Source organism: Natrinema sp. CRL1 (genome assembly GCF_059162405.1).
Genome location: NZ_JBLVOY010000006.1, coordinates 1 through 55670, shown reverse-complemented (window position 1 = coordinate 55670; position 55670 = coordinate 1). Strand labels below are relative to the sequence as shown.

At 54.7% G+C, this 55670-nt stretch carries 68 protein-coding genes and 2 pseudogenes (1 of these 70 running past the window's edge); 48 read left to right on the top strand and 22 right to left on the bottom strand.

Going from position 1 to position 55670, the window contains the following annotated elements; translation table 11 throughout:
• Positions 1-27, bottom strand: partial view of a response regulator gene (locus tag ACJYUO_RS18530; protein ID WP_494346816.1) — the start only. It extends 1371 nt beyond the left edge of the window; 27 of the gene's 1398 nt are visible here — the first part of the coding sequence; its start codon is at positions 25-27; the stop codon falls past the left edge of the window.
• Between the two features lie 97 nt (positions 28-124).
• Between ACJYUO_RS18530 and ACJYUO_RS18525 the strand changes: the two genes are divergently transcribed.
• Positions 125-814, top strand: a complete 690-nt coding sequence (locus ACJYUO_RS18525) for a winged helix-turn-helix domain-containing protein (RefSeq protein ID WP_494346815.1) — start codon at positions 125-127, stop codon at positions 812-814.
• 304 nt (positions 815-1118) lie between these two features.
• Here the strand turns inward: ACJYUO_RS18525 and ACJYUO_RS18520 are convergent, their stop codons facing one another.
• Positions 1119-1904, bottom strand: a complete 786-nt coding sequence (locus tag ACJYUO_RS18520) for a hypothetical protein (RefSeq protein WP_494346935.1) — start codon at positions 1902-1904, stop codon at positions 1119-1121.
• A 1141-nt stretch (positions 1905-3045) separates the two neighbouring features.
• On the opposite strand from ACJYUO_RS18520, the gene ACJYUO_RS18515 reads away from it, so the two are divergent.
• Positions 3046-3462 carry a type IV pilin domain-containing protein gene (locus ACJYUO_RS18515; protein WP_494346814.1) on the top strand — a complete coding sequence of 139 codons (417 nt, stop codon included), beginning with the start codon at positions 3046-3048 and terminating at the stop codon, positions 3460-3462.
• Positions 3463-4641: 1179 nt separating this feature from the next.
• On the opposite strand, the gene ACJYUO_RS18510 is transcribed toward ACJYUO_RS18515, so the two are convergent.
• Entirely contained in the window at positions 4642-4932 is a 291-nt protein-coding gene (locus tag ACJYUO_RS18510) for a PadR family transcriptional regulator (protein WP_494346934.1), read from the bottom strand.
• A gap of 250 nt (positions 4933-5182) precedes the next feature.
• On the opposite strand from ACJYUO_RS18510, the gene ACJYUO_RS18505 reads away from it, so the two are divergent.
• A complete protein-coding gene (locus tag ACJYUO_RS18505; protein ID WP_494346813.1) occupies positions 5183-7378 on the top strand; it encodes a hypothetical protein in 2196 nt (731 codons plus the stop codon).
• Positions 7379-7929: 551 nt separating this feature from the next.
• Here ACJYUO_RS18505 and ACJYUO_RS18500 read toward each other — a convergent pair.
• On the bottom strand, positions 7930-8217 hold the full coding sequence (locus ACJYUO_RS18500) for a helix-turn-helix transcriptional regulator (RefSeq protein ID WP_494346933.1): 288 nt from the start codon (positions 8215-8217) through the stop codon (positions 7930-7932).
• Between the two features lie 156 nt (positions 8218-8373).
• On the opposite strand from ACJYUO_RS18500, the gene ACJYUO_RS18495 reads away from it, so the two are divergent.
• A complete protein-coding gene (locus ACJYUO_RS18495; protein ID WP_494346812.1) occupies positions 8374-9387 on the top strand; it encodes a Cdc6/Cdc18 family protein in 1014 nt (337 codons plus the stop codon).
• A 720-nt stretch (positions 9388-10107) separates the two neighbouring features.
• On the opposite strand, the gene ACJYUO_RS18490 is transcribed toward ACJYUO_RS18495, so the two are convergent.
• Positions 10108-10470: a DUF7344 domain-containing protein gene (locus ACJYUO_RS18490; protein ID WP_494346811.1), complete on the bottom strand. Its 363-nt coding sequence runs from the start codon at positions 10468-10470 to the stop codon at positions 10108-10110.
• Between the two features lie 1309 nt (positions 10471-11779).
• Positions 11780-13057, bottom strand: a complete 1278-nt coding sequence (locus tag ACJYUO_RS18485) for a hypothetical protein (RefSeq protein WP_494346810.1) — start codon at positions 13055-13057, stop codon at positions 11780-11782.
• A gap of 988 nt (positions 13058-14045) precedes the next feature.
• Between ACJYUO_RS18485 and ACJYUO_RS18480 the strand changes: the two genes are divergently transcribed.
• The 4 genes and pseudogenes from ACJYUO_RS18480 to ACJYUO_RS18465 all read left to right on the top strand — a co-directional run bounded on the left by ACJYUO_RS18480 (position 14046) and on the right by ACJYUO_RS18465 (position 18078).
• Positions 14046-14348 (top strand): winged helix-turn-helix domain-containing protein, encoded by a 303-nt coding sequence (locus ACJYUO_RS18480; RefSeq protein ID WP_494346809.1) that lies wholly within the window; start codon positions 14046-14048, stop codon positions 14346-14348.
• A 205-nt stretch (positions 14349-14553) separates the two neighbouring features.
• Positions 14554-14778: pseudogene (locus ACJYUO_RS18475) on the top strand (integrase core domain-containing protein); the annotation flags it as partial.
• Positions 14779-14895: 117 nt separating this feature from the next.
• Positions 14896-17121: a copper-translocating P-type ATPase gene (locus ACJYUO_RS18470; protein ID WP_494346808.1), complete on the top strand. Its 2226-nt coding sequence runs from the start codon at positions 14896-14898 to the stop codon at positions 17119-17121.
• Positions 17122-17457: 336 nt separating this feature from the next.
• Complete coding sequence (locus tag ACJYUO_RS18465; protein WP_494346807.1) at positions 17458-18078, top strand: OsmC family protein; 621 nt, start codon at positions 17458-17460, stop codon at positions 18076-18078.
• A gap of 101 nt (positions 18079-18179) precedes the next feature.
• Here the strand turns inward: ACJYUO_RS18465 and ACJYUO_RS18460 are convergent, their stop codons facing one another.
• Complete coding sequence (locus ACJYUO_RS18460) at positions 18180-19040, bottom strand: IS5 family transposase (protein WP_494346932.1); 861 nt, start codon at positions 19038-19040, stop codon at positions 18180-18182.
• A gap of 164 nt (positions 19041-19204) precedes the next feature.
• On the bottom strand, positions 19205-19492 hold the full coding sequence (locus ACJYUO_RS18455) for a MarR family transcriptional regulator (RefSeq protein WP_494346806.1): 288 nt from the start codon (positions 19490-19492) through the stop codon (positions 19205-19207).
• A 152-nt stretch (positions 19493-19644) separates the two neighbouring features.
• Here ACJYUO_RS18455 and ACJYUO_RS18450 point away from each other — a divergent pair, with 152 nt between their 5' ends.
• The 15 genes from ACJYUO_RS18450 (at position 19645) to ACJYUO_RS18380 (ending at position 26838) form a co-directional block, all read left to right on the top strand.
• Positions 19645-19869 carry a hypothetical protein gene (locus ACJYUO_RS18450; RefSeq protein ID WP_494346805.1) on the top strand — a complete coding sequence of 75 codons (225 nt, stop codon included), beginning with the start codon at positions 19645-19647 and terminating at the stop codon, positions 19867-19869.
• Position 19870: 1 nt separating this feature from the next.
• Positions 19871-20317, top strand: coding sequence for a hypothetical protein (locus ACJYUO_RS18445; RefSeq protein WP_494346804.1), 447 nt, complete (start codon positions 19871-19873; stop codon positions 20315-20317).
• Positions 20318-20456: 139 nt separating this feature from the next.
• The gene (locus tag ACJYUO_RS18440; protein ID WP_494346803.1) at positions 20457-20672 is read left to right on the top strand and encodes a hypothetical protein; all 216 of its coding nucleotides are present in this window, start codon (positions 20457-20459) and stop codon (positions 20670-20672) included.
• Positions 20669-21595 carry a DNA polymerase sliding clamp gene (locus ACJYUO_RS18435; protein WP_494346802.1) on the top strand — a complete coding sequence of 309 codons (927 nt, stop codon included), beginning with the start codon at positions 20669-20671 and terminating at the stop codon, positions 21593-21595. Before ACJYUO_RS18440 ends, ACJYUO_RS18435 begins: the two co-directional genes overlap by 4 nt.
• A 2-nt stretch (positions 21596-21597) precedes the next feature.
• Positions 21598-21975, top strand: a complete 378-nt coding sequence (locus tag ACJYUO_RS18430) for a hypothetical protein (protein ID WP_494346801.1) — start codon at positions 21598-21600, stop codon at positions 21973-21975.
• The gene (locus tag ACJYUO_RS18425; RefSeq protein ID WP_494346800.1) at positions 21965-22249 is read left to right on the top strand and encodes a hypothetical protein; all 285 of its coding nucleotides are present in this window, start codon (positions 21965-21967) and stop codon (positions 22247-22249) included. Before ACJYUO_RS18430 ends, ACJYUO_RS18425 begins: the two co-directional genes overlap by 11 nt.
• Positions 22242-22790 carry a hypothetical protein gene (locus tag ACJYUO_RS18420; protein ID WP_494346799.1) on the top strand — a complete coding sequence of 183 codons (549 nt, stop codon included), beginning with the start codon at positions 22242-22244 and terminating at the stop codon, positions 22788-22790. The genes ACJYUO_RS18425 and ACJYUO_RS18420 overlap by 8 nt, the downstream gene beginning before the upstream one ends.
• On the top strand, positions 22777-23028 hold the full coding sequence (locus ACJYUO_RS18415) for a hypothetical protein (protein WP_494346798.1): 252 nt from the start codon (positions 22777-22779) through the stop codon (positions 23026-23028). Before ACJYUO_RS18420 ends, ACJYUO_RS18415 begins: the two co-directional genes overlap by 14 nt.
• Entirely contained in the window at positions 23018-23551 is a 534-nt protein-coding gene (locus tag ACJYUO_RS18410) for a hypothetical protein (RefSeq protein ID WP_494346797.1), read from the top strand. Before ACJYUO_RS18415 ends, ACJYUO_RS18410 begins: the two co-directional genes overlap by 11 nt.
• Positions 23548-23931, top strand: a complete 384-nt coding sequence (locus tag ACJYUO_RS18405; RefSeq protein WP_494346796.1) for a hypothetical protein — start codon at positions 23548-23550, stop codon at positions 23929-23931. The genes ACJYUO_RS18410 and ACJYUO_RS18405 overlap by 4 nt, the downstream gene beginning before the upstream one ends.
• A complete protein-coding gene (locus ACJYUO_RS18400) occupies positions 23924-24241 on the top strand; it encodes a hypothetical protein (protein ID WP_494346795.1) in 318 nt (105 codons plus the stop codon). The genes ACJYUO_RS18405 and ACJYUO_RS18400 overlap by 8 nt, the downstream gene beginning before the upstream one ends.
• 693 nt (positions 24242-24934) lie before the next feature.
• Positions 24935-25381, top strand: a complete 447-nt coding sequence (locus ACJYUO_RS18395; protein ID WP_494346794.1) for a hypothetical protein — start codon at positions 24935-24937, stop codon at positions 25379-25381.
• Complete coding sequence (locus tag ACJYUO_RS18390; RefSeq protein WP_494346793.1) at positions 25378-25941, top strand: hypothetical protein; 564 nt, start codon at positions 25378-25380, stop codon at positions 25939-25941. The genes ACJYUO_RS18395 and ACJYUO_RS18390 overlap by 4 nt, the downstream gene beginning before the upstream one ends.
• The gene (locus tag ACJYUO_RS18385) at positions 25938-26510 is read left to right on the top strand and encodes a hypothetical protein (RefSeq protein ID WP_494346792.1); all 573 of its coding nucleotides are present in this window, start codon (positions 25938-25940) and stop codon (positions 26508-26510) included. The genes ACJYUO_RS18390 and ACJYUO_RS18385 overlap by 4 nt, the downstream gene beginning before the upstream one ends.
• Positions 26500-26838: a hypothetical protein gene (locus ACJYUO_RS18380; RefSeq protein ID WP_494346791.1), complete on the top strand. Its 339-nt coding sequence runs from the start codon at positions 26500-26502 to the stop codon at positions 26836-26838. The genes ACJYUO_RS18385 and ACJYUO_RS18380 overlap by 11 nt, the downstream gene beginning before the upstream one ends.
• Before the next feature lie 179 nt (positions 26839-27017).
• Here the strand turns inward: ACJYUO_RS18380 and ACJYUO_RS18375 are convergent, their stop codons facing one another.
• Entirely contained in the window at positions 27018-27473 is a 456-nt protein-coding gene (locus tag ACJYUO_RS18375) for an SPW repeat protein (RefSeq protein ID WP_494346790.1), read from the bottom strand.
• Positions 27474-28234: 761 nt separating this feature from the next.
• Between ACJYUO_RS18375 and ACJYUO_RS18370 the strand changes: the two genes are divergently transcribed.
• Positions 28235-28540, top strand: coding sequence for a hypothetical protein (locus ACJYUO_RS18370; RefSeq protein ID WP_494346938.1), 306 nt, complete (start codon positions 28235-28237; stop codon positions 28538-28540).
• A gap of 510 nt (positions 28541-29050) precedes the next feature.
• Here ACJYUO_RS18370 and ACJYUO_RS18365 read toward each other — a convergent pair.
• Positions 29051-29398, bottom strand: coding sequence for a GNAT family N-acetyltransferase (locus ACJYUO_RS18365; protein WP_494346931.1), 348 nt, complete (start codon positions 29396-29398; stop codon positions 29051-29053).
• An 800-nt stretch (positions 29399-30198) separates the two neighbouring features.
• Positions 30199-30534 (bottom strand): DUF7344 domain-containing protein, encoded by a 336-nt coding sequence (locus ACJYUO_RS18360; protein WP_494346789.1) that lies wholly within the window; start codon positions 30532-30534, stop codon positions 30199-30201.
• A 124-nt stretch (positions 30535-30658) separates the two neighbouring features.
• Between ACJYUO_RS18360 and ACJYUO_RS18355 the strand changes: the two genes are divergently transcribed.
• The gene (locus ACJYUO_RS18355) at positions 30659-30904 is read left to right on the top strand and encodes a HalOD1 output domain-containing protein (protein WP_494346788.1); all 246 of its coding nucleotides are present in this window, start codon (positions 30659-30661) and stop codon (positions 30902-30904) included.
• Between the two features lie 471 nt (positions 30905-31375).
• On the opposite strand, the gene ACJYUO_RS18350 is transcribed toward ACJYUO_RS18355, so the two are convergent.
• Entirely contained in the window at positions 31376-31819 is a 444-nt protein-coding gene (locus tag ACJYUO_RS18350; RefSeq protein ID WP_494346787.1) for a hypothetical protein, read from the bottom strand.
• A gap of 124 nt (positions 31820-31943) precedes the next feature.
• Between ACJYUO_RS18350 and ACJYUO_RS18345 the strand changes: the two genes are divergently transcribed.
• A complete protein-coding gene (locus ACJYUO_RS18345) occupies positions 31944-33722 on the top strand; it encodes an ATP-binding protein (RefSeq protein ID WP_494346786.1) in 1779 nt (592 codons plus the stop codon).
• Between the two features lie 171 nt (positions 33723-33893).
• Here ACJYUO_RS18345 and ACJYUO_RS18340 read toward each other — a convergent pair whose 3' ends face one another.
• Entirely contained in the window at positions 33894-34169 is a 276-nt protein-coding gene (locus ACJYUO_RS18340) for a PadR family transcriptional regulator (protein WP_494346785.1), read from the bottom strand.
• Positions 34170-35472: 1303 nt separating this feature from the next.
• On the opposite strand from ACJYUO_RS18340, the gene ACJYUO_RS18335 reads away from it, so the two are divergent.
• On the top strand, positions 35473-36648 hold the full coding sequence (locus ACJYUO_RS18335; RefSeq protein ID WP_494346784.1) for a sensor histidine kinase: 1176 nt from the start codon (positions 35473-35475) through the stop codon (positions 36646-36648).
• A gap of 64 nt (positions 36649-36712) precedes the next feature.
• Here ACJYUO_RS18335 and ACJYUO_RS18330 read toward each other — a convergent pair whose 3' ends face one another.
• Positions 36713-37438 carry a hypothetical protein gene (locus tag ACJYUO_RS18330; protein WP_494346783.1) on the bottom strand — a complete coding sequence of 242 codons (726 nt, stop codon included), beginning with the start codon at positions 37436-37438 and terminating at the stop codon, positions 36713-36715.
• Positions 37439-37681: 243 nt separating this feature from the next.
• On the opposite strand from ACJYUO_RS18330, the gene ACJYUO_RS18325 reads away from it, so the two are divergent.
• The 21 genes from ACJYUO_RS18325 (at position 37682) to ACJYUO_RS18225 (ending at position 49087) form a co-directional block, all read left to right on the top strand.
• A complete protein-coding gene (locus tag ACJYUO_RS18325) occupies positions 37682-38119 on the top strand; it encodes a hypothetical protein (protein ID WP_494346782.1) in 438 nt (145 codons plus the stop codon).
• Positions 38120-38141: 22 nt separating this feature from the next.
• Positions 38142-38375: a hypothetical protein gene (locus ACJYUO_RS18320; RefSeq protein ID WP_494346781.1), complete on the top strand. Its 234-nt coding sequence runs from the start codon at positions 38142-38144 to the stop codon at positions 38373-38375.
• A 244-nt stretch (positions 38376-38619) separates the two neighbouring features.
• Positions 38620-38970: a hypothetical protein gene (locus ACJYUO_RS18315; protein ID WP_494346780.1), complete on the top strand. Its 351-nt coding sequence runs from the start codon at positions 38620-38622 to the stop codon at positions 38968-38970.
• A complete protein-coding gene (locus ACJYUO_RS18310) occupies positions 38970-39746 on the top strand; it encodes a hypothetical protein (RefSeq protein ID WP_494346779.1) in 777 nt (258 codons plus the stop codon). The genes ACJYUO_RS18315 and ACJYUO_RS18310 overlap by 1 nt, the downstream gene beginning before the upstream one ends.
• Positions 39743-39982 carry a hypothetical protein gene (locus ACJYUO_RS18305; protein WP_494346778.1) on the top strand — a complete coding sequence of 80 codons (240 nt, stop codon included), beginning with the start codon at positions 39743-39745 and terminating at the stop codon, positions 39980-39982. Before ACJYUO_RS18310 ends, ACJYUO_RS18305 begins: the two co-directional genes overlap by 4 nt.
• Before the next feature lie 215 nt (positions 39983-40197).
• Positions 40198-40428 carry a hypothetical protein gene (locus ACJYUO_RS18300; RefSeq protein ID WP_494346777.1) on the top strand — a complete coding sequence of 77 codons (231 nt, stop codon included), beginning with the start codon at positions 40198-40200 and terminating at the stop codon, positions 40426-40428.
• On the top strand, positions 40418-40789 hold the full coding sequence (locus ACJYUO_RS18295; RefSeq protein ID WP_494346776.1) for a hypothetical protein: 372 nt from the start codon (positions 40418-40420) through the stop codon (positions 40787-40789). Before ACJYUO_RS18300 ends, ACJYUO_RS18295 begins: the two co-directional genes overlap by 11 nt.
• Complete coding sequence (locus ACJYUO_RS18290) at positions 40779-41147, top strand: hypothetical protein (protein WP_494346775.1); 369 nt, start codon at positions 40779-40781, stop codon at positions 41145-41147. The genes ACJYUO_RS18295 and ACJYUO_RS18290 overlap by 11 nt, the downstream gene beginning before the upstream one ends.
• Positions 41134-41973, top strand: coding sequence for a DUF5131 family protein (locus tag ACJYUO_RS18285; RefSeq protein WP_494346774.1), 840 nt, complete (start codon positions 41134-41136; stop codon positions 41971-41973). The genes ACJYUO_RS18290 and ACJYUO_RS18285 overlap by 14 nt, the downstream gene beginning before the upstream one ends.
• On the top strand, positions 41970-42782 hold the full coding sequence (locus tag ACJYUO_RS18280; RefSeq protein ID WP_494346773.1) for a hypothetical protein: 813 nt from the start codon (positions 41970-41972) through the stop codon (positions 42780-42782). The genes ACJYUO_RS18285 and ACJYUO_RS18280 overlap by 4 nt, the downstream gene beginning before the upstream one ends.
• Positions 42782-43312 (top strand): HNH endonuclease, encoded by a 531-nt coding sequence (locus ACJYUO_RS18275; RefSeq protein WP_494346772.1) that lies wholly within the window; start codon positions 42782-42784, stop codon positions 43310-43312. The genes ACJYUO_RS18280 and ACJYUO_RS18275 overlap by 1 nt, the downstream gene beginning before the upstream one ends.
• Before the next feature lie 392 nt (positions 43313-43704).
• Entirely contained in the window at positions 43705-44988 is a 1284-nt protein-coding gene (locus ACJYUO_RS18270; protein WP_494346771.1) for a Cdc6/Cdc18 family protein, read from the top strand.
• A 324-nt stretch (positions 44989-45312) separates the two neighbouring features.
• The gene (locus ACJYUO_RS18265) at positions 45313-45543 is read left to right on the top strand and encodes a hypothetical protein (RefSeq protein ID WP_494346770.1); all 231 of its coding nucleotides are present in this window, start codon (positions 45313-45315) and stop codon (positions 45541-45543) included.
• Entirely contained in the window at positions 45536-46126 is a 591-nt protein-coding gene (locus ACJYUO_RS18260) for a hypothetical protein (protein ID WP_494346769.1), read from the top strand. Before ACJYUO_RS18265 ends, ACJYUO_RS18260 begins: the two co-directional genes overlap by 8 nt.
• On the top strand, positions 46123-46524 hold the full coding sequence (locus ACJYUO_RS18255) for a hypothetical protein (protein ID WP_494346768.1): 402 nt from the start codon (positions 46123-46125) through the stop codon (positions 46522-46524). Before ACJYUO_RS18260 ends, ACJYUO_RS18255 begins: the two co-directional genes overlap by 4 nt.
• The gene (locus tag ACJYUO_RS18250; RefSeq protein ID WP_494346767.1) at positions 46517-46912 is read left to right on the top strand and encodes a hypothetical protein; all 396 of its coding nucleotides are present in this window, start codon (positions 46517-46519) and stop codon (positions 46910-46912) included. Before ACJYUO_RS18255 ends, ACJYUO_RS18250 begins: the two co-directional genes overlap by 8 nt.
• The gene (locus ACJYUO_RS18245) at positions 46909-47307 is read left to right on the top strand and encodes a hypothetical protein (protein ID WP_494346766.1); all 399 of its coding nucleotides are present in this window, start codon (positions 46909-46911) and stop codon (positions 47305-47307) included. The genes ACJYUO_RS18250 and ACJYUO_RS18245 overlap by 4 nt, the downstream gene beginning before the upstream one ends.
• Entirely contained in the window at positions 47304-47702 is a 399-nt protein-coding gene (locus ACJYUO_RS18240) for a DUF8159 domain-containing protein (RefSeq protein ID WP_494346765.1), read from the top strand. The genes ACJYUO_RS18245 and ACJYUO_RS18240 overlap by 4 nt, the downstream gene beginning before the upstream one ends.
• Positions 47695-47958, top strand: a complete 264-nt coding sequence (locus tag ACJYUO_RS18235; RefSeq protein ID WP_494346764.1) for a hypothetical protein — start codon at positions 47695-47697, stop codon at positions 47956-47958. Before ACJYUO_RS18240 ends, ACJYUO_RS18235 begins: the two co-directional genes overlap by 8 nt.
• Positions 47958-48473, top strand: coding sequence for a hypothetical protein (locus tag ACJYUO_RS18230; protein WP_494346763.1), 516 nt, complete (start codon positions 47958-47960; stop codon positions 48471-48473). The genes ACJYUO_RS18235 and ACJYUO_RS18230 overlap by 1 nt, the downstream gene beginning before the upstream one ends.
• Positions 48474-48478: 5 nt before the next feature.
• Positions 48479-49087 carry a hypothetical protein gene (locus tag ACJYUO_RS18225; protein WP_494346762.1) on the top strand — a complete coding sequence of 203 codons (609 nt, stop codon included), beginning with the start codon at positions 48479-48481 and terminating at the stop codon, positions 49085-49087.
• Between the two features lie 129 nt (positions 49088-49216).
• Here the strand turns inward: ACJYUO_RS18225 and ACJYUO_RS18220 are convergent.
• From ACJYUO_RS18220 to ACJYUO_RS18185, 8 genes and pseudogenes are all read right to left on the bottom strand, one after another.
• A pseudogene (locus ACJYUO_RS18220) lies at positions 49217-49264 on the bottom strand (hypothetical protein); the annotation flags it as partial.
• Between the two features lie 269 nt (positions 49265-49533).
• Complete coding sequence (locus ACJYUO_RS18215; RefSeq protein WP_494346761.1) at positions 49534-50535, bottom strand: Kiwa anti-phage protein KwaB-like domain-containing protein; 1002 nt, start codon at positions 50533-50535, stop codon at positions 49534-49536.
• Positions 50536-50540: 5 nt separating this feature from the next.
• Positions 50541-51113, bottom strand: a complete 573-nt coding sequence (locus tag ACJYUO_RS18210) for a KwaA family protein (RefSeq protein ID WP_494346760.1) — start codon at positions 51111-51113, stop codon at positions 50541-50543.
• Positions 51114-51273: 160 nt separating this feature from the next.
• Entirely contained in the window at positions 51274-51495 is a 222-nt protein-coding gene (locus tag ACJYUO_RS18205; protein WP_494346759.1) for a hypothetical protein, read from the bottom strand.
• Between the two features lie 213 nt (positions 51496-51708).
• The gene (locus ACJYUO_RS18200) at positions 51709-51939 is read right to left on the bottom strand and encodes a hypothetical protein (RefSeq protein WP_494346758.1); all 231 of its coding nucleotides are present in this window, start codon (positions 51937-51939) and stop codon (positions 51709-51711) included.
• Positions 51940-52263: 324 nt separating this feature from the next.
• Positions 52264-53031 (bottom strand): DUF6884 domain-containing protein, encoded by a 768-nt coding sequence (locus tag ACJYUO_RS18195; protein ID WP_494346757.1) that lies wholly within the window; start codon positions 53029-53031, stop codon positions 52264-52266.
• Positions 53032-53033: 2 nt separating this feature from the next.
• On the bottom strand, positions 53034-53831 hold the full coding sequence (locus ACJYUO_RS18190) for a hypothetical protein (RefSeq protein ID WP_494346756.1): 798 nt from the start codon (positions 53829-53831) through the stop codon (positions 53034-53036).
• Positions 53832-54114: 283 nt separating this feature from the next.
• A complete protein-coding gene (locus ACJYUO_RS18185) occupies positions 54115-54714 on the bottom strand; it encodes a hypothetical protein (protein WP_494346755.1) in 600 nt (199 codons plus the stop codon).
• Positions 54715-55670 lie beyond the last annotated feature (956 nt).

The following is a 55670-nucleotide window of genomic DNA, read 5'->3' as shown; positions in this document are numbered from 1 at the left end:
TGGATTCTCATTGGACGTGCCAGCCATACCTATTCGAGTGGTAGACACACCTAGGAAAAATAAGTTTGGTACGAGGTTGGTACGGCCCGCCACTTACAATTCCGTACTACTCGTAGAGGGAGAAGTGACAGATACAGGTCCCTTAGAGGGCGTGGAGGCGTTCATCCTGAGGTCGAAGTATAGGTCTCACATTCTCGAATATCTCGCCGAAGTTGGGGAAGCAACGCCGAAAGAAATCGCCGAAGAGGCCGACGAACCCCGTCCACACATTTCACGAGCACTGACAGAACTTCAAGAAAAAGATGTTGTAGAACTCCGAGTCCCTGAAGCACAAAGTATTGGACGGTATTACGGGCTGACAGAGAAGGGGAAAAAGTCATGGCCGGAAATAAAGGAGCAAGTTCAAAGTGTTGAATGGTCCATCGAGGAACCCTCAACTGAGATCACACGGGAAGCTGTTAAGTTAGCGAAAGACGAGCTCGCCAAATGGTTACGAGGAGTTGTGTTATTCCAAGAGGGAAAGGCCACGATTTTGTACTGCGATACAGATGTTCTGGCGAGTTACTCTGATGATGAGATCGAACAAGCGTTTCGCACACTTATTTTTGACCACACAATAGACGAATTGGATATGCCCGGTGAGAGATGCTGGTCAGAAACAATTCACTTTTCCGACTTCTCACTACTCAGAGTCCGTGCTAACAAAGAATCTCAGATTGCAGTTACATTCGAGAGAACGGGCAGTGTTACAGTCTCGAATTTAGCGGAGTCTCTTGCGGCGATTTTCGACACAGATATTCAAATAAATAGGTAGGCGTGACCTCGTCGTTTTATACGAGGAATTAGATTGGCTATAGACCAGTAGCACACTGATCGGAACATCGTGAATGCCGTCAAATCATTCCGCAACTTCGACCGCTTCTCGAGGGGTTCGCTGGCGATCGTCACAACGTTCTCGAAGCTACTCAGCTTCAATAGAGAGACAATCGTGTCAATCCGCATCTATTAGGGACTTCCGTTCTCGTTGAACTCGAGGTCAGCTCCATTCTTTGCGAACCATTCCCAAAATGGAAAAAGCTCGGCTGTATGATCGGCCAGTCTGCTCAAAGACGATTCTACTACCGAATCGTTCCTAACGTCCGTGCTGCGTCAGCCGACACCACGATATCCCGTTCCGAGAATCGAACCCCACCACCGGCCACGTCATCGATCAACGCAGCCAGCGCCTCGAGATAGTCCCGGTTTCGATCTTCGCGCACGGTGAGCGTTGCTTTCCCTTCATGTTCGGTCGCCCGATTCTCGAGATACGCGTAGACAAACTGTTCGCGGACGCCCGGGGGCGCGTCCTTGAGATACGCCGGCAAGGACAGGTCTTGGTCAGCTTTCGGGCCGATCGGCGCACCGAACACCGAGAGCACGCGGCCGAGTACCGAGGCGTCGTCGGTCGGGCGGGCTTCGTTGGCCCGCCCGTCGCGATCGTCGACGATAGTATATTCGACGTCGGCCAGTTCGAGCGCGTCAAGTACGTGGCTGTTCTCGCCATGATGGTTGAGTGTGAACGACGGGGCGTAGGTCTCAGCGGCGATCGAGCCGCCCGAAAAGATATTTGCGACAAGCGTATTGAGCGCCGTAAACTCTGGGTCGTCGTAGGTCGCCTCGAGCCAGCCATGCTCGCGGGCTGTCTTGAGGCCGCGGACCACATCGGGTGCGCCGTCGCCGTCGATCCACGTGCGAATTCGCGAGCGTGGCGTGTCGGTCACCGTTGCGACAGCTTGGGACCCTTTGTTCGGGTGCTTTGAGGCGTACTCCATGACCTCCCGGTACTCTTTGACGGTGTCCCACGGGTCGGCGTAGGCTCCACCGTCATACGTGCGCGCGAACGCAGTCTCATCAAGGATCGGCAGGTCGTCGGTCGGTTCCGCGTCACGGTCGGTGGGGTCAAATCCAAGCGCCTGTGCCGCGGCGGGCGAGATCGTCACGCCCTTGGTAGTTGTCGTAACCGACTGGCCGGCCACCGATTCGATTAGTGCGGCGAGCTCGTCGTGATAGGATTGTGGGCGGTCTTCTGTGATCCGGAGGCCGCCACCCTGTGTCGGTTGCGCTCGGTTCTCGAGATAGATATCGACGAAGCGCTTACGGACCGATTCGGGTGCGTTCTCGAGATAGTTCGGCAGTCGGAGATCGTCAGCGTCGGTTTTACTGCCGACCGGAACGCCGAGGGTTGCGAGTACGCGACCAAGGATCGCCGCGTCGGTCTTTGGGACGATCGTAGGGCTACTGTCTGGCGATCCAGTCTCGGAGACCTGAGAGCCAAATCCCAGTAGCTCGAGAGCATTCGCAACTGTCGACTGGTCGGGTGACTCGACAGTAAACGTCGGCCGGTAAGTTCGGGCGGCGATCGTCCCCGACGTAAGCGCGTGGGCTGCCAGTATATTCAGCGGCGTGACATCTGCATACGTGAGTCCGAGTAGCTGGTGCTCATGGGCCGAGTACAATCCCTTGACGACTGGCGGCGTGGCTCCCTCGTTGATCCACGAGACAACATGATTTCGAGTCGCGCCGGAGACTCGCACGAAGTCACCGATCGACGCCTCGGGGTTGTCGGCGTGGTAAGTTCGCGCGCGCCGGTACTGGGTGACGATCGCCCACGCATCCGCGTGGTCGCCGCCATCGTAGGTGCGCGCGAGTTGTTTTTCGTTCGTGATCGGTTCGCCGCTTGGCATATAGAGTGAGTTGACTCGAGCCGTCAAATTCCTACTGTTTTGCGGTGTTGATGACTAATCGCCGGACGGCGTCGTTTCAAGGCCCCGCTGTACGGTGGATAGGGGTCGCTGATTATCATAACTGAAACCGTTTGATCGATTGGATTACTTGACTATCAGGAAGCTATATATGGTCCCGGTAACCTCGGTGCTATTAGCATCGGTGACGACGGTGATCGCGAGAAAGCGGGGACATGAGGTTGGCTCCTTTCCCCTGCATGTCTCGGTCCCACGCGGGGCCGCATAAGCGTTCTCACCGTTCACAGTTCGGTGCGTGGTAAACATGGATTTGAAACAATACAGATCGAAGCTGGTTGGAAGCGAAGACGAACGCGCAGTGTCACCTGTCATTGGAGTTATACTGATGGTGGCAATAACTGTGATCCTCGCGGCCGTGATCGCGGCGTTCGTGCTCGATATGGGTAGCGGACAGAGCCAGAGTGCGCAGGCAGGGGTTGACTTTAGTGAAACTGACACTGATGGGGACGTTCAAGTGACCGTAAACTCACTGGATCGAGCCGATAATGTCCGTATTTCCCCCGACGGAGGTTGCAGTATCAGTAGTGGTAGTGACACTACCCTTGATACTGTCGGAGCTACCTCAACAGTAGAGGGCTGTAATGACGGTGACACTGTTCAAGTGATTGGTACCTACGACGGTAGCGAGAACGTTATTAACTCCTACGAATACGGCGGATAAGCGTCGCTGACGTTCTATTTTTTGAGTTGGAGCCGAGTCGTTGGACTCTCCAAAACAGCCGAGGAAACCAATGTATGAACTCTGAAAGTGACGACGACAGAAAGTTGGTGTCCGGTACAGAAGATGACGTGGATTGCAGTCCGGTTGTGTGGTCGTATTACCGCACGTGACCGGTTCGGTGTTGGAAAGATAAATCTAGTCCCCCAAGCCTATCACTGAGTCACATCACCCACATCGGACACTCGCTCAGAGTCTCTATTATACTGGAACATCACAGGCCACACAATGGAGTACACCACCAGCTATGAGGCCCTGCAAACGACGAGCCTGCCCGCAGAGATGAACGTGCGGAAAAACGATTGACCGAACTCCGGCAGAGCCTCGAGCCGATCACGACCGGTTACCACACCACCGTGCGGTTCTCTACGACCCATCGGGCACGGGCAAGACCCACGCCACGGAACACATTATCTCGCAGCTGATCACAAACGGCGCGGGACCGGCCGGGATCGCGACGACGCATATCGACCGCTGGGATTATAGCTCCGAGACGAATGTAATCCGCGACAAGAGTCGTCTTATTATGGTCCCGTTCGCTCGCTCAGTGTGAAATACGGCCGTTCGACCTCTACTGCTTGTTGGCTATTGCCTCGTGGATTCGCGTTGGCGGCTCTAGCGGAGACAATATAATTCCCCGGAGAAAGATCATGTTCAATCATACCTCTAAATCCGGGATCTAACCTTATCTCCATTGAGTCCGGGCTGTCAAGGCGGTCAATACTGACTATGATTGGCGGGCCCCAAGGGTAGGACCCCACTAATGTCATCCATTTCGCGTGGCCTATACTCACCGTAGGCTTGTTATGTGCTGCTGCACTGGTTGTCAAGCCAGTGATCGCACTCAGTGCAATTCCTGCTCGTTTGAGTACATCACGATGATCATTACCCATGTCTTGTGTTAGCACCACTAGTATTATATAGCTAATATAATAGCAGGAGCATTGAAGACGAAAACTCGAAAGAATACGAACTGACCAACGCAGTACGGGCAGTTTTGGAGTAGTTAGTCTTCGTCATCTGAATCGTCTTCTGACTCGTCCGGGCCGGAGTCATCGTTCTCGCGAGCACGACTGCGCTGGGCCAACGCTTCAAACGGGCCTGAAACTTTGTCCATATTGCTTATGACTCCGACAGCAACTTGTCGACGTACTGGTCTTCCCACTCTCGACGTGCTTCGATTTCCCGGCGGCCCCGTGCTGTGAGTGTATAGAAGTTTGTCCGCTGGTCGACTTCTCCTTTCTCGACAAGACCCTTGTCGACGACCGTATCGAGATTTGGATACAGTCGCCCGTGGTGGATCTCTTTTTCATAATACTTCTCGAGTTCCTTCTTAATCTCCAGTCCGTGAGGCTCGTCCTGATCGGCAATCGTGTACAACAGATCGAGCTGGAATTCAGTTAAATCATATATGTTTCTTTTATAATTTATTAAAATCTAATGATGTTTGAGACAGTCTTTTCGTGTGGTTTCGGGGGCGAGTCTTCGCCCTCGAGCGAAATCCGAACATCGGCAGTCTCGCCGAAGTGGGCGTCAGAACAGATCGATAATCGTACGTGTCCCAGCGGGCGTACCCAAGAAGTGTCGTGCCTCTACCCTTCAGCCAAATATCCACAAAATCCTAGGTGTTTATCCGATACCGCTGATACGTTACGTTCAATCAATGCGACGTGTCACCGCGATTGGACTCGTAGCGGTCGTTCTTGTTTCAGTTCTGACCGTTGGGGCTGGGGGAGCAACCAGTACAGCGACACAGTATCGAGACACGACAACCGGTATTTCGACTGGCCCCGCCACAGAGAACAATATCGACAATCTCGAGTCAATCACATCGACACTTGAGAGAGTGGGTATTTCGCCGCCAAGTGAAACCACTCTACTCACCGACTCGGACGGGGCACAACATATCATATTCAGTTCCGAGCCGATCCCTGCAGGAAAAGCAACCGTTGAAGGGCGTACGTTTTCGACCGGCGATATCTCCGGTACTATCATTGTCGCAGATGATTTTGAAGTCAAAACTACCGGTGATCAGATCACCTTCGATGAGCTACAGAACAATCCACAGCAGTTCGATCATGAGCTCGTCCGGTTCGATGCTGCAACAGCAGTCGCATCGACCGCCTTCAAACCGACATCGGGCGTTGCGAGTCAGCAAACGGCCGCGTATTTCACCGAAGCCGGAACACTCTCAAGCGATCTGTTTCAGGGACAGCCGGGAGAGGTCGCCAGTTCGACCGCATTAATAGATTCTAATAGTTCCGTTGAACGGAGTGGTGAGATACGGCCAGAGTTCCCCGACTCGAGTATTCAGGGCGTTTCGTTCAGTCAGCAGTTCTGGGGCGAGGGCGATGCAACAGTCGATGCAGCGGTCGTCCCGATCTATCGCGACGGAGGAGGTGACGGAACTGTGACCGGCCGCCAGCTAGTGATTGTCGATGTCAACTACGAGGGACAGGTCCTCGATTCACCGGCCGAGATTCGGAGCGGTGAGCACGAGGGAGATGTGGTCACGGTCGAATCCAATATCATTGGTACTACAACATCGACACAGGAATACCTTACATCGGTCGCGCCATGTGGCGACAAATCCGTTTCTGTCCCGATGTCGCCACCGATCTGTGTTCCAGTTACGAACGACATTGTGACTCACTCCGGCGTCTTGGTCGATGGCACAAGTCCAGGTGAGACACCGATCCCCTACGCCGGGATCTCGAATACAGTCCAGAGTTCCCCGACGGAACGTGAAAGCGGCCGGTACCAGATCACCGGAGAGGTTGTGAGTACGAGCGAAATTGATAGTTCGCTCGAGGGAGGGTATGCCCTTCGGGTGTACGATATGGATCGCGTCGGAGATGCAAGTATCACGAGTAGTTTTGAGGCAGACGCCAATCAGGTTGAACAACGAATCAAGTCTCAACTCGAGTTGGACGATTCCGAATGGGGACAAGAAGACGATAATAGTAAGAGTACGGGCGGCACCGATGAGTCCGTCGAAGAACAAACCAGCGACGGTGATGGTAATGCAACGAATCCAAGTAGCGGCACTGACGGATCGGGCGGCAGCGGTGACAGCGTAAGCGATGATGGCAATCAAGGACAGACGAATGACGGGCAGGCAGCCGATAGTAGCGCGAAGAGTTTCGTTGACTCATGGACAGCATCCGATATTGGGGCTCTCCTTGGTATTGTATCTGTGACACTATTCTTGCTCGGGATCGTGTTAGAGGGTGCAAGACTGTTTAAGAGTCGATACGGAGACGAGGAGCCGAACCTGAGTGAGCAAGTAACAACCGCAGTCATTTCCAGTGCGTCAGTCGGGTTGCTACTGAGTGGTGTTCTTCTTGACACAGAGTGGGCGTTCTTACTGATTGTCTTCGGCGGGACCGGCATTCTAGCGTTCGTCGGTGAATATCTTGGTCGGACAGTCCTGCTTCCAGGCCTGAAACGAAGTTTGGACTTAGGAAGTGAACAGAGAAAGTCCGCGAAGATAATCGGAACAATCGGGCTATTTCTCGTCGGGGTCGCGCTTATGGCAATTATCGGGACTGCACTGCTTTCCGGCCCTGCCTTGCCATTTGTGCTGCAAGGTACATTCGCAATCGTGGCTACGCTCGTGGTTCTTTTCGGTTCGGTCATTGGTACAATCCGGTTCTGGAAGAAACACCTGACAGATGATGAGTTGAATACGACCGGGAATATGGGGCTTGCAATTGCATTTATCGGTGCAATCGGAATGGCGACAGCAGGGATGCTCGGCGGGAGTACGTTTGGAGAGCTATTCCTTCTCGGTGGTTGGAGTGCATTCTTTGCGTGTTTCTTCGTCGCGATCGGCAAAACGATCTACCAAGTCGTGTAGACGGCAAACCGGGTACTGTGGAATACCCGGGACATGTAAACCCTTCAGAAAGGTTTATGTATACAGGCATCCACCAATCTAGTAGTTCCCGACGGAGGGAACCGGTAGAGGAAGCCTCTGATCGTCACGCCAATCTGCCGGTCCTTTTCATCGGCTTTCGACTCCATAGCTGCTGCTCAGTATTTGCTCGAGATTTTCGGCCAGGACAGCGCTCGTTAACCCCCAATGCGGGGGACCCCTCGCGGGGTACTTGTGTGTGGCGCTCTCCGAGACTACAGCGCTGTTAACGCTGCGATTGTCGCAAGAGAGGCGAGTTCTTTCGTCAGCCGTACCAGTTGCGTTGCAACCCGGAGTCGCTTCTCAGCGAGTTCCAGACGCTCGGCTTCCGGCGTGGCCGGTTTGTCCTGTGTTGACATCGGCTATCCACTGGGGAAATCGCCACACCGTAGTTCCCGACGGAGGGTTATTCCCCAGTGCTTGCCAGTAGACACTGGCCGGTTATAAATGATCGGAGGGGTGACAGTCCCAGGTGGTCAGACTGTCTGTGCGGATTACCCTGAGAACAGTTCCCCGACGTACTGATCTTCCCACTCTCGACGTGCTTCGATCTCCCGGCGACCACGCCGCGTCAGCGTGTAGAAGTTCGTCCGCCGATTGGCGCTGCCTTTCTCGACAAGTCCCTTGTCGACGATCGTGTCGAGGTTCGGGTACAGACGCCCATAGTGGATCTCTTTCTCGTAGTACTCCTCGAGTTCGTCTTTGATCGCGAGCCCGTGCGGGTCGTCTTGCCCGGTAATCGCGGACAGTAGGTCGCGCTGGAAGCCTGTTAAATCATACAGATCTGTGCCGTATTATATCAAGACATAAGCATATAAAGGTCCAAATCAAGAGCTGGATCTCTGATTAAATCGGGTCGTTCGGCCTCAATTGGAAGTATCGGAACTATCGGAATCAGCCCCGTAGAATCTATATTGAGACAGACCAACAGGTCAGACATGCTGATCGACGAACGGGTGCTTACCGCAGATTTTCTCCCCTCAGAGATCCTCCACCGGCATGATGAGATCAATACGCTCTCACGGACGTTGCAGCCGATTTCAGAGGGTGAGATCGATAGTGGGTCTGGTGCCTTTCTCTGGGGGCCAACCGGAACTGGGAAGACCTGTACAACCCAGCACCTCCTCGAGAAATTATCGGAAACAGCCGATATCGGAAGTACAGCTATCGATTGCTGGCAGCAGAACACGAGTTCGGCGATCTATCATACGCTCCTCCACGCAATCGATCCGGGGCATACGCTCAAACATGGGACGACGGCACGAACGGTTCTTTGGCAGCGAGTGTGTGACCATCTCGATCGACAGTTTGTCGTCGTCCTCGACGAGGTCGATCAACTACAGGACGAACAGGCGCTCTACCAGTTCTACGAACACGAGTTGATCACACCGATTCTAATCGCGAATCGGAAACTCGATTTCTTCGCTGGGCTCGACGATCGGGTCAACTCGCGCCTGCGCGGGTACAGTTCCATCCACTTCCAGACGTACAGCGATGCTGAACTCGTCGCGATTCTCGAGAACCGCGTTCAAGCAGCGCTGCGACCAGGTGCAGTTTCGAGTTCGGATCTCGAGACGATTGCGGCCGCGTCGGAGGGCGACGCGCGCCTCGCGATCGGAATTTTACGGAACGCAGTGCGACAGGCTGGCGACGAACTCCGAAACGAAGATATCAATACGGCTGTGAGAGATGCACAGACCGAACTGCGACAGAACACGCTCGAGAAACTTTCTGACGTCCAGCAGATTCTCTTTCACGAGCTCACCACGCACGGCGAGCAGTCACTATCGGAACTCTACGAGCGATACGCTGAGCGCGTCGACGAACCGATGGTCAAGCGGACGATCCGAAAACACCTCGGGAAGATGGCCGACTACGACCTGATAGACCGGCATGGAAAGAAACGCGGGCGCACGTACGGGTCGGCGCTCGAGGACGAGATCATCGAGTAACGGAACGCTGGATTCGGATGGGGTTGCTGTCTCTGAGACGCTGTGTATCGGGTGTCTGGAAACAGTGTACGGGATATCTGCAAACACTGTATCGCTGATCTGCAAACAGTGATCGTCGCTTTTGGAACGGCTGTGAATACGCACAGCAGACATGAAAATCGGCTCAGTGACTGCTATGACGCCGGTCTCGGCTTCGATAGGAATCGGTAAGCGTGGACAGCTATCGGATTACGGAATCCGCTATCCATCCTTTATGGTATCGACAGCAGTTGATGAAGATGGGGTCGGTCGGCATCGGAAACGGTGTGAGAGACGCCCCAAGCCCACTGACACACCAGACCACGGCGGGCGACCTTTCGAGGCCCCCAGCAGAACTGCACAACACCCCTTAAGTGTGTACGTCGCTCGATACTGGGGGCTGACTCGGGTCGAGGCGCACCTGTACGAATGAGACGGACTGTGTTAAGTGTGTCTGATTTTGGTGAGATAATCTAAGTAAACGGTTAGAATATCGTCTCTAGATCGATATTTTCCTAAGTTCTATAGTCGAAGATCCGTCGCACCGTCTAGTTCTGAACCGCTTCGACTGATACATTTCGATCGAGAGTCTGATGCTATCTCTATTGACTATAGTAATATGCAGACCGAAGAGAGCGATATCGGACCTCATGCCGATTTCCGATACTGACGCCTACTTAATTTTTGAGAGATAATAGCCGTCTATTCTATGATCTGCAAGTATGGCGCAATCACGTCCGTATTAACCGCTAACGTCAACAGTTCGCTTTCCGTTTCATAGTGAACGAGTCCGATATCCTGAAGGTGTGGCAGGTGGGTATGGTGGAGGTCGACTAAAATGCGCTGATACCAGTCGTATGACGGGTTCTCTTCCTTGATTGCGATGTATTCGGCAAGGTCGCTGAGATGGATTGCTGCTGGCCGCTGGGCAAGATATGTAAGCGTATGTTGTCGCCGGACCGCTGCAAAGGCGTTGAACAGTTCGGTTGGGGAAATTTCCGTGCTAGCTATCTCTGTGTCTTGAGGGGTTTGCGTGTGCGGCTTCATGATGTCTGCGTACTTCACCTACAGGCGGTCTACCAGCCAGTCTCACGTTGCGACTTCAGCAGAGTACATCTGTCTATCTACTGCGTATCCACATAACCTTTGTTGTACAGGAATATAGCTAGAAAACAAATAGTGCAGGACATCTACTGATCAATCGTCGAGGAACGTCGGTTCATAGGAAGACACCTCATCCGTTTCGTGTCGCTCGATCGTAACCGACCACTGGGGAGCGTCAGCAACGGGGAGTGAGATATCCCACACACCTTCGACGACCGTACCTTGCCCAAAAGCCGTCGCAATGAGGTCCGTAAGATCACTTTCGAATGTGTCTGTTGTATCGGGGGAGGGAGGGGGGTTCATCATTGAGTACGGAATTGCTGCCCCAATTCCTATTCAGTTCAAGTGCGGAGAAGAGATAACCCTGTCTCTGCTGAAATCCTTGGGCGGTTACAAACGGGATCAAGAGCGGAAGTGGATGCAGGTCATTCCAAAGTCGAAATTCATCCGATTTCTATGAAGTTGTCTGATTCTCGATATTGGTCATTGAGAATCCGGTATACTCTTTTTCTTGAGGAATGCCGCCTCGAGCCTGCAAGCAGGTATCGTGAGGAGTCAATCGTTTAGAGAGATTAGAGATTGGCGAAAGCAGCCGGTATAGGACGTAAGAAAACGATTCCGCGTGGATAGAGAAGAGCGTTTCCAGTGAGAAGATGCCAGCCTCTCCACGATATGTCAGACAGAGATTGGTTGAGTTTCTGCCGAAACTCTTAAATACTGTTCTATTCTACTAGACCGTAGTAGGCCTTTTGAGGCAAGGAGAAGAGGAACGTAGCCGTAGCCGGGGGTTTCAGACGGCTTCTTGCTTGATTCTGCCGACCACTCTATTCGCGTCCTCTGAACACTGTCCCGTCGATCTACTCGCTTTCGGTACCGTTCTAGTCCTTCGGAAGCCATCGGTCGCAAAAGAAAAGATTCGGCCTTTGTTGAGTGCCTCCATTTCTTGAGTCTACATAATCGCAAGACTGCATCGGGGTATCCGCACTATCACTACCGTTAATCCCGGCAAGTATTGCACTTCTCGAATAGGAACTTCTCAGGCGGAAGCTAATATCTCACAAATCAGAGAGGGATAGAGAGGATTTCGGCCGCACTCCGTGACAATCGTGAGCTCGAGAGGCCGGTCACCGACGATCGACCCGGTGATCACATGCTCGAGTCGCTACGAACATGTCAATACCACTCGGTCAGCGTGAAAACAGGAGTCAAAACGACGCGAAACACAGAGCTATCGCTATCCGCCGAGGCGTACACACGGGCCGGTTACCGGCTACAGTTTGTCGCTGACGGCGTCGATCTGAGCCTGCGGACTGAGTGGGTCATCACGATGGACGATCCACTCGGTCACGGGTTGGGCTGGCCGATCGGCGTTGACCTCTTTCCAGTCATCGCCGGTCGAGACTTCGTCGGTAAGCACGTCCTCGTCGTCGACATCGAGGATCGCGTAACCGACGGCAAAGCGCGCCCACTGATTGACACGGACGTACTGTTGCAACAGTTTGTTGTACGTCTTCCCGGCGGCGATCTTGGCGTTCGGGAGTTCACCAGTCGGGTCGTCGATCTCCTCGAGCCGGTCACTCCAGGTATCGTCGCTGGTCACAGCCGCAAGGAATCCAAGCCCCTGTCGGAACTCAGCGAGGTCTTCGAGCCACTGCGTTGCGTCCTCTTTCACGGCGATCCCGCTTTGCTGGACGTGTTCTTTCGGATCGAGTGCCCACGTCGTATCGACAAGTTCCGTAATCGTCTCTTCGACTTCCGTCGCGAACAGTTCCGTTGCAGCTTTCTCCGAGGTGTAGTAGCTATCCTCGAGCGGATCGGGGTGGGGAATCAGGTATCCGAGCTCGTCGACGAGGAGTTCTTTGTACGTCTCTTTCTTGTATCGCTTGCCGGCGTCGGTGTTCGCTCGCGAAATCTGGTGGTCGGTGTATTGGAGGATCGTGGCTTCGACTTGCGTCTCCGTAACCACATCACCCTTCGATCGGAGGATTCCGGTGAGAATCTTCGCGACCGGCATTTGCTTCGCGCGCAGCGCGTACTCGTCATGATCGTATGAACCGTCCTCGGCAACGTCGACATCGCCGCCTGTACGGACACGGTCTTCATGAATCTCGAGTGGCTCACTCTCTGGGCCATCCTCCCAGTGGCGCTTGACTGCCGCTTTCAAGTCGTCGTAGGGGAGTTCAGGACCACTTTGGGCGAGATCCTGTGGCGTGTAGGTCGGCGAGTAACTCGAGGGAGTCGGCCGGGCAGCAACACCGCCGTCAGAGATGGGGATTTGGGCCGGTCCGTCACCGTCCATCTTGTATTTGTCGTCGACCTCCTCGGGATCGAGATCACCGCGGACCAAGGCGTCTATATCGATCTCTGGGTTCTCAAGCGCATCCGGGTGGATATCCCCGAATAGGTCTCGGTATTGGCGCTCCATAGTCATCCGGCTGACCGAGGCCTGTGAGGTATCATACGCTTCCGCGACTTGTTTGAAAAACCCCTTCTCGAGGCTATTGACGGCAGTTGTGACGTTCGTATCTCGCGTCTCTCCGTCAGTCATGCGCGATCACCTCCAGTGATCGCACTAAAAGCGGCTCTCAGATCGAGGGCGGCTGTTTCTGCGGGGTGGTTGGGTGAGCTATCCGTCGGGGCTGCGGTCGTGGGCTGCGTGTTCGTTGGGTGCGACATCGGAAGGGGTGTGTGCAGTTCGTTTTGCGATCGAGCAACGCGATCCGGTCAATTCAATCGAGAATCAGGTGGCGGTGGCGGGCTCGCGCGACCGACAACTGGTGACGTGTCTCCGAACCCGTCAACTCCACGTCGGAATCCAGTCCGAATCGCAGGATTGCTCGCTTCTTGGAACCTGTCTAGAGGGGAAAACTTATGTTGGCCGAGGACGTAACTGTAATCGTCGTCGCAAGGCACACTTGGTGTCGGGCCATCGAGGTCTGTCATCGGTAAGGGGTGTTGTCTTGCAACCGATCGACCGCACACGGGATCGGCCCCGCCGCGTGGTCGGCCTTTCACTTCCCCTCTCGGAAGACCACGCAGCGACGCCCATCTCGAGTCCGGAGTCAATCGATCGCGCGACGTACGTTCGTGGACTAGGCAAGTGGGCCACTGGTATTTAATTCTGTCGTCGCACTGAATAGTACTGTGTAGACGAATATTTCGAAAGGTAATCAGTCCGAAACCGGCGTCTCGGTTGGTCAGCACAACGTTTTTGGGCATCAAACCACTAGAATGAACCGAGCACGCGACACTCTCGATGGGCATTCCGTCCGTCGGATTCAGGGTGTGGCGTGCGTGCATCTTCAGTCAACGCGGTCTCGGACTGGGCCTAAGCAGTCCGAGTTTTTGGAGGGGAACTCGTTGATCAGTCGTTAGGGTAGCCATACAATCATGGTTACTTATATCTTTCTCAGTAGACGCTTAGATAATATTCAGATAAATAATATATGGGCTACATCCAAACACCCTTTCTTTAGGTCGGTTCTGGATAGGATGCAAAAACGACTATAAGCATTCAGTGAGAGAGTCGAGTTGAAATGGATCCTGCGGATATCGAGCGTGCCGATTGGATGTCGGCTGTCGATTTGAAAATTCTCGCGTATCTCTATTCCCATGCAGGCGAGGTGTACGGACCAGCGACGATCGCGAAGAATATCCGTCGGACAGACGGCGAACGGTACAACTCAGATTATATCAACGGGCGTCTCGCAACGCTCGTCGACGCAGGTCTACTTGAGAAGCCGATCCGTGGCGAGTATCGGATCAGCGAGAACGGACGCATGTACGCCGACGGCACGATCGAGCCAGACGAGCTCGAGTTTGGGAATCCGGATGACTAACTGGACACTGTCTAGTGTTGCTTCCAGATTCAATCGATAAGTACAGGACTGCTCTCGTCTGCTGGTTTTGATGCATCTATTCACGGCTGAAGCAACACTAGTTGAGCCAGTTTGAGAAGTGAGCAGGTCGTACTATTGAGTTGGTTGATGCTCGCAGACCTGCTCAGCGAGAGCTATGAGGCGGAATTCGATTATCGGACTTCCCCTCTCTCGATTAGGATTAAGCGGTCGGGTCAACTATACCGAGCGAAACCTGATCGAAAAGTGGTTTCACACCCTCAAAATGCAGATCGACCGCTTCCATAATTTATGGGTGGGCAATCGATCGAGAGTCCGAGAGTGTCTTGAATAATTCGTGCATTACTACAACCGCCAGAGACCACATCAATCTCTCGGTGGAAAAACGTCGGTTAAGAAGGTGCAGAACTAGACAGTGACTACCTACGCCGCACCTCGTATTTACAGGGCGAAAGCGCATATGTTCCCTGAGGAGATGTAGAACTAGCTCACCAGTAATTGGAGCAGCTATAGCGTCAATGGAGATACAATGGATGACCATACACAGGACTCGGACGACAAGCAAACCGAGCACACGAGTGATAGACATACCGACCACGTCGAGAGGCAGGAAGAACCGCAGATGGAGCAGTCGGTACTTGAAGACGAAGTTGAACCACACCATGCCCGACAAGAAGTAGAGGATAAACATGACCAGCACGGCGATCATTCCCACGGAGACGGCCACGGTGACCATGGGGGGATGCACGCCGGCCATGAGGAGATGTTCCGGCGACGATTCTTCATCTCACTCATACTCTCGATTCCCGTCCTCCTGTACAGCGAGACACTTCAGGAGTGGCTCGGATTCTCAGTACCGACGTTCACGGGTAGTGAGTGGATCGGCCCGGTCTTTGCGGTGATCGTCTTCGCCTACGGTGGTGTGCCCTTCTTGCGGATGGCCGTCCCCGAGGTACGCGCACGCGAACCTGGGATGATGACGCTGATTTCGATGGCGATCACCGTCGCATTCGTCTACAGCTTGGCGACCATCCTCTTCCCCGGAAGAATGGCGTTCTTCTGGGAGTTGGTCACGCTGATCGACATCATGCTTCTCGGTCACTGGATCGAGATGCGCAGCGTCCGCCGGGCCTCAAGTGCACTCGACGAACTGGCTAAGCTCATGCCCGATACAGCCGAACGGATCACCAATGGGGAGACTGAGGAGGTACCCGTATCCGACCTAGCCAGCGGGGATCTCGTCCTTGTCCGTCCCGGTGCGAGTGTGCCCGCAGACGGTGTCGTCGAGGACGGCGAGTCCGACGTCAACGAGTCGATGATCACTGGAGAGTCGCGCCCAGTTTCTAAAGAGCCCGGGGACGATGTCATCGGAGGCACAATCAACGGTGACGGCAGTCTCCGAATCCGTATTACTGCCACAGGCGATGAAACAGCTCTCGCTGGTATAATGCGCCTTGTTGAAGAAGCCCAGCAGAGCAAGTCTCAGACCCAGATGCTTGCAGACCGTGCAGCAGGCTGGTTGTTCTACGTTGCAGTGGGGTCTGCCATTGTCACTGCCATTGTGTGGACGATTGCCGCCTCGTCCGGTGCAACTGTCGTCGAACGAGCCGTCACTGTGTTGGTGATTTCCTGCCCGCATGCACTCGGACTCGCGATTCCACTGGTCGTGGCCATTAACACCTCTCTGGCGGCTAGGAACGGGATGCTCGTCCGTGACCGCATTGCGATGGAGCAGGCCCGGCAACTCGATACGATAATTTTTGACAAAACTGGAACTCTTACTAAGGGTGAACAGGGCGTCGTCGATGTCGCGACCGTGAATGATCTCACGGAAGAGGAAGCGTTCTCCCTCGCCGCCGCCGTCGAGGGCGACTCAGAGCATATGATCGCGAACGCCATCCGCGACGCGGCAACCGAGCGCGATGTCGAAGCACGGAACGTGACGGACTTTGAGGCACTAAAGGGTCGCGGCGTTCGTGCGACGCTTGACGGAGAGACAGTTTACGTTGGCGGCCCTAACCTCCTCTCTCAGCTCGACAGCGATGTTCCACCGACTCTCGCCGACTTTTCTGAACAAGCAGGTGAAAACGCACAATCAGTTATCTACCTCGTTCGCGACAACGAACCCGTCGCCGCGTTTGCGCTCGCGGACGTCATTCGTGAAGAGAGCTACCAGGTTGTGGATGCACTCCACGAACTGAATATCGAGGTGGCGATGTTGACCGGTGACTCCGAAGACGTCGCGCATGCTGTCGCCGCTGAACTTGGCATTGATACTGTCTTCGCGGAGGTGCTTCCCGAGGACAAGGACAAGAAGGTCAGCGAACTTCAGGAGCAGGGCAAGCGCGTTGCAATGGTTGGCGACGGAGTCAACGATGCCCCTGCGCTCAGCCGGTCAGACATTGGAATCGCTATCGGGAGTGGGACTGACGTCGCAGTCCAATCAGCAGATATTATCCTCGTGCAGAACAACCCACTTGACGTCGTCCGCCTTGTGAAACTTAGTAAGGCGAGCTATCGCAAGATGCAAGAGAACCTCGTCTGGGCTGCGGGATACAATGTTTTTGCTATTCCGCTTGCGGCAGGCGTGCTTGCGCCAATTGGAATCCTCCTGTCTCCTGCCGTCGGTGCGCTCTTGATGTCGCTAAGTACAGTCATCGTCGCCATTAACGCCCAGTTCCTCCGCCGGGTTGACCTCAATGTCCCCTCGCTCCCGGGTGTTTCCCTCCCTGAAACATCGGCTCCAACAAAATGACGGCTAGTGATCACTCTACCCTGGGTATAACCCGCCAGAATGTATGGGTAGAAGAAGCCCGGTTATGTCCTCTCTCATCGGGGGCAGTGACGAGATGAATCTTGCCTATTTTACCTTAACACTATCTCCTCAGTTCAGGCGGTTTACGGACCGACTAGTCTTTTTCGCGTGAAGTATCGAACACGAGGCAATCAGCACCACTTACACTCCGTATATTTATAACGAACGTTTATTATATTTCTCGTCGTAGGCGAAGCCAATCCACAGCCGAATGTCTTCCGGGAGTCAGCTAGTCAAAAATGGAGGTATTTTGCCGTGGATTGGAGAGGAGGACCAATGGCAACGACAGAACCGACAGAAACAGTAACACAAGGAGTCGACCTCGAGAAGTTCCACGAATTCCTCGAGCACGCGACGGCGAACCCCGAGGATGTCCAAATGGAACTCGGTGCCCGTGCACCCTACGAAGGGCGGCTCTTTCACAGCCTCGCAAAGGTCGATAAATACACGCTTGGTGGAGAATCGATCCAGCGAGAGACACGAGAGTACACCCTGCCGTTAGGGGCATGGAGAGAGGTCGAGGAAGCCGGTGGCTTCATTGATCCCACCGATCGTATGGAGCCGATCGAAGTGGCACTCGCCGCACTCACCGGCTGCCTGAACGTCGCCGTCGGCATCACCGCAGTGGCCAATGGCATCGACATAGACGATCTCGAAACGACCGTTCGGCTAGACTTCGATCCGCGCGTGGTACTCATGATCCACGACATCGACCATTCCGAGGAGACCTTCGACAACATCCGCGTCGAAATCGAGGTAAGCGGCGACCTCTCGGAAGAGGAGGCCGACATTCTGGCCGCCGGCGCAAAGCGCTCCCCCGTTTGGAGTCTGATGCACTTCGCCCACGAAATGGAGCCGGTCGTCAACATTGGCCGAACGCCCCAGCCTGCTGACTGATCGTATAGTCGGGGCGAGCGGTCAGAATTTATTTTTGGCCGGCTCTGGCGTGAACCCCAATGACCGAAAGCACTAGATGGGCGTTGTTTAGACGCCATTGTTCAGCGGTCTATCCCCTCGATTACGCGTTCGATGTTTCGCACCGCTGATTTCATGACAAGTTCGCGGAATTGACCGAACCACGTTCTCGCCCACAGCGTCTCACCGTATCGCTGTCGTAAGCCGAAGAACACGGACTCAGCATTCGAACGCTGGTTATACGCTCGATCGTGGATGAGCAAGTTTCTCGCCCATCCTCGGAAACCCGGGCCACGTTGCGGAATCAGCGGTGTGATACTTTCAGCGCGTAACCTCGTTCGAAGTGCTTCCCAGTCGTATCCTTTATCGGCCGCTACAGCCGTCAAATTCTCAAGATTCCGCACCAGCACCTTCCAGCCGACCTGTGTATCGTGCGGTTGTTTCATCGAACAGTGTATATCTAGAATCGCACTCGTTTCGCAATCGACGAGCAGCGTGGTCTTCACCGCCTCGAACGTGTAATCTGTCCGTTTCGCGTAGTGCTGGCTCGCTTGGACACGATCCACGCCGGTTGCATCGATCGCTTGAATATCACCAAGATCGTACATTTCAACCGACGCATCGAGCATCGCTCGCCACCGCTTCATCGGAATCTCTTGCTTGCGCGCACAGATCGTAGAGAAGTGAGGAAGCGTCTCAACCGTTAAATCGAGTGATTCTGCAACTCTCGGCATTTCTCGCAGAACATCCATCAGCTTCCTGTAGTTGTGACTGAGGTACTCTTTGAATCCCTGAACGGCGAGAATTACCCAGTCGGCATACCCGTCTTTTCCGGGTCGGTATGCCGGAGCTGGCTCGCCAGCGACGGCTTTTTTGGCGAGCGATACAATTGTCTCTGCGAAGCGGGAGGTCTTGGTTTGCACACCCAACCCGTCCCGATTCAGTTCCTAGTAAATTTGGTACTTCTCTGGAGCTACTAGTATTACGATGCTAGTGGAACACTCCTCAGACTAACCGAGTCTAACCGTCTAAACAAGGCCCACTAGATGTGTGAGCAGAGTAGGATCTGTCGGTAAATTCTAATATTGCATCTGAATTTGCAATGATATCATCTTCTGTGATCTTCGCTATTGTCGTCCTGGTCGCGCGGATCCGAAACGAATTCGTACAGTCCTTTTCCGCCGATATTCCGGACGTGATCAGCGTGCTCGAGGTCCTTGAGACGACTGTTCACTGTTTGCCGAACCGGTAGGGGCTCGAAGCCAATCTCCTCGAGATGCCACAAGATCACGGCCGGCGTCGCACGTCCCCATGGCTCTCCGTTTTCCTGTCCCGCCTGCAGATAATCGAGAATTGCCGCATAGAGATCATCAATAGCGTCTGGATCGAGACTCACGGGTAGGAGATCGTCACCACGTTACTGGTTTCTACCGCCACCAATTGTAAATAGATTTTGATAGCAACGCTATCAGCATGGACAATAGCAAGCATTAAAGATGCTGGAGATATAAGGTGTGGATAACTCGCGGCCGAGCCGCGATGGTGACCATGACCGAGTCTAACCCACTACCGGAAACGGTGCAACGGGCGAATCGGGCCGACAATCAACACACGGGATCGAACGACGCCTTCCCAGAGCGGCCGACACTCACGGCGATCCAAATTGACGACCCCAACGCGAACGCCCTCTGTATCGCAGAGGACAGCAACGATGGGGACGCGTGGATCGAGGCCGACGCGAACGCAGTCGTCAATCTGGACGAGGAGGCCTGAGATGTCGTCCGTGCAAGCGGAGATCGGGGCCTTTCAGTCAGAGCCCGAGACTGACGACGACACTCCCGATCTTCCCGAGACTGACACCGACACCGATCCTGATCTCGAGTTCGATCCCGAGTCGCTGTCGGCTGCCGATGGGGACTACCAGCGAGCGGCCGTCCTCAATCACTACCACAACGAGCGTGGGTACGCGGCCACAACGATCGCCCGCGAAGTCTTTGACGACGAAATTTCGGATGAGACGATTCGGAATTGGCTCGAGAAACATGGTCTGAAAGCCGCCGCTGGATCCCTCATGAGCCGCTCCGAGAACACTGATGTCGAACCGCTGGTGAAACTCGGAGTGCTCGCTCGCAAAAATGGGGACTCGATGATCGAGACCAGCCTCGACGAACTCCTCGAGAAATACGGCGATCAAGTCCGGAAAGAGACAACACTCGAGTAGCAGGAAACTTGATAGGATCGGAGTCGCAATATCGAACAACATGCGCGACGGCCTCACGTACCACGATGCGTTCGTGGGCGCGTGACCGCGGTTCGACTCCGCGGGCGTACGTGTGCTTTAGAACGGCACAACACCCCTGATGAACGCAACGCAGGATACAGTCGACCGAGCGATCGGCGACTGCACGACACAGCGAGACGAATCGCAGTCTGACCAGCACATCGTCCACGAGGGCAACCGGCTCACCGTCGACGACGACCACGACGAAATTGAAGTGCTCGAGCTCCCCGACGACTGGAAAGAAACCGATCTCAACGCAGCTGAAATCGAAATCGAGGGGGCCGATTTCGAATGAGCGCCGAGAGTGACGCCGACAATAGCTCGGAGACCGACGTGCCCGTCGACGCGGAGACTGAAACGGAATCCGAGCCCGAACCCGAGTCCGAACCCGAAGACGAAGCCACAGCAGAGGACGAACAGATCCCGGATCTGACCACCGAGGCTGGCGGGTTCGCGTGCCGGGCCGATGTTGACACGGTCCTCAACTTTTTCGAGCAGTTCACGCCGATCCTCGACGAGATGACGGTTCATCTCAACCCGGACGGGCTCGAGGGCTGTGGTGTGGACCCGGCGAACGTTGGGATGGTCAACGAGGAACTCCCCGAAGCAGCGTTCGACCACTACTCGAGCACCGGCGGCGTGATCGGCCTCGATCTCGGCCGGATCACCGACATTCTGGGCCTCGGCGATTCGGGCGACCTCGTCTCGATGGAACTCGACCAGGAGACGCGCAAACTCGAAATCATCATTGATGGTCTCGAGTACACCTTGACATTAATTGACCCCGACTCGATCCGACAGGAGCCGGACATTCCGGATCTCGATCTCCCTGCAGCGGTCACGCTCGAGGGCCGGGATATCACGCGAGCGGTCACGGCCGCCGATATGGTCTCGGATCACATCCGATTCGAGGTTGGCCAAACTGACGACGGTGAGGACGCGTTCATCGTCAGCGCCGAGGGCGACACCGACGATGTCGATCTCGAGCTCACCCGAGAGAAGCTTATCGATCTCGAGATGGGGCCAGCCGACTCGCTGTTCTCACTGGATTATCTCAAGGACTTCGCGAAGGTGATCCCGGACGATGCCGAGGTGCGTCTCGAAATCGGAGAGGAATTCCCGGTATTCATCCAGTTCGAGCATATCGAAGCCGAGGACGACGAGTACCACGGCGAGGTCACGCAGATGCTCGCGCCGCGTATTAGCTCGGAGGACTGATCATGGCTGAAAATAGTTCAGCCGAAACTATCGACGAGATCCAGTCCGAAACGTGGATTGCAGACCTCTTTCTCTCGCTCCGTGAGGGCGACGAGGTGTACCTCAACGGCCGAGACAAGCCGTTCACCGTCGAATCACGAGAGTGGGACGACCGGGAGAGTGGGTACTGGCGATACACGCTGTCGGGATACGGAACCGAGTACAGCGGTGTCGTCTCGCCGAAGAAGAAACACAGCGATCAGTCGGTGTCGTCGTTCAAAACGGAGGCCGGAACGGAACTCTACCCAACACGGGCTGAACGTGACCCAGAGGGCGACCACATCGTCTCGGATACACGCGCAGGCGAGTGGCTCGAGGAGGCTGGTATCGATGTCCGATGAGGAGAGCCTCGTCGACCGCTGGTTCGTCAAGGAGCACGCCTATAGCACAGATGTCGTTGCAGTCCGCGGCGAGATGGCGATCAAGGCGGCGAACAAACTCGAGGACTCGGATCTCGAGGTGCCGATCGGCGTCAACCGTAGCGAGTTAGACGAGTACGAAGAGGTCGATCGCGACGAGGTTCCGGAGTGGGGTCTCGAGTTCCTCGAAGAGCAGCACGAAATCCGATCACAGAACATCCGAATGGCTTCGAAGGCCGGTGGTTCCAGTGAGTAAGTCCACTGCAGACGCCGAACAGCGGGTCGACGGCCCGGGATGGGCACAGATCGTACAGGCCCTCGAAGCCGGCGACCGCGTCCACGTCCAGTTCCCCTCTCTCGAAGGCGATGTCCAGTGGGCGAGTTTCTGGGTTGACGACGCCGGCGATGACTACGCCGAGTTCAATCGCTACCGTGTTGAGCTCACGGACGACGAAGAGCACCAGCGACGCACGTTCGGTGACGGCGGCGTGCGCCTTCTCGAGAAAATCGGCGACGAGTGGGTCGACGAGGACTGGACGAAATCGCTGAATTCGATCGAGCGTGTCCCTGCGGCGGAATTCGAGGACAACTGGTATCAGTGGGAAATCTCGGTCACGGAAACACCGATGGGCGGTGTTTCGACGGATCAGACGGTATTCCCCGAAGCGCCGTCGCGAGCGATTGCGGAAGCCAAGGCCAAACGCTGGGCCGAACAGTCCAACGGCTACACGCCGGTCGTTTATCGCGAGGATCCTGTCCCCGACTACGATGGAGGTGATGGCAGTGTCGATCACTGAGGACATCGACGATGATCAAGTCGAATTCTACGCAGACGGGCACCCAGAAGAAGTCCAAGCGCGTGCAGAGGAGTGCGCCCACCGAGTCTTCAACTGGTGGCTTAATCAAGAGGAGGACGAGTGGCGGAAGGAGTGTATCTTCTGTCCGGCCGTCCTCGAGACCAAGCCGGCCAAAGAAGCGCGGGAAGAGAGCGACGACGAACACAACCACGGAGACGGTGAAAACCATGCAGAGTGACCACGACGAGCCAGAACGAGACATCGACGCCGACGGGATCGTATTCGCCGCACAGATCGACGACGGTTCGATAACGTCGTTCGCCTACGGCGAGGAAACGACACGAACCCTTCGACGATCACTGCAACTGGGGCTTGCGGCCGACGAGATACTCGAACACTCAACCAGTGACCGACGGGACAAGGTGCGGGCGATCGCGAACGCGCTCGGATTTAGCCTCGGTGAGATCGAACTCGAGGCCGCGACCGGGACCGGAAACGGGATCGAGACGACCGCCGGGTTAGAAACAAGCCCGCTTGACGAAGAGTGGCCCTACGAGCACGTCGAACGGGGCGAGGTCACGCGGGACCTCTCCGCTCACGAAGCCAAACTGATCCGGCAAGAACTCGAGGACCTCCGCTCGAAAGTCGATGAGTGGGGGTGTGACAACTGCGGCGAGCGAAAAGCCGTCAGTTACAATCCTGCAAGCGACCAGCATCGCTGCCGTGTCTGTGCCGGCTTCGAAGATGGAGACGGACAATGAGTTCGGAATCAGTCGATCAGCGACTCTCGAAGGGCGTCGGGATCGAGTACTACTCGATGGCGACGGAGTCTCACGAACACGGCCGAATCATCGCTGTTGGAGACTCACAGGTGACCGTCCTCGCGAACAGCGCCGACTCGCCCGAAGAGATCGACCAGGAACAGATCACGTCGATCACCGACCCCTCGAGCGACCGGCTGTCCAGAGAGGAGGTGCCCGAAAAGCCGGGCTACGAACGCGAGATTGACGAGAACGTCGACGCCTCACTCGCAGACGCGCTCAAGACAGTCTCGGTCGCCGACGAAGACTATCTCGAGTCGCTGCTGGCCGCCGAGTTAGGATCGTTCCGACTCGAACGAGGTGTCTACGGCGATGAGTGACGAGACGACGTCCGCTGACGCGTCCCGTCCAGACGAGGATCCGTACCGAGATATCTGCCGAGCGATGCAGCCGGGGCTATTGATCACGGTCAACGATTCCGACCCGACAGCGACCGGCGTCGACGAGATGAGAGTTGACTACGTCGACGAAGATGGAACAGTCCATCTCGAGGCCCACAGCGGCGGTCGCTACGTGCTCAAACACAACGATCGAGAGTACGGGATGGCGATCAAGGAAACCAGTGAGCCGGATATCCTCCAGACGCACGAGCCCGTGACGACAATCGAGGTGATCGGTGTTGACGGGTGAGATAGAGGCGGGTACCTCGAGCAGCGAATATCGCTTCGAACGAACGCGAATCGTGCTTGCGAAGGCGGTCGGGATGACAATCTGTGTCCCGAAGATGAAACTCGGCCGTCATCGTCACGACGGCACCTGTGATTGGTGTGACGAGTCGTTAGGGCAGTATGCAGGCGAGAAGCTGGATTTTCCACTGGATGATCTCAGTCCAGAGGCAAGCTCAAGTACCGAGAAACTGCGTGCGATGTTGAACGCCGAGTATGTCCGTATCTGCTTGGAGTGTTCAGCAGACGAAAGTAGCGAACTTCCGGAGGCTGATTCTAATGGGTGATAGCGCTCAGTCTATAAACGGTACTAAACAGGTCTGCTATGAGTCATCATCATTTAATTTCTCAAGTGATCCGCATCCACATCGGCAATATGGTCGATTCCCTAGTCGCCTTAGTTCTCCGTCAGGCAACCGAATGGCGGGATATACAGAGCCACAATTAGTACAGGTGGCAACGATTTCCTCGTCCGTCCCCTCCTCTCCCATTCTGACTACAGGAAACAACCACTACCGGACACATATTCTTAGTGGTCAACTCACGGTCTCAAACCGACCACGAGACACGAAAACCGAACAGTCCGACGGTGGTCACGATGCCGAGTAGTGGCCGTAATCCATCTCGAGACGACAGAAGCGTCTTCGACGATCCGATGATGACGCCACCTACGACCGACGCTGAGACCGGAACGTGGGACGGTGAGGGATCGATTCGAGGGTGGACAGTCCGCCCGAACCGACCGGGATCGTCACTGCTCGATCTCGTCATCGAAGACCAGTGGGAGGAAAACGGACTGACGTGTCTCCTCCTCCGGGTCACGGAGTACTTCGAACGAGGCCGTCACACTCGAGGCCCAACGAACTACGGCGAGGGAGAGACGTACTATCGCGGCTACGTCCACGCCCCAGAAGTCGACTCGTTCGTCAAAGGGTACCGGAACACGTACATCTCCGACTGCTATCCCGACGATGGCTGGTTCTGTTGGGACGAACGCAGTTGGTCGAATCGGCCCGGCCGCTTCCAGTCCATGCGCGAGTCTGCCCGTGGAAAGACCGAGCGACTCGCAGAGGGCCTGTCGAGACGGAAGCGGGGTGAGATATGAACTCCGACAAAGCCGCCGACATCCGCGACTCGATCAACGCGCTGCCCTGCGTGGCTCACGATATCGAGCCGAGTCAGAACTACGGCGAGGGGAAGACGACGACAACCTTGAGCGGTGGCATCGAACGAACACACACGGGCGAGTGCGTCCGCTTAGACGACTACACGTTCCGACCGGCGGCGATCAACGAGGCTGGACAGGTGGCCTTCGACGGTGGCGACCCGCGACCGTGCTATGAGGTCCTCCTCGAGCCGCTGGGACTCCCGACGCGACCGTCACCGACGATCTCGATTCCGCCGGCCGTCGTTCACGAAATCGCAAAACACGGGTGCCGGCTCCGGGTGAGTGCCGGTCACCGTGGCCGACACACGCCGGGAACGATCCGCGTTCGCGATGACTTCGCCCACGACCGAACATCGAACACTGACGGCGAACAATGCAGTTGTGGGTGCAACCGATTTCAGATCAAAGACGGCGTCCCCCACTGCGAGCGCTGCGGCAAGCCCCACGAGAAAACTGAACCGAAGCCGACCAAACCGACGATCGAGGACTTCGCATGAGCTCGAGTCAAGACCTTGGCTGGGAGTACGTTGCCCACCGACCCGACACCCTCGGAGAACAGACCTTCGACACTCGCCACGAGGCGATCGGCCACGCAGCGATTCTCTCACGGTTCCTCGATGACGGCAACGAGTTCGAGGTGTTCGCCCGACAGCAGACTCGAGAACCGATGGTCAACGACGCGCTGTGGCGAGCGAAGATCACCGACAAGACGGGCGACGAGTGGGAGCACGTCGGCTGGACGCTCCTATACGAAACGCGCTCGTTCGCGACCGAGGCCGCGTACCGGTACATGCTGATGAACCATCGCGACGAGGTCGCTGTCTCGTCGACGCCCTGGTATGGCGAAGACTACCGACAGGTCGGTGCGCTCGAGACTGGATCAGACGACCGGTGCCCGATCTATGTCGGATTCGACGAGGATGGCGAGGTGCTCGAACACGACGCGAACCAACTGCAGTACGCCGAGCACGTCACGAATCTCTCGCTGCACCGATCCGATCAGAACAGCACTGGATCAGAACCAGACCCAGAACCAGAGCGTGAGGCGATCAAACATGACCCGTGAACAGGCCCACGACCGAGAACGAACGCTTGAGGACGTACTCGAGAACCCAGCCGACGACCTAGAGTCGACGGTCTTCCTCTGGGTCGAACCGGAAGACATGGAGGAATCGATTATCGCCATGCGCCGATCGTCACTGGTCTGGCTCGTCGCTCGCGAGGAGGACCGACTTCTCGTTGAAGCCCGCGAAGGCGAAGACGTCGAGTCGATCGTCGACTTCGAGGGTCGGGAAAACGTCGCACTCGCGTACGGAAGCCGATTCGATACCCGAGATACTGGCGTTTTCGAACGGATGGAAATCGTGGAGCGTGATCTCGAGCGACTCCCATAACAGTAGATAGTAGCACGGTTTCTTTATTCAGAACGATGTCTGAAAATGAATTAGGGTGGTTCGGTAACTACATCTGCGTATGGAATACACATCCCTGCCGCAAGGAGAACTGTCCGGTCCGGACCGTATTCGGGCTCCGGCATGCTCCAAGAATTTTAAAAGAGGAGTCGCTAGGTGAGTTAGGCACGAGTGCGGACGTGGTCCGGTGCGTCGGCTTTTCTATTCGCGTATGCGTTGTAGGCCGAGAGGACAGCGACAGTTAGACCGGAGAGTGCGGTCCCGGTTGCGAGTTCGCTGCTCCCCATCTCGATGATGGATGGTGAGATCGCCGTCCAAAGGCCGAGCAAGATAGTCAGCGATGCAACGCCGACACTCGCCAATCGATCCTTCGACAGTCGGTAGAAGTTGTACCCGGCGAGCAGAAAGATACCTGTTCCGACGAGCGTATCGTTCCACGTCGCTGCTTCTGTCGCCTCGAAGATAAACGGCGAGGCGACGAGGTACAATCCGATCAGGGTGACAAGGGCGCTCAGCCACTGCATCGCGTCCGTGTTCAAGATATCACGACTGGTCCCGGTTTCGGTACCCTCGGTGAATTCGGGGTCCCTTTGACTGTTGGTTGGTGTATCACTCATAATGAACTCCAAGTAGTATATCCCGTATGAAGTGATAACGAGGATACTTGCGTTTGCCTGGTAACTTATTGAGCCGGACTCCCGTATTTATAAATAACAGTAGATGGTAATACGGTTTCTTTATTCAGAATTTAGTTCGAAACTCACGGTAAGTACAGGGCAAGGACATACCGATATGTGTAGCTCTCTCTCTCTCTCAAATTAGGTATCTGAGTTATTGTTCACTACTTAATCGCTTCCCTCCCTAGTTGTAGTTCGCAACTGGCGCAATATTGTTGTTCATTATTTTGGACAACCACGTGTGTGGGAATTGAGCTTATTAGTAGAAAACCACTACCAGTAGCTGCGATGAACGCCTGTTGCCCAGAATGTGACAGTGGACTAGGTGAATTAGTCGAAAAGTACGTTGTAGAAGGGGTTGCAAACGCGAGCTTCCAGTGCCGAAACTGCGAACACGAGTGGTCGATTATATTGTAGACCCTTCTCAAATCCATTTTGTTTTTATTCCTCGTGCATGATTTCGGTGACCGCATCAATATCGAGGTTTTGAAGAGGCATATCTCTACCAATTGTGTATTCTGACATTTGCCCACAGTCGTAGCACTCAAGAACGAAATCTGTCTTATGAGCCATCATCCGTGCACTTTCCTGTCTTTCACAGCTAGGGCATGAAAGCCAATCCCGGAACGTGTATCCCATAGCTCCCAAACGTGTTGATCTATTATGGTTTTAAGGGTCCATTCGATATGCATGTGTAGTGAGTGGGGGAGTTCACCGGTTTCGACGTGAAACAACCGGAGTCGTCGTGCCAAACTTATCCTCTGGATTCAGCACGTCGTTTGTATCAACTGCTAAGGGTTTCAACAGAGCCGATTATTCCTAATGCAATTTCCCTGCTCATAGCCCCTTACGTTCTTCTTGTCCTATTATCCTCCTCTATACTAACTGTCGACCCAGAGCGCGTCGACGGCCTCGAGCGGTTTGACATCGTGATCGACAAGCCAATCGGCGGCCAGCTGCCACGTTTGTTCGGCGAGTTCGGGACCGACCCGTTCATAGTGGACTGAGAACTCGGTCAGTGAACGGCGACGAAGAGGTCTTCCTGTCGATCAGTGAGCATCGCTGATGTTGGCCGCGGCTTCACTGATAAAGGTCTGGTTCTGGTACGTGTGAAACAGGAGGGGAGTAGTGGGGGTGAACGGCAGAGTCGGGATGGGGAAGCCCGCCTGCCGTGTTCGTTAGTATACGATCATTACAGATATATTCCTCTCCAAATTGATTTGGCGTCTTGAGAAACGCCAGCCAGAGGCCGGCGTCAAGCACCCCTCTTTCCCCAGAATGGTGTGACAATGGGGGTGGACCCTGAGATCGGGTGTTTGACAATATGGCTATTGACATCACGGGACGATCTCAGTGACGACGAGGATCCGAATGTCTCGGGTCGGATGGATTCTGTCGAAGCCACGACCGAATCCTCTCCCTCGTCATGAGTACCTCAAGTCCGTTACTGAATAGTGTCGAAATTCTGGTTGATACGTGATGATTCTGTCCAAGCTGTCTAACGCGCCTTCGTATAACTATTTGATCATGAACTCCTCGTCAGCACCATACTCATTACCAATCCCGTAGTCGCTCGCCCGTTCAAAGCCGAAGCGAGAATAGTACTCTGGATCGCCCAGAACGGCCACAGCGCCAACACCGGCGTCACGACACTCCTCGAAACCACGCTCTATCAGCGACGACCCGACTCCCTCGTTTTGATTGTCAGGTAGTACGCCAACTGGTGCTAACCCGACCAGTTCGACATCCGCTCCCTGATTCTCTACACGCGTTGGAGAAAACAAGACGTGGCCCACAATTCGTTCGTCTTCGACTGCCACAAGCGAGACGACAGCCTTGTCAGCGTCGTGTAGTCGCTGTACGATGCGTGACTCGTCCGTCCGCCCGTCGAATGCCTGTCGATGACCTCGTAGACAGCATCAGCATCACCAGCAGTAAACGATCGTATCTGCATGAACTGTCCTCTCTTATTGACGCATGGCTCCGCACAGCAAGAACCCCTCGAATTTGCACGGTGCTGATTCCCGTCCCCGGTTGGCAATTCTGCTAGTCGCTCAGTAATCAGTAGCGACCGACTCGCGCTCTGTATTCAGCACGACCACCGAAATATATCATCTACTGAGGGTTTCAACAGGGCCGCTACTTTCAAAATACAGCGACAGTCTCGAGCAGCGTGATATCGTACTTTTCAATACCAACCCTTCCAACTACTGTTCGGGGATAAGTTTACTCTCTGAGAATATGAGGCTCGCTTTGGCGACAAAGAGCGTAATCGAGATGTAGTTAAGAAGTTGAGGATAGAGCAAGGCTAGTAACAGAGCGACGTTACTCCCCGATCTCATCCCACGCGATCTTCCAGCCTGCATCGTATTGGACTGGAACCCATCCGATCTTGTGACCCGACGCGTTAACCTGCGACTCAATCAGGTTGTTCAGCTGTTCTATTTTTCTATTCGACGTTATTTCCATGAATCGTTTTGGAAGATGATTCGGCTCTTTGACGGTAAGTATGATCACTTTCCGGCCATTCAGTGATTGGACCTCATCTACGACTGCTCTATAGAGATCAGTCAAGACACCTTCTTATTGACAGAGGAGGATTGTCTCTTTTTCGTACTGACGATTTGATCATCTCTTCTGAAACTGGAGAGTATGGCGATCTATATTACGGGCTATCTGGTTGTTCTAACACCTTTGCAGCTGTGAAGAGCAAGTCAAATTCGGCCGGTTCGTCAGTGAGCTTGATTCTCTGTTCATCCTCATTAAATATGATGAATTTAAGCGGCTGCATTTTTGGTAGGTCTTGGTGGTGTAACGTTATTTTAATTTCTTTGACATCCCTTTCAGACAGTTCTCCTGATGCCGTTTCCGCTTCCATTTCTGCGATCGCTTTCGCGACATCGTCTATGTGAACTGCCTCATTCTGTTCCTTGAGGTAGTACAGTATGTACCGCCGCCGTTTATTATGTAATATATCTAGTGTGTCATCTACAGAAACCATGTGTGTGATAACCTAACGCAGATGCATAAACCATAATGGTCTAAGAACAGATAGGCACATTGACTATCGCCACTAGAAATAAACGTCCCATCATTTTTTAATCGTTCTGTGAAAACAACCCACTATGGAAGACAATATAGACACAAAGGAATCACCTTCAGCAATAGTTATTGACCATATATCTGAAAAGGGCAATGTGGATCCCTTGGATCTCCCTCCATTATTTGAGGCCATCAATCCTGACGCCTTAGACGATCTATTTGCAACGACCCCAAATGGGATTGAGCGGTCCGGTCAAGTTACATTCCATTATGCTGGGTATGAAGTTCTCGTCGAATTCGATGATGAGCCAGTGGTTAGCAGTAGATAGTAACACGATTTCTTTATTCAGATATAGACTTGAAACTGAATCGGACGATTCAGTAACTACAGATGCGTACTAATCAGTCACCGTCAGTAGCTTCCTCAAAATCTTCTTTATCTACGTGGGAGAACGATGTCCCGCCGCATCTGCAACCATTTCGAGCCCCAATCGGGAGTATTTCTCCATCGTCAGTGGTCATAGCCGCATATGCGTTTCCGCATCGGTCACAGATAACGAGAAGATTTTGGTCTCCACCCATACGTTAAGAACTCCCGACTCCACCAGACTACTTAAATTTGATAGGGAGTTAAAACAGGTCCCGATTGATCACACCAGCACCTGTACTTACCGCTGTTTTCACTCTCAGTTCTAAAGAAAGGAACCATATTACCAACTACTGGCGTTTCACGAATCGGACCGATACAAGGAATTGTGCTGGGAACTGCCACCAGCGACTATAGATGACCGGAAAACGTTCTACTGCTGCTTCCGAATCGTGACGAGATCTCGAGCAAGCCGCGCTGCATCGGCCCCCGCTGAGGTCCCATCGTCTCTCGAGATAGCGATTACGCCCGGCGCAGGATGACACGGTGCCCGATCGCCCCTCGAAAATCCGGCGTCCTCGGCCGGCGGAAGCTGTACTTGATACCCGTTTCCGGCGATCTGTATCGTCGCATCCATCGCCCGATGCACACTCTTCGTATCGTTCGCGGCTGCAACCACCAGTTCCGCCGTATGTGCCTTCGACACTGCATCGAGGCCGATCACGAGCAAGAAGTGGCCGAACGCGTACACGCGAACATCAGCCAGCGACGTTGCCTCTCCTTCGGAGTTTTCTTCGACGAGCCCCGACGCCCGGGCTGGCTTCGTGACTTGCAGCGCGAACCCCGCAGCGCCGGAGGACTTGATCTGATTCGCCATGTCGTTAGTACTTAGTACTAACCAAAGAACCTTCGGGTCCGATACCCACCGAATCCGCCGGTTCGAAGCGCCAGTCGGCTTGGAGTGGCGAATCTCTTTGAAGGGTGAGTGGCTCTCTAACAGTATGGAAGCCGGCACACACCCCTCAGAGAACAGCGCGGATACCGATTCTGATTCCGACACCGAGTCGGAGTCTGGATCCGGTGACCGAGATAGACAGATCACCGTCGGCGTCGACGGCGACTCGTTCCCGGTCGTCGACGTGCTCACCGGACGCGGATTCATCACTGGGAAGTCGGGATCTGGGAAGAGTAATTCGGCGAGTGTCGTTATCGAGGAACTCCTCGAGAACGGCTACCCGTGCCTGATCGTCGACACCGACGGGGAGTACTACGGGCTCAAGGAGCGCTACGAAATGCTCCATGTCGGCGCTGACGACCAGTGTGACCTGCAGGTCGGACCAGAGCACGCTGCGAAACTCGCCGAGCTCGCCCTCGAGCAAAATGTCCCGATCATCCTCGACGTCTCTGGCTTTCTCAATGCGGATGATGCCAACGATCTGATCCGAGAAACGGCCCGCCATCTCTTCGCGATGGAAAAGCAGCAGAAGAAGCCGTTCTTGCTCGTCGTTGAGGAGATCCACGAGTACATCCCCGAAGGTGGCGGGCTCAACGAGACGGGCAAGATGCTGATCAAGATCTCCAAACGTGGCCGGAAACGCGGCCTCGGCATCGTGGGGATCAGCCAGCGCCCAGCAGACGTAAAAAAAGACTTCATCACGCAGGCAAACTGGCTCGTCTGGCATCGACTCACCTGGGACAACGATACGAAAGTCCTCGGCCGAGTGACCGACCGGGAGTACGCCGACACAGTCGCCGATCTCGAGGATGGGGAAGCGTTCGTCCAGACCGACTGGACGGATACCATCGACCGAATCCAATTCAAGCGCAAGCGCACGTTCGACGCCGGCGCGACGCCCGGACTCGAGGAGATCGAACAACCAGAACTGAAATCGATCGGCGACGATCTCGCCGAGGAACTTGAGGCGATTAGTGATCGCGAACAGCGCCGCCAAGACCGGGTGGCCCAACTCGAGCAGCGACTCGAAGCAAAAGACGAGCGGATCGCTGAGTTAGTGTCCGAACTCGATCGAGCGAACGATATGACGGAGATGGCCCAGCAGTTTACGGAGGCACTCACGTCGACGACCGATAGCGAGAGTGGCGAGGCAATCCAACAGCAGGTCGACAAGATCCGCGAGCAGAAAAACGAGGAAATCCACCGGCTCCGATCGGAGCGTGATGGCCTGCAGGAACGCGCGGAGGAACTCGAAGCGACGGTCTCCGAACAGGCCGACCGGATCGCCGACCTCGAGCAGTACGAACAGGCAGTCGAGAATCTGGATGAACTGCACGAAGGCGTCGAACGAATGGCCGACGCCCTCTCGATGGATATCGGTGACGACGGCTCCGAGCGGGTCCAACAGAAACTCGAGCGCAAAACCGAACGGATCGACGAACTCGAGGCGACGATCGCGGACCTTGAGCAACAGGCCGGTCCGACCGTCCCAGAGGACTACGAGGCCTTCGTCGATGACGAAGTCGTACAGGGAGCAATCGAGGAGGCCAAAGAAGAGGGCTCACCGACCTACGTACGCGCGGTCGTCGCTGGGGTTCTCCAACGTGGTGGGCCGGCGACGCGAGCGGAAATTGCCCGCGACATCGACATTCAGGTGGACTCAAACCTCGAGAAAGGGATCAAGCCGCTGGCCAAGCGCGGAATCGTCTCCGTAGAGGGCACCGGCTCGGAGAAAGAGATCGATTTTGACCTCGAGAACACCCGCGAGATTCACGAACGACAGGCCCGCAAAGAGCGGACTGAAAAATTGATGGACCAGTTCTGACCGATCAGACCAAGATCCAGAGGTCGTTGAAATTCTTAGAGGGTGATAGGTTCAGGAACCCCTGCGGTCAGTATTGGTGAATACGATAGGTTTTCGTCTCAATTGACTGTATATAGAGTCCTTGATGTTGTTGGCATCGCCAAATCTAAACTTCAATTTCACGGGTAAGGTTCAATTGATATACTGAGCTTTCCACTCACTTCTTTCTTTGATGAGTTCCTCACCTCCGTCCGTAATAGCGTAGTAGTTCGTCCTCCTGTCCAGTTGTCCTTTCTCGACCAACTCTTTGTTTACGAGGGTATCGAGGTTCGGATACAGCCTTCCATGGTTGATTTCAGAACTGTAGTAGATTTCCACCTCATCCTTGATATCCTGTCCTGATGGTTCTTGCTCGGAGCCAGCTATCACATATAGCAGGTCACGTTGGAATCCCGTGAGGTCGTCCATGCAATGCTATTGCACTGAGTGAGTGGTTGTTATAAACAAAATACGGATAGGTATGGTGATGATACGCTTCGCTCGTTTATCCATTAGTAGATAGTAGCACAATTTGTTCCCTCATACCATCTCTTGAAATTGAATCAGGCAGTTTGGTAAGTGTGCAGGTGTAGTAAATACGTATTTCACACAAACCACATCCAAATAATAGTGTTTCAACAGAGCCAGATCGATCAATTCACCTATTAGACACGATTCGCACCGAAGCTTAGACGTTCGATATTTTAATCACCACTGGCTGTTACTGTTCGAATACCTGTCCTTTCGACGCGGGCAGCGATCGCCGGGACCGCACTGTCCCGCGGTGTATCGTACGTCGCCAAGTACACACCCCATACACCGCACCAATTCAATGCTCATGTCACCAGAGCGGCGGACAGCGTCGCGAGCACTCGCGCTCGAGGTCATGCTCGCCGTCTCACTCGTCGCGCTTGCAGTCGTACCGACTGGCCTTGCAGCGACGGCCGACCAACCACAGCCGAATCTCGAGTCCAACGGCCCCGTCTCCCCGTCACTCGCGAGCACAACAGCCGTCCAGACCGACAACGAGACGACCGATTTCGAAGGCAGCGGAGACCCCGTAACACTCGAGACAGACCAGACCGAGTATTTCCACCACGACGGTCACGAACGTCGGTATCACGGTCCATTTCGAGAACTACGATCCCAAGAGCGCCGTCCACTGGCGAAACAGCGATGCGGTTACAGTCGGCGGCGAAACCCGCTATGGCGACGTGATCACTCGCAACGGTGGTGAGAAACACATCTTGCGAACCTACACTGACGCAAACGGCGACTTGGAATCGCTCGAGATCACCGAGAGCGCAGGGTGGGGCGATCGAGCGCGCCACCGAATCGATCGCTGGGTCCCGAACGTGACTGTTCTCTCAGGATTCACTGACGAAGTGGTGTTACTCGTCGAGGCAGTGGTTTCGGCTGCTGCAGAACCGCGACCGTGGTCACTCCTCTGGACGTGCCGGGTCTCGAGGCAGTGAATAGTAACAAATACAGTACATATTCTTTATTCTTGGTCCTAGAACCTACGTTCAATACAGGGTATATAGATTGCATGTATGCAATCTTGTAGATATATCCCACATTCACATACCAATATTATTTGGTACAAGAATAAAAGAGATAGAGATCGGTAATAGATACGACGAAACGAAACTAGCAACGAAAAGACAAAAGAGGTGATGGGAGATCAACAATCAGAGTACCAGGATAATCAGCTAAAATTCCTACACAAGAAATGACTGAAAGCGAATTAGCTTCACATGAGATTAGACAGGAACTCTATGAATCAATCCGAAGAGATGCTTCGTTTGAAGAAAAAGCAAATGATGCGCTTACTCTTGGTAAGCGATATCTAGGTGTAGATAATGGGCATCTCACCCGAATTAACCAAGAGGTTGGTGATTGGAAAATAATAGCCAGTACTGACTCAGCAGACGGACAATTCTATCCTGGTCTGGAACTCGATCTTGAGACAACATACTGTCGTCGAACGATTACAGCTGACTCCCAAATCGTTCTCCATAATGCCCCAGAGCAAGGATGGGCGGATGACCCAGCTTTCGAAACGCATGGCCTCCACTGCTATCACGGAACAAAACTTGTAGTAGACGGAGAGCCCTTTGGAACGGTCTGTTTTGTCGCTGAAGGGCCACGAAATAAAGCCTTCAGTGATGGTGAGATACTGTTTACAGAACTCATTACCCGATTGCTCGAGCGCGAACTCGAACGAAGGCAACATGAAATTAGACTTACTAGACAAGCCGACCTCGCTACCGTGCTCAACCGAGTGCTTCGACACAACCTTCGGAACGACATGTCTATCATACGAGGACATACAGAACGGATGGCTGACAAACTAGAGGATGATCCCTCTGGTGATATTGCACTCCGGCAAATCGATGACCTCCTTGAATTGAGTCGAAAGGCACGCGACCTGAATCGGATTGTCACCGCCGATTATGACCGCGAGCCTACGGACATTGTGGCACTCGTTGAGAATGTTGTCGAAGCAGTCACACAAGAAGGATCGTCAACTCCAATATATATCAATTATAGTGGAGAAATCACGGCAAACGTATTGCCAAGTTTTGCACAGGCTGTCGAGGAACTAATCGAGAATGCAGTGAAACACGGCAGCGAGACTTCGACTGTCACCGTGACCATTGAAACTGCCCGAAATACTGTCGAAATCCGGATTTCAGATGACGGGCCAGGACTAGCCGATCACGAAGCCGATGTTTTGAAGACAGGGACAGAAACGCCGCTAACTCATGGAAGTGGGTTAGGGCTGTGGATTTCTCGGTGGATTGTTACTAATCACAATGGTTCCGTTGAGGCGACTGACACGGAAGGGGGAACAACGATGAAGATCACAGTTCCACGAAGGCCCACAACGAAATTCATTAACTAAACGTGCCCAAGTCATCACAGACACTACTGGATAGATATTTTCGGCGCAGGTAGAACAGTACCGGTCAGTTCGATTCCACGATCGGCACTCGACCGGCAAGATCGAACAGCGGGCGAACATCCATCGTCACGTAGTGCTCGAGCGCCTCGTGCATCGCCTGAAACTCCGACTTGTCCGTCGCACCGATCTTCGCGAAGTTTAGATACCGCTCGCCGACGACTAAGACATCGTAGCCCTTGAACATCGGCTCGAGTCCCTTGTAAGTCGGCCGGTGAGAAATCGGATCGACGCCCATATCATACTCCTCGAGCGGCGTCTCCGGCACATCGACCTCGAAGTGTTCGCACGCCTCTTCGAACTTCGGCGTATCGTCCAGTGCATCGCACACTTGAGAGTAGAGATCGATGCTGGTGGCGTCCTCAAAGAACGACTCAACGCGATCACAGACATCGAATCGCTCTCCGAGGGCATCGGCTGCAATCTTCGCCTGCCCCACCATGTGCGGGATATCGAACGAGTCACCGTTGTACGTGATCACCGTCTCTCCGGGTTTCGACGAAAGCCACTCGATCGTGTCTTCGATCACGTCCAGTTCAGCGCCCGGCGTCGGGGCCTCCCGGAAGAACACTTCGTGCTCGATCGGCTTCATCGGCTCCGGTTGGTAGGCCGCACAGACACAGAACAGTTCGACGTGCTCGCTGTTTCCGATATCCCGTTCGACACCGTTGGGGATCTCAGCATTGATCGTCTCGATGTCAAAGGCGAGTCGCGGCTGCGGTGCCGTGGACATAGACAATTCATTTTCCTTGAACTATAAAAATATAGTATATTACAAAGCCCCTGCAATGCCCCGAATTTCCCAGTTGTCCCCACCTGACCAACATTCGGTTTCACCTTGGTCCTCCGTAGCTTTTTCATCATGGAGTGTCACTCACCTATAGCGACAGATCAAAATGGCGAACTGCACACACCCCTTGACAGCGAGTCGTACAGCAGCAGAACCGATCCCACTCTTTGAGCGGAGGTCGGAAGCATGACCGACGCCGTGAGCACGGCCGACGATCGGCTGCGGATCGCCCTCATTCTGGCCGAGAACGATCTCACATCGGTCACCGGTGGGATCCAAGACGACGACGGGACATCATACCGGCTTCGGGCGCGATCGCTCGAGGCCGACGAGACAACCCAGCAGTCGGTCGTCCACATCGAGGAATCCATCGCGAGCGACGGCGAGACCTTCCTCGATATCGCCCGCTACGATCGCGACGCAATCGACGAACTCGTGGTCATGCACCGAAAGCAGGTCCGAGAACTCCACGTCCGACGGAACCATCCGCAGAGCCATCTGGAACGCCGGCGGAACGGCCGGGCACGACAGAAGGTCCGAAATCGGAAGGCACTGCAAGAGGGCTTCGACGACGCCCGACTCGAGTCATGGTCTCGGCGTAAGCAGGTGACCGCCGATGCCTGATCAGGGGCAGACCTCGGCAGAGATGGACACCGACGAGAAAACATATCTCGAGCCAGTGAATGGGATCGCAGAGGCGATCTCCTTTCCCGAAGCGGGCGAAGAAGTGACGCTTCGAACCGACGAAACGGCCACTGTCGAGAGAGTTGACCGACGCCGTCACCACCCGGTTATCCTCAAAGACCACCCATTCAAGACAGTCCAAAAGCGCACGATCATCGAATACAGCCGGAGAGTCGGACCGGAGGCTGATCAGTGATGCCTGGGGAGATCGACTCTGGCGATAACTCCTCGAGCGGAACTGTACAGTCCGGAACGTATGCTGTCAGAACGAACCGCCGACAGCGATGTACGCGAAAATACCGACTACAGTCGCAATCACATCAAGCACGAACAGAATCGCGTAGTCCTTTGCTTCCATGCCTATGTGACGCTGGTCTAACGACTTATTCTCTCCGGGACAGGTATCGCTTAGTAGACACGGGAAAGGAGCGTGAGGCGCGATGACCACGGACAGTTCTGAACAGTCCGGCACACTCGGCGCTCGAAAACTTGGAGAGTATGCCACGGTGAAACTGTGTCGCGTAGAAGAATACTACGTAGATGTTTACACCCCGACTCAGGCACTCGCTGAGGAGCGTGCTGGTGAACTGGTCGGTCCAGAAATGCCGAGCGACGACTGGGATGTCGTCCATTCAGAAATCCTCGAGTCACGGCCAGTCTACGAGGACGACCCAGACGCCCACCGTGTCGCATCGTGGCTGGATGCACCGACCGCGCCAAGCGAGGAGACGTTCTGGGACGACTCGAGGCACTTCGACGATCACTCTGGGGCTACGGGGGCTGATCAGTAATGGCGGAATCCACAGCAGATGAAGTCGCGATCGAACAAGACCGACCGGACCTCGAGCGGACCGATATCACTGACTCGGTCAAGTCGGTGACGATCCATATCATCGAGGGCGACCGGGAGCGAACGTTCGACGCCGAGGCGATCATACAAGCGGACGAAGCCTTTGACGGCGACGAGTTCGTCGCGACCGAGATCAGCCTCGAGTCAGATCCCGACCTCATGCGTGGCCTGTCGGGTGCAACACTCGAATATCAGAACGGCGAGACTGCTTTTGGCCCAGTTCCACTCGCAACCATGGAGGGCGACCAGACGATGCTCGTCGTTGAGGCCAGACAGACGATCGAAACAGATCGCGACCCGTCCGAAAGCAACTCCTCGAGTGAAGTCTACAGTGACCTCTCCGTTGACGATCGCGTCCAGTACGAGAGTTGGTGGCCAGAACGCGGCCGGGAAACGTTCGAGGGCGATATCGTAGCGGTTGACGAGGATAGCCCACTCTCCGCGTTCACCCGGTACAGAGTTGAACATGAGACTGGATGGGCCTGGGTGCCCGCGAACGAAATCGCGGACGTCGTCGATCGAAAGGATCCAGAGCCAAGCCGAGAAGCCGAGTTTGGCGATCGGCTCGCAGGTGCCGTCGCAACGATGGACGGCGAAGCTGGTGAGCTCGCAGCGCGCCGGCCCCATCTCGATGCCCATCTCTACCATATCGAAGCGGGCCTTCGACAGCGGGCCGACGATCTCGATGGCTGGCTACAGGAGGAATACTACCGATGAGTGACTCGAGCGGTACTGAACGCGAACCTGCAGGCTCGTGCGATTTCTGCGGTGAAAGAGAGCGCGCAGGTGGCGTGACGCTTCCGTACAGAGTCAAGACCAACTCTGAGATCAAGAACAACCGAATGCTGTGTCCCGTCGCTGTTTCGGAGTTGGAGCGGTTGGGGCTTCTTGTCACGGAGTCACTCGGTGGTAATGGCACTTCCATCGGTACAGGTGGTGAGAACGGTGAGTGACGACTCGTGCGGGACTGAACGACCCGAGGATTGGCCCGAGACGTTCACAGATCCACAACTCGACTGCAACCATGCGTTCACATGGGATTCGGCAGACGGCCACTACCTCTGCATGTACTGTGGTGAGTTTCGAGACGAACCGCCAGAGAGTTCGATCGAAGCTCAACGGAAGAAGAACCAACAGTCACGCGACACGGAAACGGAGCGTGATACCGATGAGTAGTTCCGAGACGACGGTCGCCCCGTGCCCTCGGCACGTTCACTATGCGGGTATCGAAGAGGTGATCGTCACCGACACGTCGATGGACGATCCCGAAGCACTCCGTCTCTCGTGTGGTTGTGAAGTTCGGTTCGTGTTTTTCACTGGAGAGGGACCTTTCGCGGACTGCGGCCACTTCCCTGAAGATGAGGGGCTAATCGAAGAGGCGATGTACGATGCCCAGTGACGAGATTGACCGAACGGATATCTACAACTGGAACAATCCAACCCGAAATCTGGGCCAATATAGCTGGTACAACCCGCTCCTCTGGCTGTTCCTGCTGATCGATCTGCTGGTACTGCTGCGCTGGTATCTGTGGCACAAGCGGCAGTCGTGGACGGCCGACCGCCGGACGATCCACTCGAATATCGTCTATGGTCTCCAACAATGCGACTTCGTGCTCGAGGACGACGATATCAGCGACCATCGGAAAGAATCCGTCCGAGAGACGAGGCAGCATTTAGAGCGGGTCGGAGACGAACTGAATCTCCATTCCGATCACTTGGAGCAGTATACAGACACCGAGGATGATCAAGATGGCGAGTAACACTACTACAGAGTACGATCCGGATGCATCGGATACCGGCGTAACAGCGTGTCCGGGATGCCAGCAGGAGGTTATCGTCTTTCAAAGCGGCGAGATCGCCGAGCGAAGAGACGAACCACCGGAACCGGGGATGATACCGGGGTCCCTGCTTGATATGGCATTCACGCCTCACTACTGCCCTGCTCGAGATGGACAGTACGAGTGCAAAGGCTGTAACGATCGGTTCGACGATGACACCGAAGCTGACCGCTGTTGTACTGGGCCGTACAACGAGTACGGATATATCGAGGTAGCAGGTGCCGACCCGATCGGGGATCAACCAGTAGGAACGGAGGAGAAAATCAATGCAGACGACTAACATCGCGTGGGCAGATTATAGCTGGAACCCTACCCACGGTTGCTCGAAAGTCTCGAGTGGCTGCGGACTCGGTGAAGACGGCGAGGATGTTGGCGCTGGCTGCTACGCTGAGCGGATCTCCCGACAGTACGGACACACCGAGGAAGAGTGGACAACCGAGCACGCCGAGGCAAACGTCTCGATGCATCCGGAGAAACTCGAGGAGCCATACACCCTCAGTGATCCGAGTCGGATCTTCGTCAACTCGATGTCCGACCTGTTCCACTCCCAGATCACCGACGAGTTCATCCGGGATGTGTTCGCCATTATGCGGAACTGTCCCCACCACATCTTCCAGATTCTCACGAAGCGTCCGGGACGGGCTGCTCACATGACCCTCGAGTGGCCCGAAAACGTCTGGATGGGGACCTCGATCGAAGACAATCAAGTAACGGAGCGGATCGATCTTCTCCGTGACTGTGACGCCCAGACGCTCTTTCTGAGTTTCGAGCCGTTGGTCGGCCCCGTCGGAGAGATCGATCTCACGGGGTACGAGTGGGCAATCGTCGGTGGGGAGTCTGGACCCGGCTATCGGGATATGGAACACGAGTGGGCACGAGAGATTTACCACCAGTGTCTCGAGCAAGAGGTGGACTTTTTCTTCAAGCAGTCCAGCGGTCCGCGACCGGAGATGGGAACGCGTCTCTCTGTGGAAAACGAAGAGACTGGCCTCTACGAACAGCGCCGAATTCGAGAGATCCCCGATCTCCCCGCTGTGACAAAGCGCGCTCGCGACGCGCTTGAGCGAGAGCACAACCGGGACCGAGATAACGGGGTGTCGGCATGACCCTCGAGTTCGAGGACGAACTCTACGACATGACCGAGACAGCAGAGGAACAACTGCTGTCCGACGATCTCCCCTATCAACTCGAGGGCGACGTGATCTTCGACGAGGTGCCCTACGCTGCCTTCCAGACGGATCTCGTCACGGCTCGCTTCGATCCGTGGGACTGTGCGCGACGACAGCGGGCACTCGGCCATCTCACACCGCTGCCCGACGAGCGGAAGTACCGTCGGTCCTACCGAACACTGCAGACGCTCGAGCCGATCTCGAAGTACCGCTGGGTCCACGAGGATACCACGTACTCGTCCGAGTCGACCTGTCGCGAGGTCTGGGATTGGCTCGTCGAACACAACTATCTCGAGGCGGTTCGCGAGGAATCGCTGGGCCAACAAGCCCAACTCCCGATCGACACCCCGGCTGATCCGGATCTCACTGGCCGGTCGAATATCGCGGCCGTAACAGTCCGATATCCAGACATCCTTTCGATTCACGCCTTCGAGCTCAAGCAGCGAGATTGGGAACAGGCACTTCGACAGGCGATTCGGTCGGACAGTTACGCGGATACGCGCTGGGTCGTCATGGACGCCGGCGCGATCGATGACGCCCTCGAGCACACAAAACAGTTCCATGACTCGGGCGTCGGGCTCATCTCTCTCGATCGGGACGACCTCGAGATCCACGTCTGGGCAGATACCGTCTACCCGGCGTCGTCGACGACACGCCAACTGATCAACGAGCGGGCGATCGCGAAGCTTCCCGACGCTGTTCGCGAGGAGATCGACAAAAAGATCGCTGACTTGGAGGAAAAGTGATGTCGGGGAATCACAATCGACAGCAGAAATTAAACAAGACGATGGATACGCTCTTCCCGCAGACACAACCTGATCTCTGCCGGGTCTGTGACGAACCCGTCGTCGACGGCCGCTGGAACTACTGTTCGGAGCGTTGCCGGAAGATCGCCAACGCAGTCCAGCAGATGTTCCTCTGGGATCCCGTCCGGAAGAAAATCCTCGAGCGAGACGATTACACCTGCCAAAACTGTGGACTCACGAAAGCAATGCAGGAACGGGCGTACTGGCAGACTCGAGAACTCGTCGACGAACAGAGCGACGAGAGCGACGATGACTGGATCGATCTCTGGGAACAGTACGGTGATCTCGACCACCGAGTGATGGAGGTTGATCACATCGAACGGATCGCAGACGGCGGCCACCCACTCGATGAGTCGAACCTCCAGACACTGTGTGCGGACTGCCACGAAGCAAAGACGATCGACGAGAACAGCAAGATGACTCGAGACACTGCACCGGACGTGACGCTCCAAGATTACATAGAACAGTAACACGTTCGGACGACACAGACACACCCCTCGTTTTCAGTGAAAGGCAGAACGTGTGCGAAAGCAATCTCAACTCCAAAGAGGAGCACATATAAAGACATGGCGGTGAGAAAGACAGTTTCACTCTACTACTAGCTAGAGCACTTCACTACCTACTACTACACTACTACTTTACCTATACCATAAATAATATAATAATGCGATCAAGGGATCCGGCCTCGAGTCGAACTGCAGGTTCATCCTTTCGGAGCCTTTCACTGAAAATCAGGGGTGGGTGTGTCTGCTCACTCTTTCTGATGGCGTCCCTCAAAAATCCTTCAAACACCCAATTTCCCATCTTTCACTGAAAATGAGGTGCGGTGGATTTATTATGGTTGTCTGTAATGAGATAGCCAATGGGTAACGATCCAATCCCGACTCCCTCAGTCGAGGATCTTCAGGATGACCCGATGGCAGACGAAGCGACGTCTATTTTTCGCCGTCGTGAGCTCCTCCGTCCACAGCACGTCCCGCAGAAAGACCGGATTGTCGGGCGAGATCGCGAGATCGAAACCGTCGAAGCACTCCTGAAACCAGCGGCCTTCGGTGACCCTCCGGAGAGTGGCTTCCTATTCGGGAAGACGGGGACCGGAAAGTCACTCGTCGCGAAACACGTCACTGGTCGTGCTCGAGGTATCGCTCAAATGCAAGGAACCAATCTGACGGCGGCCTATGTCGACTGTGACCAGTATAATACAGAGACACGGGCGGCCCGAACGATGGCGTTTGAGGTTCGTGATGCGATCGATCCTGATCGCTACATTCCAAAAGAGGGCGTCGGGGCCAGTCGCTATTATGATGCTCTTTGGGATTCCGAAGGCCTCCTCCATGAGAGCGATTCACTGATCGTCATCCTCGATGAGATCGACAAACTCGGCGACGATACCGCAGAAATCCTCTCGAAACTCTCTCGGTCGGAAGAAGCAGGAAAAACAGGCTGTTACATCTCCGTGGTCGCGATTAGCAACAAGACGGATTACTCCGATGCGCCCGACGAGCGCGTCGCCTCGAGCTTCCAGGACGATCCGATCATCTTCCCGCCCTACGACGCAAACCAGTTGCAGGCGATCCTCGAACGGCGGAGTGACGCATTTAAAGAGGACGTGCTCGAGGGGGGCGTGATCCAATTAGCCTCTGCGCTTGCTGCCCGCGATCACGGTGACGCCCGCCGCGCGCTCGATATTCTTCGCTCTGCAGGCAAACTCGCAGAGAAAGATGACAGCGACCGAGTGACCGAAGAGCATGTCCGACAGGCCGACGAATACAGTGATCTCAACCGATCAATTCAGGTCATCAAAAACGGTACGCCGCACTCTCGATACGCGCTGTATGCACTTGCGTATCTCACCAAATCCAAACTCAAGGATTCTTTCTCGACGGGAGAACTGTACGATGCCTACTGTATCGTCGCCAAAGTAACAGCCGGTGAATCGCTCACTCACCAGCGAGTGCTGGATTTAATGAAAAAGTGGACGCTCCCAGAGATAACGGAAAGCCGGCATACGGGCGGCGGCAAGGGTGAGGGAAGCTACCGGACGCACCGTCTATTGCACGATCCTGATGTAGTCATGACCGCCTGTCTCGAGTCGTCGGAGGCCCAACGGGACGTGTTGGATGCACTTTCGGAATCTTCTGTATAGTTGCCTTGCGGTTCACTGAAAACGAGGGGTGTCCCTCTCGTATTGACTGCTCTTTCACTGAAAATCAGGGGTGTCCAGTGTATTGTTTTCACTGAAAACGAGGGGTGTCCCCCTGAGTATCGGAACCGATCGGATCCGTTATATTCGACCGATAGTAGCTGTCTCGCGCCACCTTGGCGACCCGTAGATTTATAGTCAAATCGTGTGACTGTCTTGATAGACGGTCGCAAACCGTCGCTGAACGATGCGAAACTGCACACACCCCTTCGATAGCAGAGCCGGACAGAGTCACAACTACCGACCGGTCTCCGAGGTGCGATCGGCATGACGACCACCAACGCGATCACGCTGTTCGACCACGAGAGTGGTCGCCGATCGATGAAGCTCGGTCGCTACGATGCCACTTCCTCAGACGAAATCGAGATCGTCGAACTCGAGCACCCGGTTCCAAAAGCAACCATGCTGGCGAACTGGGACCTATCGGACTTTCCCGAGCGCGTCCTCGAGTTCTTCAATCTCAACGGCAACGGGAGCGGCGGTGAGACCGATGAGTGAGTCCGAATCATCGTCCGTTGCAGATCCGGACGAGATCAAGAAAAACTGGCCGGGTGCCATCCGAAAAATCTGGGTCGATGAAATGCCCGATGACGATGCGTTCCAGGTAGTCGGCGATCAGGACGATCCCCACTACCACGGCCCCTATACCGAAGCCGAACGCCGGCAACTCGAGACACACGGCAAGTCGGCTCGGAAGGTAGACGATTCGGAATACGAGACCGTGCTTCGCGTGATCTACGTTCGAAGCGAGCTCGCAGAGAGTATCGAAGACGAGATTCAGGTCTTCGTCTCGGTCTTCGACGATGGTCGGAAGAAAGACCGTCTTCACTTCGCCCGTGGCGTCAGCGTCGACGACGTCCTCGAGCGCGAAGCTGACTCAGATCGTATCACGACGCCGATCACCAGAGCACGCGAACGGGACGGTGTCGAACTAACCCATATCGGAAGCTTCGCAGAGTATCGCGAGACTGCCGATCAGTACGAATTCGACTTTACCGGCGGAACGACGATTCCGAACGAACTGATGGAAGCGCTGAGTCCGCATACCCTCTCCGAAATCAAGGAGCGTGCGTCGGCATGACCAAAGCCGAACCGAAACAGGCTGCACTCCCCGGCCTTGATCCTGGTGAACCCGAGGCGTGGCTTCTCACGGTCACCGATGCTGGACTCGAGTACACGGTCCTGATCGAAGCGATGACGTGGCGAGACGCCCGTGAGACCTTCAAAACGGAGTTCGATATGTTCGAACTGGGCGTCGAAGACGACGAATTCGAACGGGACCATGTGACGGTCTTCGCACCGTCGGAGGACGATGCCGAGGCGATCGCGCTCTCACGTGAACGGGAGTACATGCGTGTGTACGATTGCTCACCGCTCGGCAACACTGCAGATGTTGAATCGGTCGATCGTGCAGCCGAGGTCGACGGCTGGCACGAGCGTCGTGCAAAGCGAGATGCCGAGGTGATCACCAGTGAGTGAAACCGATGCAGAGGAGCAACTCGGCACGCCTGGACTCGGAACGCCGGATACGATCAACGCAGTCGTGATCGTCGATCGGGAGACCGGTGCAGCGTTCGAGCACCGAGGCCCGTACTCGTTCCGTCGCGAGGGCGGTGAGTGGGAAACGGATATCTCGGTCGGTCTCGAGGAACGCGGCGGAATCGAACCTGCGACAGCCGAGTCACTCACTGACAGTGTCGGCGATATCGCGCTCGCGTACGTCGATACGCGGGTCGAAGGCTCCGGCGTGATCGAGGCCGCCGACGTATTCGATGGCACACTCACGATTCGCGTCGACGATCCGGCCCATGCAAGTCCCAGTGATGTCGATGCCAATGTCGATCTCTCGGAGGTCGATTCCGAATGAGTACCAACGAACAGACTCGACAGAGTTTGACGTTCCCGAGTGACGCCCTCGAGACGGCGCTTGACCAACTGCCGGTGGGTACGATCTCCGAGGATCAAGAGGCGTACGCCCGCGACTGCTGTTCGATTCTCGACACCCACCAGTACGCCTCTGGCCGATCTCCATCGGGGCTTGCAGCAGCCTCGATCTATCTCGCAGCGCTCATCGAGCAGGAGTCGGGCTACTACAGCGGCAACGGCACGGAACCGCTCTCCCAAGACGAGGTCGCCGAGTACTGCGGTGTCTCGCCGATCACGATCCGAAGCCACTACCGGAAGATCCTCGAGATCAAAGACGACTTCGAGGAAACCGATACCGAAACGCAGGATCAAACGACGGTCGGTGATCTGCTGTGAGCACCGGTTACTCGCGTCCGAACGCCCGGGCGGGGACGACGCCCGCCCACACACCTGCGTACGCCGACCTTCGAAATCGGCTTGAGGCAAACCGACTCTCGATCGCCGATCTCGATGAGGTGGCAGCAGATCCCTATATCCGGATCGAGGACTCGGCAGCGCCGCGTGCCGTTACGCTTCTCACAACCGCAATCGTACTTCGGTCGTTCCCCGAACTCCTCTCAGATACCGGGCAGATCCAGATCACCAGCGGTGGCAATCGCGTCGGCTACGCGTACGTCTCGCTGGACTGGATCCGAGCCTGCCGAGAGGGCGAGATCACGACCGACGAGTACGCACGTTGTGTCCTCGAGACGTGGCAATCCAGCGACCGTCGCGGTGATCCCGATGGGTGACGATCGTCGCGACGATCCGTTTCGGAATCCCGCCTACGGGCCGTCGACGCCGCCTGCGCCACTCGAGGCCGAACGGATTGACTATCGAGTGACCTACGAGGAACAGTGTGCGAAAAATCGAGCACACTACCACTTCCAGACGCAGGCTCAAAACACGCCACTTGCGAAACTGCTCGCTGGGTATCCGATCGAAGAATCTTGTCCGGTGTGCGAGGGGCACGTGATCGGGATGCCGAATCGGACGGTGATCGAGTGATGTACGATCGTGATACCTGGTACGAGTACTCGGTCGAACTCGACGTCGATCCCGAGACTGCCCGCTCGGCCGGCAAATATCAGGTCATCGCGAAAGCCGAGGAGATACTCGAAGACGAGCTCGGCGACGCCGCAGCGTGGTTCGAGGTCGCCGCGACTGACGACAACCGAGTCACGTTTGAACTCCGGATCGGGACCGCTCACACCCACGATGTTGGCGAAGCCGATACTCGAGAGACAGCCGACGAGTGGGCGTCGGAGATGTTCGACCGCGTCGACGCGCCGGTCGCGATCGACGACCTCGAGTATCGCGGCGTGACCGTCCCGACCGACGAGGGCGACGTATCGATCGACGAGCATCGCTCGACTGACGAGAACGCCGACACTGACGACAGTGACGCGGCGACGATCGGCACCGATAGCCCAACCGATGGCTCCGAGGGATCGGCGGCCGCCGAGCCGGCTGACCAAGAGCGCGACGAGGCAGTCACGCTCGAGCACGCGATGGGTGGCTAACCGTGGTGATCCGATCGTTTTTCCGAAAGGTTGCCGCACTGCTGCTGGTCGTCGTGCTCATTATCGAGCGTTGTATGCGGACGCTGCTGTCCCGGGTACGGCCGAAGCTGTTGTCCCGGAACCGACCGAAAGAGCCAGTTACGGAGTTCGAAGTCCCAGCACCCGAGGCGGTGACTGTCGAGTGGGTAACTGTCGACCCTGACACTGACCCGGAGAAGCTAACAGTCGCCGACGTGCTTGAGCAGTCCACATCGGAGCCGGTCGACGCGAGCCGACCACTTCCGACGATCGAGATTCACCGACCGACAGGCGATCGCGGGGCCGTCGACGTTCGCGAGCACTTGGATGGAACACACTGTCTCTTCTGTGGCGTGCCTGTTGGTGACGACGAGGAGTTCGTCGAGACGGACAAGTTCGGTACGCTGGTTACGAGATCGATTTGTAAGGGCCATTCGGAGCATTCGGACAGTTGGCACCGAGCGCGGACGCACAATCCCGAGGCAATGGGCTACTGTCCGTCGTGTGGCGACGTGACCCGGCAAGACAGGTACCGCAAGGAGTGTGCGACGTGTGCCTCGGTCGATCTCGAGATGCCGAGCGAGCGCCGTCTGTGACGGTCGATTTGTACGTGATGTGAGAGGGGGACCGAAATCAATCTCGGTGATCTTTCGGCGCTGCTTAAGCGTAAGCTCGTCGCGTTCGAGGACCTGGTGGGCTGCCTGGACAAACTTCGGTACGTCGGCGGAGGCACCCACCACTACTTTCGTCTTGTTACAATCGCAGAAGCCGATTGCGCGTCCGATCGCATCTCGTCGGTATGATAGTCACCGTCGGTTCTGATCTGCGTACTCGTACACACGACCCCCGAAATCCTAGTTTTTTGGCTCACTGGATGCCCATCTTGGGCCAAAGTGGACATAACGTATCGCTTACCTAGAGAAGAACATAGCCTTGAGTGATCGAGTGACCCGAGATCTGCACACAAGATTTTGCGTTTCGTGTGCATATTCGAGGAACAGTATTTGTCGATGTGAGGCCCCAGGGTGGTCTTCGGAAAGTACTAGATTGGCCGCTTGGCTTGTGCTTGGTATCTACTATCCGTCAATTCAGAATATAGATGATCGTCATTCAACAGCCTGATAATATCCCGCTTGTCACTTCGACTCTCCATCACAAGCCCCCATTCACCCGACCGTTCCTCTAAATCCACATCGAGATTGAACTCGTCAATGACTTTCTGGACTGTACCTCTATTCAATTGGTGATACAACTCTCTTTCCTCGACAGTGACCATTTTTCTCAAGGCTGAACGATCACTTAGGACTGCCTCCTGGAACAAGTCAGAAGTGTGGATCGTAAATTCGCTTTCTTCAATCGCTTCGAATACAGCTTCAGCACTATTCTTATAGGCTGTGAAGTAGTCAAACATGTCTTCAAATTTCCTCTGATTTATGACAAACATAAGGCCATCATATACGAATGCGTCGACTTTCTCTGGCAGAGCTACAAGATCATCCTTGAATATGTCGTATTCGCTATTCTTGTGGGTCAATTTCACCTTCCAAGAACTGCCGACGATTTGTCGAGTAGAAAATTTTCGAAAAGCAACGAACATCTCGTCTGCTAATCGACTGCGAATGCGTAGCGCTTGGATTTCTGGGGATTCAAAACCGTCATATGAGGTTTCCTCAAATCCAGATTTTCGCGTGAATGGTTCAAATATACTGTAATTCGGTATTTCCTCAACAGGGAGGTATTGAATTGGAACAACTTCATCCTCAATATTTCCCGCCTGATATTCACTAAGCGGTTTATCACTGTTCCTTATTACGTCTCTGACAACCTTAAATAATTCCTCAACATAGAGGGCGTTTAATTCTGTATGTATGTCTTTGTGAAAAGGAACTTTCCCTATATCCAAATATTCTCCGTCTCTATCAGAGTCCTCCCCAGGAACTTTTTCCGCAGCTAAGAAAAAATCTTGAATGCGATCTTCGGGGTCCCCATTAGCAAAATCATAGGCATCATTTAGGATTTCCTTGGCTTTGTCAGCCGATACCATTGGTACTAGACTGTTAGGTAAACGCCATTACTTAATTCTACTGTCTTAACGGGTTGGCAGGAGGGGTCCAAGTCCTCTTTTGTGACAATAGTCAATATTTCATCACCAGTATCGATTTCATATATGTCGTAGTTGAAAATCGCAAGAACGGGGTTCACATATAGGTGGTTTGACCGGACGTGAATAATTCCGATGACCAAGAAAAACACAGTGAATGCTAACCAATTAGTGACTTGCGTGTAATCAAGCACGACAAATGGGAAAACATACACTAAAATATAATTAGTAACCAAATCGTTCCGACTTCTACACGTGTCTATATTCGCAAACCGTTCTCCTCCTTTTGATTGGCGTAACCTTAGTACAAGATATAAGAACGATCCAGATATAGTTATAAGCAATAGCCAAAATATAGACACATATGGGACTTCTTGGCCAACTAACGGAGACAGTATAGCTATGCCGAGATCGGGAAAATTAAATATAATATTCCTATGTTTAATCGACAATATAAAGTACAGGGGGATGTAGGAGCTCAAGAAGAGGAGCCACTTGACACCACTCCTGAGTTCCGCCATGTCTGTGAGTTGTATCTTCTGTGACTAAACATTTGGCCATTAGCTAAGAACGGCCTGAGTGGATATTAGAGTGCATTTTAAGGAATACACGCCTTTCTTCCCAGATATACTGTGACGGTGTAAGGACGATGCAGTTGAGTTCTAATCTCGGTCCTAGCCACTACTCGAGCTGGCGGATCGCATCGGAGACCGTGAGGCCATGTTGATTTGCTATTTCGGTTGCGAGATCAAGCGCCTCATCTTCTCTTGCAGCTCCTTCATACTCGTGAGTGAGTAGAGAGATAGCATAGACGATCAACAGGTCTTCTTGTGGGTGATGCATGTCACTCACGTCTGGTTTCGGCTTTATTGATAAACCCTCGTAGGTGTATCTGTTAATCACCGTTATCAAGGTCTTAGTATCCGTTACCAGTAGATCTACTCGCGCATAAGGTCTGTATCGGCCAGACAGTCTTTTCGCTATAGTAGCTCTTGAAACGATTTACACACCGATCGCAACGCTATCCTGCGATCGGGTGTGCATTGACTTTCAAGAGCTACTATAGTGCGGTGCGCAGAGCGCGCGCTACGCAATTGTCCTTCCCCCTTAGGGACATCAAGGAGGGTACTGTTCGGTGTATTTGTCAAGAACTGACCAGAGGTGTTTGTCGTTATATATGTGGTGAGTGTCTTCAGCTAATACTACGCCAGTAGTCGTATTCGTTACTTCTATCGTCCAATCCATCTGTGTATCTCGTTCTAACACTTTCTCTGCAAAGAGGAGGAACCCATCCTCATGCACCAAGGCGATCGAATCACCATCGTCAAAATCCAGGTTCCAGGACATGTAACGAGATATATGTTCGAGTACTGAATTGTTTTCCACTATACCTTCATTTCATCTGGTTCGAGTGGAACGAGGTTTCAACTGGAACTCAGCGGAGGTGGAGGTGGGGCGCTGTAATTTTTTGGCGCAGTCCCCTTGGGGACACCCGTGGGCGTTGCAGTGCGGTCGCGGTGCCGACCCCGCCCCGATAGCCCGAGACGTTTTGTCCGAACTGACCTGATTCTCGCCCCATCCCCTTCACGTTATCGTCTTTTCATCAGCCCGAACTGCTCTCAGTGGTGCTCCTTGAATATCATTGTAACAGCCTCGTTTGAAACTGATAGTTCATCGAACCACCTTGTTCCAGTCGACCTCGTAGTCCCCGTGGACAGCATCCTGCAACACGGCCAGTCGATCGAACCATTCCTTGTCCTCGCCGTCGGGCGTCGTCGGCAGCGTGTACACACTCCGCGGGACGCCCATCTGCTCGAGCAACACGTCGAAATCCACGTCGTCCTCGTCGGCGTCGGCCACGGGATCGGCCAGCCAGTCGGGAACAGCCGGCGAAACGATCTCCTCGATCTGACCCGGGTGGTAGACATTTTCGGGCCAATTGTTTTCGTCGTTACACCAGGACATCCCTTCGCCGACGCCACCAACGTCGTCACAGGTCTGCCACGGCGTCAGAATATCGGCGTCGACCGATTCAAAATGCGCCTCGAGCGGGTTGACGTAGTCTTCGCCTGCGATAATCACCACGGCATCGTAGCCCTCGCGATCGACGATTCGCTGCAGATCCCCGGCCACGTCGTCGGCCCACTTCCGAACCGCTTCGTCACCCATCTTCGAGAGTGTCTGATCGTAGTATGGAAGGTCCTCATCGTGGTGAACGAGTCCAAACTTCGCCGACGCGATAGAGTAGCCATGTGAGTGGCGTCCGTAGCGGTCCTTACAGGTGTGGACACTCGAGTTGTATAGCTCTCGTGCTGGTACGGTCTCGCCGTCGTCAAGATCCTGCTTGCTCTGGCCGCAGGAAACGACCGAGAGGACCTTCGGGTCCGGTTCTGAAAGATCGGCCGTCTCACCCTCGAGTGTGGTCTGTTCGGTTGCCATCGTCACACCGCCGCGTCGATCTCGTCGGCAACGAACCCGACGAGCTCGTCTCCTTGGACGACCCAGCGCATCGGGACCGACTCGCCGCGCTCGAGGATCTCACTGACGCCGAGGCCGACAGTGATCTCGCCGGCGGCGATCCGCGGCTGGCTGTTCGAGGGACCGGCGAAGACGACCGACCGACTCGTCGGGCTCTTCTCATCGACTCGGGAGAGCACGACCACAGTTCGCCCGTCGAAACAGGCAAACGAGGGCTCGACAAGTGTCGATCCGCCGCGTTCGATGCCGATCTTCCGGACTCCCTCCATCGGGAGCATGGAAATCGTGTTCTGTGTCTCCTCGCCGGCGCGTTGGATCGTCGATTGATACGGCTCGCTCTGTGCAAGGGCGAAAAGATCGAGGTTGACAGGAGACTCCCACCCTTCGATCGGCGCAGTGACCGTTCTGGTTCCGGTTGCCTCGTCGATCGTGACCGATCCGTCGTCCCATGCAGCGGCACAATCGACGAGCCGCCATGCGCGGGCCATAAACGTCGGGAACTCGAGTTGGACCTGCCCCGTCGAGGCAAAGACAAGTGGAGATGTGGTTGCTGACCCGCCGCCGACACCAGGACCGAAGCGAACCGTGAGTTCGGGCGTCTCTCCACCACACCCGATTCGGAACTGTGTCTTTTGGTGTTGATCCTCGAGATCGTGGAACGCAGTCTTATCGACAACTGCTTTCGGAAGTGTCGTTCGGACACGCCCGTTCGTCTGTTCAGATATTATCGTGCTCATCGCTTGCTGTAGTGCTATTGCCATCGTTCGTGGTCACCGATTTGCTTTCGCGAGTATGGCTACACTTGCCCACCCTAAAAATATTACTATCACTAACGCATTTCTAGGGTAGTAGATAGAGATTATACTGTCTGAATACGATGTATCAATTAGACGAACAGAGGTGGCAGAGAAAATTAGCATGGCATTCTTTTCTCTCTATTGGGGTCGTATACTTGTTCACTATCGTCTGTCTAACCTGAACAGACAAGTTTAGCAGTGATGCGAGAACGGAAGAGAGACCCTCGTTCGACAGTGAACTGAGGGTTTAGAAGCCCCAGCGAAGGCCAGACATGGTGGCGACGATGGCGACCATAAGGAGGAGTTCGACCAGACTCAGCATGCCGTACTTCTTATTTAAGGAGGAGAGTCGCTCGTGATCGGTCTCTTCGGCAGCAATTTCGTCAAACATACCGGCTGTGAATTTGTGGAGTGGACCAAACCCAAGGATGAGCAGCGCGACAGCGAGGACAAGTGCCGCCCACAAGGACGGTGTCGGGGATGACAAGAGCCCCATCATGCTGGCAAGGCCAATTCCAGAACCAATAACGCCGATCGAGACTGGTTCCATGAGAAGGTTCATCTTCGGGACGAACCCTTCGGCGAACTCGGCATTTGCTTCCTCAGAGAGACTCCCCATTACAGGGCCGAGGACGACCGCGCCGAGCACCGCAGTACCGAACCAGAATGCACCAAGAAAGAGGTGAACGGTAAACATAACTCGGACATCAGCGGATAAATAGCCCAAAACGGGGAGTACCAGAGGAATAGTGACGGCACCGACCGCAAACGGTCGAGTAGCGGCATCAGCCATTAAGCGGTACCGTTCGCGTCGATTTGCTGGTCTTTGTGCCCCGGTCAGTGACATACAGTATCACTCCCCATGACGGGACAATCACAATTATCGCACAAAAAGTGGTTGGATTGACAGAGAGTTGAGAAGGTGTTACCAAAAGAGAGGCATCTCCCCAGCGTTTCTAAGCTGACAGGGATGAGCGACCTTGACCGCGATCGTACGTTAGAAAATCGATCAACAGAACGGTCGTACGGTATTTCGATTGAACTACCTTACAAGAGGCGAAACTCTGAACTGCCACATGTACACCCGCCTCGCGTTCCAATCGGCATCATGGTCCCATCTTCCGATTGGAACACTGCAACTGTCTTCCCACAGTGTTCGCAGACGCCGGCTGCTTTCTGCTGTGTCGTCCCCATAGTAGGTGTGAGCAGAGTGAAGCATATAAGTAAAATCGGAGTTCAGGTAAGGCACTGGTCCTATTGTTACCGTTGTAGTATCCGGGTCTGTTATAGTAGCCACTGAAAGTCAGTGCACACCTGACCGCATGACTACGTCGAGGTCAGTGTGTAAATCGTTTCAGTGGCTACTATAGTAATCATTCGGGTTTCAAAACTATTACAGTTTTCAGATACAACGCTCGCGGTAACTACGTCTGCGAATTGAACAGCCGTACTTCAGAAAACATTTACAGGTAGTTTTCAATGAAAAGCCATGAGACGGCGAACAGTTCTTGGAGCAATCACGGCAACTATGGCTACAGTTTCTGGATGTATAACTCGTGTATCCTCTGAAAGAAAGAAGACTTTCACTGTAGAGAGTGGACTGAGTGAGACGGTATATATAACAATATCTATAAAAAGACCTAGATTTCTCCGGGGTGAAACTACTGTTGAAGAAACGGCTCTGGTGAATCGCTGTACGGCGTCGGCTTCAACCGTCAGAACTAGAAAGATGAAGCGGGAAACCGTCGATGTCCATGTCGAAAATTTCCCGCTTCACGAGCAAAGTCGTTCAGTTAGCTAAAA

Bases quoted from the DNA above. Each gene is read 5' to 3' on its own strand.
- ACJYUO_RS18515 (WP_494346814.1), top strand. From the start codon at position 3,046: ATGGATTTGAAACAATACAGATCGAAGCTGGTTGGAAGCGAAGACGAA.
- ACJYUO_RS18505 (WP_494346813.1), top strand. From the start codon at position 5,183: ATGCGACGTGTCACCGCGATTGGACTCGTAGCGGTCGTTCTTGTTTCA.
- ACJYUO_RS18495 (WP_494346812.1), top strand. From the start codon at position 8,374: ATGCTGATCGACGAACGGGTGCTTACCGCAGATTTTCTCCCCTCAGAG.
- ACJYUO_RS18485 (WP_494346810.1), bottom strand. From the start codon at position 13,057: ATGACTGACGGAGAGACGCGAGATACGAACGTCACAACTGCCGTCAAT.
- ACJYUO_RS18480 (WP_494346809.1), top strand. From the start codon at position 14,046: ATGGATCCTGCGGATATCGAGCGTGCCGATTGGATGTCGGCTGTCGAT.
- ACJYUO_RS18470 (WP_494346808.1), top strand. From the start codon at position 14,896: ATGGATGACCATACACAGGACTCGGACGACAAGCAAACCGAGCACACG.
- ACJYUO_RS18465 (WP_494346807.1), top strand. From the start codon at position 17,458: ATGGCAACGACAGAACCGACAGAAACAGTAACACAAGGAGTCGACCTC.
- ACJYUO_RS18450 (WP_494346805.1), top strand. From the start codon at position 19,645: ATGACCGAGTCTAACCCACTACCGGAAACGGTGCAACGGGCGAATCGG.
- ACJYUO_RS18445 (WP_494346804.1), top strand. From the start codon at position 19,871: ATGTCGTCCGTGCAAGCGGAGATCGGGGCCTTTCAGTCAGAGCCCGAG.
- ACJYUO_RS18440 (WP_494346803.1), top strand. From the start codon at position 20,457: ATGAACGCAACGCAGGATACAGTCGACCGAGCGATCGGCGACTGCACG.
- ACJYUO_RS18435 (WP_494346802.1), top strand. From the start codon at position 20,669: ATGAGCGCCGAGAGTGACGCCGACAATAGCTCGGAGACCGACGTGCCC.
- ACJYUO_RS18430 (WP_494346801.1), top strand. From the start codon at position 21,598: ATGGCTGAAAATAGTTCAGCCGAAACTATCGACGAGATCCAGTCCGAA.
- ACJYUO_RS18425 (WP_494346800.1), top strand. From the start codon at position 21,965: ATGTCCGATGAGGAGAGCCTCGTCGACCGCTGGTTCGTCAAGGAGCAC.
- ACJYUO_RS18410 (WP_494346797.1), top strand. From the start codon at position 23,018: ATGCAGAGTGACCACGACGAGCCAGAACGAGACATCGACGCCGACGGG.
- ACJYUO_RS18405 (WP_494346796.1), top strand. From the start codon at position 23,548: ATGAGTTCGGAATCAGTCGATCAGCGACTCTCGAAGGGCGTCGGGATC.
- ACJYUO_RS18400 (WP_494346795.1), top strand. From the start codon at position 23,924: ATGAGTGACGAGACGACGTCCGCTGACGCGTCCCGTCCAGACGAGGAT.
- ACJYUO_RS18395 (WP_494346794.1), top strand. From the start codon at position 24,935: ATGACGCCACCTACGACCGACGCTGAGACCGGAACGTGGGACGGTGAG.
- ACJYUO_RS18390 (WP_494346793.1), top strand. From the start codon at position 25,378: ATGAACTCCGACAAAGCCGCCGACATCCGCGACTCGATCAACGCGCTG.
- ACJYUO_RS18385 (WP_494346792.1), top strand. From the start codon at position 25,938: ATGAGCTCGAGTCAAGACCTTGGCTGGGAGTACGTTGCCCACCGACCC.
- ACJYUO_RS18380 (WP_494346791.1), top strand. From the start codon at position 26,500: ATGACCCGTGAACAGGCCCACGACCGAGAACGAACGCTTGAGGACGTA.
- ACJYUO_RS18375 (WP_494346790.1), bottom strand. From the start codon at position 27,473: ATGAGTGATACACCAACCAACAGTCAAAGGGACCCCGAATTCACCGAG.
- ACJYUO_RS18360 (WP_494346789.1), bottom strand. From the start codon at position 30,534: ATGGTTTCTGTAGATGACACACTAGATATATTACATAATAAACGGCGG.
- ACJYUO_RS18355 (WP_494346788.1), top strand. From the start codon at position 30,659: ATGGAAGACAATATAGACACAAAGGAATCACCTTCAGCAATAGTTATT.
- ACJYUO_RS18350 (WP_494346787.1), bottom strand. From the start codon at position 31,819: ATGGCGAATCAGATCAAGTCCTCCGGCGCTGCGGGGTTCGCGCTGCAA.
- ACJYUO_RS18345 (WP_494346786.1), top strand. From the start codon at position 31,944: ATGGAAGCCGGCACACACCCCTCAGAGAACAGCGCGGATACCGATTCT.
- ACJYUO_RS18340 (WP_494346785.1), bottom strand. From the start codon at position 34,169: ATGGACGACCTCACGGGATTCCAACGTGACCTGCTATATGTGATAGCT.
- ACJYUO_RS18335 (WP_494346784.1), top strand. From the start codon at position 35,473: ATGACTGAAAGCGAATTAGCTTCACATGAGATTAGACAGGAACTCTAT.
- ACJYUO_RS18330 (WP_494346783.1), bottom strand. From the start codon at position 37,438: ATGTCCACGGCACCGCAGCCGCGACTCGCCTTTGACATCGAGACGATC.
- ACJYUO_RS18325 (WP_494346782.1), top strand. From the start codon at position 37,682: ATGACCGACGCCGTGAGCACGGCCGACGATCGGCTGCGGATCGCCCTC.
- ACJYUO_RS18320 (WP_494346781.1), top strand. From the start codon at position 38,142: ATGGACACCGACGAGAAAACATATCTCGAGCCAGTGAATGGGATCGCA.
- ACJYUO_RS18315 (WP_494346780.1), top strand. From the start codon at position 38,620: ATGACCACGGACAGTTCTGAACAGTCCGGCACACTCGGCGCTCGAAAA.
- ACJYUO_RS18310 (WP_494346779.1), top strand. From the start codon at position 38,970: ATGGCGGAATCCACAGCAGATGAAGTCGCGATCGAACAAGACCGACCG.
- ACJYUO_RS18305 (WP_494346778.1), top strand. From the start codon at position 39,743: ATGAGTGACTCGAGCGGTACTGAACGCGAACCTGCAGGCTCGTGCGAT.
- ACJYUO_RS18300 (WP_494346777.1), top strand. From the start codon at position 40,198: ATGAGTAGTTCCGAGACGACGGTCGCCCCGTGCCCTCGGCACGTTCAC.
- ACJYUO_RS18295 (WP_494346776.1), top strand. From the start codon at position 40,418: ATGCCCAGTGACGAGATTGACCGAACGGATATCTACAACTGGAACAAT.
- ACJYUO_RS18290 (WP_494346775.1), top strand. From the start codon at position 40,779: ATGGCGAGTAACACTACTACAGAGTACGATCCGGATGCATCGGATACC.
- ACJYUO_RS18285 (WP_494346774.1), top strand. From the start codon at position 41,134: ATGCAGACGACTAACATCGCGTGGGCAGATTATAGCTGGAACCCTACC.
- ACJYUO_RS18280 (WP_494346773.1), top strand. From the start codon at position 41,970: ATGACCCTCGAGTTCGAGGACGAACTCTACGACATGACCGAGACAGCA.
- ACJYUO_RS18275 (WP_494346772.1), top strand. From the start codon at position 42,782: ATGTCGGGGAATCACAATCGACAGCAGAAATTAAACAAGACGATGGAT.
- ACJYUO_RS18270 (WP_494346771.1), top strand. From the start codon at position 43,705: ATGGGTAACGATCCAATCCCGACTCCCTCAGTCGAGGATCTTCAGGAT.
- ACJYUO_RS18265 (WP_494346770.1), top strand. From the start codon at position 45,313: ATGACGACCACCAACGCGATCACGCTGTTCGACCACGAGAGTGGTCGC.
- ACJYUO_RS18260 (WP_494346769.1), top strand. From the start codon at position 45,536: ATGAGTGAGTCCGAATCATCGTCCGTTGCAGATCCGGACGAGATCAAG.
- ACJYUO_RS18255 (WP_494346768.1), top strand. From the start codon at position 46,123: ATGACCAAAGCCGAACCGAAACAGGCTGCACTCCCCGGCCTTGATCCT.
- ACJYUO_RS18245 (WP_494346766.1), top strand. From the start codon at position 46,909: ATGAGTACCAACGAACAGACTCGACAGAGTTTGACGTTCCCGAGTGAC.
- ACJYUO_RS18235 (WP_494346764.1), top strand. From the start codon at position 47,695: ATGGGTGACGATCGTCGCGACGATCCGTTTCGGAATCCCGCCTACGGG.
- ACJYUO_RS18230 (WP_494346763.1), top strand. From the start codon at position 47,958: ATGTACGATCGTGATACCTGGTACGAGTACTCGGTCGAACTCGACGTC.
- ACJYUO_RS18215 (WP_494346761.1), bottom strand. From the start codon at position 50,535: ATGGTATCGGCTGACAAAGCCAAGGAAATCCTAAATGATGCCTATGAT.
- ACJYUO_RS18210 (WP_494346760.1), bottom strand. From the start codon at position 51,113: ATGGCGGAACTCAGGAGTGGTGTCAAGTGGCTCCTCTTCTTGAGCTCC.
- ACJYUO_RS18200 (WP_494346758.1), bottom strand. From the start codon at position 51,939: ATGTCCTGGAACCTGGATTTTGACGATGGTGATTCGATCGCCTTGGTG.
- ACJYUO_RS18195 (WP_494346757.1), bottom strand. From the start codon at position 53,031: ATGGCAACCGAACAGACCACACTCGAGGGTGAGACGGCCGATCTTTCA.
- ACJYUO_RS18190 (WP_494346756.1), bottom strand. From the start codon at position 53,831: ATGGCAATAGCACTACAGCAAGCGATGAGCACGATAATATCTGAACAG.
- ACJYUO_RS18185 (WP_494346755.1), bottom strand. From the start codon at position 54,714: ATGTCACTGACCGGGGCACAAAGACCAGCAAATCGACGCGAACGGTAC.